The sequence below is a fragment of the Amycolatopsis marina genome (genome assembly GCF_900111885.1).
Lineage (GTDB): Bacteria > Actinomycetota > Actinomycetes > Mycobacteriales > Pseudonocardiaceae > Amycolatopsis > Amycolatopsis marina.
Window position 1 is genome coordinate 56,149 of record NZ_FOKG01000019.1, and the last position, 57,222, is coordinate 113,370.

General features: G+C 68.3%; 55 protein-coding genes and 1 pseudogene (2 of these 56 cut by a window edge). 19 read left to right on the forward strand and 37 right to left on the reverse strand.

What is annotated here, in order from left to right:
• From infB to rimP, 4 genes are all read right to left on the reverse strand, one after another.
• On the reverse strand, positions 1-1,574 hold the 5' portion of the coding sequence (gene infB / locus BM199_RS25885) for a translation initiation factor IF-2 (protein WP_091676606.1). It extends 1,402 nt beyond the left edge of the window; the window shows 1,574 of its 2,976 coding nt (coding positions 1-1,574); its start codon is at positions 1,572-1,574; the stop codon falls past the left edge of the window.
• Between the two features lie 175 nt (positions 1,575-1,749).
• Positions 1,750-2,043 carry a YlxR family protein gene (locus BM199_RS25890; RefSeq protein WP_091676609.1) on the reverse strand — a complete coding sequence of 98 codons (294 nt, stop codon included), beginning with the start codon at positions 2,041-2,043 and terminating at the stop codon, positions 1,750-1,752.
• 23 nt (positions 2,044-2,066) lie between these two features.
• Positions 2,067-3,116 (reverse strand): transcription termination factor NusA, encoded by a 1,050-nt coding sequence (gene nusA, locus BM199_RS25895; RefSeq protein ID WP_091676612.1) that lies wholly within the window; start codon positions 3,114-3,116, stop codon positions 2,067-2,069.
• On the reverse strand, positions 3,113-3,643 hold the full coding sequence (rimP, locus tag BM199_RS25900; protein WP_091676615.1) for a ribosome maturation factor RimP: 531 nt from the start codon (positions 3,641-3,643) through the stop codon (positions 3,113-3,115). Before rimP ends, nusA begins: the two co-directional genes overlap by 4 nt.
• Positions 3,644-4,022: 379 nt before the next feature.
• On the opposite strand from rimP, the gene BM199_RS25905 reads away from it, so the two are divergent.
• Positions 4,023-4,961, forward strand: a complete 939-nt coding sequence (locus BM199_RS25905) for a DUF4439 domain-containing protein (RefSeq protein ID WP_091676617.1) — start codon at positions 4,023-4,025, stop codon at positions 4,959-4,961.
• A gap of 39 nt (positions 4,962-5,000) precedes the next feature.
• On the opposite strand, the gene BM199_RS25910 is transcribed toward BM199_RS25905, so the two are convergent.
• The 12 genes from BM199_RS25910 to BM199_RS25965 all read right to left on the reverse strand — a co-directional run bounded on the left by BM199_RS25910 (position 5,001) and on the right by BM199_RS25965 (position 17,455).
• On the reverse strand, positions 5,001-5,810 hold the full coding sequence (locus BM199_RS25910) for a hypothetical protein (RefSeq protein ID WP_245788698.1): 810 nt from the start codon (positions 5,808-5,810) through the stop codon (positions 5,001-5,003).
• A 37-nt stretch (positions 5,811-5,847) separates the two neighbouring features.
• A complete protein-coding gene (locus BM199_RS25915) occupies positions 5,848-6,912 on the reverse strand; it encodes an aminotransferase class V-fold PLP-dependent enzyme (protein ID WP_091676620.1) in 1,065 nt (354 codons plus the stop codon).
• A 59-nt stretch (positions 6,913-6,971) separates the two neighbouring features.
• Positions 6,972-8,534 carry a PH domain-containing protein gene (locus BM199_RS25920; protein WP_091676623.1) on the reverse strand — a complete coding sequence of 521 codons (1,563 nt, stop codon included), beginning with the start codon at positions 8,532-8,534 and terminating at the stop codon, positions 6,972-6,974.
• Positions 8,531-9,064, reverse strand: a complete 534-nt coding sequence (locus BM199_RS25925) for a PH domain-containing protein (RefSeq protein WP_245788700.1) — start codon at positions 9,062-9,064, stop codon at positions 8,531-8,533. The genes BM199_RS25920 and BM199_RS25925 overlap by 4 nt, the downstream gene beginning before the upstream one ends.
• Positions 9,065-9,102: 38 nt before the next feature.
• The gene (locus BM199_RS25930) at positions 9,103-10,674 is read right to left on the reverse strand and encodes an ArnT family glycosyltransferase (protein WP_245788702.1); all 1,572 of its coding nucleotides are present in this window, start codon (positions 10,672-10,674) and stop codon (positions 9,103-9,105) included.
• A 71-nt stretch (positions 10,675-10,745) separates the two neighbouring features.
• Entirely contained in the window at positions 10,746-11,342 is a 597-nt protein-coding gene (locus tag BM199_RS25935) for a TetR/AcrR family transcriptional regulator (RefSeq protein WP_091676631.1), read from the reverse strand.
• 235 nt (positions 11,343-11,577) lie between these two features.
• Positions 11,578-12,525: a threonine ammonia-lyase gene (locus tag BM199_RS25940; protein ID WP_091676819.1), complete on the reverse strand. Its 948-nt coding sequence runs from the start codon at positions 12,523-12,525 to the stop codon at positions 11,578-11,580.
• A 242-nt stretch (positions 12,526-12,767) separates the two neighbouring features.
• Positions 12,768-13,520 carry an HpcH/HpaI aldolase family protein gene (locus BM199_RS25945; protein ID WP_091676633.1) on the reverse strand — a complete coding sequence of 251 codons (753 nt, stop codon included), beginning with the start codon at positions 13,518-13,520 and terminating at the stop codon, positions 12,768-12,770.
• A gap of 2 nt (positions 13,521-13,522) precedes the next feature.
• Entirely contained in the window at positions 13,523-14,278 is a 756-nt protein-coding gene (locus BM199_RS25950) for an SDR family NAD(P)-dependent oxidoreductase (RefSeq protein ID WP_091676635.1), read from the reverse strand.
• Complete coding sequence (gene hisD / locus BM199_RS25955; protein WP_091676638.1) at positions 14,275-15,597, reverse strand: histidinol dehydrogenase; 1,323 nt, start codon at positions 15,595-15,597, stop codon at positions 14,275-14,277. The genes BM199_RS25950 and hisD (BM199_RS25955) overlap by 4 nt, the downstream gene beginning before the upstream one ends.
• A gap of 32 nt (positions 15,598-15,629) precedes the next feature.
• A complete protein-coding gene (locus tag BM199_RS25960; protein ID WP_091676641.1) occupies positions 15,630-16,319 on the reverse strand; it encodes an alpha/beta fold hydrolase in 690 nt (229 codons plus the stop codon).
• On the reverse strand, positions 16,316-17,455 hold the full coding sequence (locus tag BM199_RS25965; protein ID WP_091676643.1) for a cupin domain-containing protein: 1,140 nt from the start codon (positions 17,453-17,455) through the stop codon (positions 16,316-16,318). Before BM199_RS25965 ends, BM199_RS25960 begins: the two co-directional genes overlap by 4 nt.
• A 206-nt stretch (positions 17,456-17,661) precedes the next feature.
• Between BM199_RS25965 and BM199_RS25970 the strand changes: the two genes are divergently transcribed.
• The 5 genes from BM199_RS25970 to BM199_RS25990 all read left to right on the forward strand — a co-directional run bounded on the left by BM199_RS25970 (position 17,662) and on the right by BM199_RS25990 (position 23,290).
• Positions 17,662-18,675, forward strand: a complete 1,014-nt coding sequence (locus BM199_RS25970; protein ID WP_091676646.1) for a LacI family DNA-binding transcriptional regulator — start codon at positions 17,662-17,664, stop codon at positions 18,673-18,675.
• 360 nt (positions 18,676-19,035) lie between these two features.
• Positions 19,036-19,956: a carbohydrate ABC transporter permease gene (locus tag BM199_RS25975; protein WP_091676648.1), complete on the forward strand. Its 921-nt coding sequence runs from the start codon at positions 19,036-19,038 to the stop codon at positions 19,954-19,956.
• Positions 19,953-20,846, forward strand: coding sequence for a carbohydrate ABC transporter permease (locus tag BM199_RS25980; protein ID WP_091676651.1), 894 nt, complete (start codon positions 19,953-19,955; stop codon positions 20,844-20,846). Before BM199_RS25975 ends, BM199_RS25980 begins: the two co-directional genes overlap by 4 nt.
• Positions 20,843-22,231 (forward strand): ABC transporter substrate-binding protein, encoded by a 1,389-nt coding sequence (locus BM199_RS25985; RefSeq protein ID WP_091676653.1) that lies wholly within the window; start codon positions 20,843-20,845, stop codon positions 22,229-22,231. The genes BM199_RS25980 and BM199_RS25985 overlap by 4 nt, the downstream gene beginning before the upstream one ends.
• A 54-nt stretch (positions 22,232-22,285) precedes the next feature.
• Positions 22,286-23,290, forward strand: coding sequence for an ester cyclase (locus BM199_RS25990; protein WP_091676660.1), 1,005 nt, complete (start codon positions 22,286-22,288; stop codon positions 23,288-23,290).
• Positions 23,291-23,322: 32 nt separating this feature from the next.
• On the opposite strand, the gene BM199_RS25995 is transcribed toward BM199_RS25990, so the two are convergent.
• Positions 23,323-24,228 carry a LysR family transcriptional regulator gene (locus tag BM199_RS25995; protein ID WP_091676665.1) on the reverse strand — a complete coding sequence of 302 codons (906 nt, stop codon included), beginning with the start codon at positions 24,226-24,228 and terminating at the stop codon, positions 23,323-23,325.
• A gap of 72 nt (positions 24,229-24,300) precedes the next feature.
• Between BM199_RS25995 and hisD (BM199_RS26000) the strand changes: the two genes are divergently transcribed.
• From hisD (BM199_RS26000) to BM199_RS26010, 3 genes are all read left to right on the forward strand, one after another.
• Positions 24,301-25,620, forward strand: a complete 1,320-nt coding sequence (hisD, locus tag BM199_RS26000) for a histidinol dehydrogenase (protein WP_091676671.1) — start codon at positions 24,301-24,303, stop codon at positions 25,618-25,620.
• Positions 25,621-25,740: 120 nt separating this feature from the next.
• The gene (locus tag BM199_RS26005; protein ID WP_218160440.1) at positions 25,741-26,850 is read left to right on the forward strand and encodes an ester cyclase; all 1,110 of its coding nucleotides are present in this window, start codon (positions 25,741-25,743) and stop codon (positions 26,848-26,850) included.
• A gap of 25 nt (positions 26,851-26,875) precedes the next feature.
• Entirely contained in the window at positions 26,876-27,742 is an 867-nt protein-coding gene (locus tag BM199_RS26010; RefSeq protein WP_091676682.1) for a nitrilase-related carbon-nitrogen hydrolase, read from the forward strand.
• Here BM199_RS26010 and BM199_RS26015 read toward each other — a convergent pair.
• Positions 27,734-28,168 (reverse strand): DUF6314 family protein, encoded by a 435-nt coding sequence (locus tag BM199_RS26015; protein WP_091676687.1) that lies wholly within the window; start codon positions 28,166-28,168, stop codon positions 27,734-27,736. The genes BM199_RS26010 and BM199_RS26015 overlap by 9 nt on opposite strands.
• A gap of 271 nt (positions 28,169-28,439) precedes the next feature.
• Here BM199_RS26015 and betT point away from each other — a divergent pair, with 271 nt between their 5' ends.
• Entirely contained in the window at positions 28,440-30,548 is a 2,109-nt protein-coding gene (gene betT / locus BM199_RS26020; protein WP_177242791.1) for a choline BCCT transporter BetT, read from the forward strand.
• 48 nt (positions 30,549-30,596) lie between these two features.
• Here betT and paaE read toward each other — a convergent pair whose 3' ends face one another.
• The 7 genes from paaE to BM199_RS26055 form a co-directional block, all read right to left on the reverse strand.
• On the reverse strand, positions 30,597-31,679 hold the full coding sequence (gene paaE / locus BM199_RS26025) for a 1,2-phenylacetyl-CoA epoxidase subunit PaaE (RefSeq protein ID WP_091676704.1): 1,083 nt from the start codon (positions 31,677-31,679) through the stop codon (positions 30,597-30,599).
• A 214-nt stretch (positions 31,680-31,893) separates the two neighbouring features.
• Positions 31,894-32,394 (reverse strand): 1,2-phenylacetyl-CoA epoxidase subunit PaaD, encoded by a 501-nt coding sequence (paaD, locus tag BM199_RS26030; RefSeq protein WP_091676822.1) that lies wholly within the window; start codon positions 32,392-32,394, stop codon positions 31,894-31,896.
• Between the two features lie 5 nt (positions 32,395-32,399).
• The gene (paaC, locus tag BM199_RS26035) at positions 32,400-33,269 is read right to left on the reverse strand and encodes a 1,2-phenylacetyl-CoA epoxidase subunit PaaC (RefSeq protein ID WP_091676708.1); all 870 of its coding nucleotides are present in this window, start codon (positions 33,267-33,269) and stop codon (positions 32,400-32,402) included.
• Between the two features lie 13 nt (positions 33,270-33,282).
• A complete protein-coding gene (gene paaB / locus BM199_RS26040; RefSeq protein ID WP_091676711.1) occupies positions 33,283-33,579 on the reverse strand; it encodes a 1,2-phenylacetyl-CoA epoxidase subunit PaaB in 297 nt (98 codons plus the stop codon).
• Entirely contained in the window at positions 33,576-34,532 is a 957-nt protein-coding gene (gene paaA, locus BM199_RS26045; protein WP_091676714.1) for a 1,2-phenylacetyl-CoA epoxidase subunit PaaA, read from the reverse strand. Before paaA ends, paaB begins: the two co-directional genes overlap by 4 nt.
• Positions 34,529-36,565, reverse strand: a complete 2,037-nt coding sequence (gene paaZ, locus BM199_RS26050; protein ID WP_091676717.1) for a phenylacetic acid degradation bifunctional protein PaaZ — start codon at positions 36,563-36,565, stop codon at positions 34,529-34,531. Before paaZ ends, paaA begins: the two co-directional genes overlap by 4 nt.
• A gap of 101 nt (positions 36,566-36,666) precedes the next feature.
• Positions 36,667-37,536, reverse strand: a complete 870-nt coding sequence (locus BM199_RS26055) for a 3-hydroxyacyl-CoA dehydrogenase family protein (protein WP_091676719.1) — start codon at positions 37,534-37,536, stop codon at positions 36,667-36,669.
• 148 nt (positions 37,537-37,684) lie between these two features.
• Between BM199_RS26055 and paaI the strand changes: the two genes are divergently transcribed.
• From paaI to BM199_RS26085, 6 genes and pseudogenes are all read left to right on the forward strand, one after another.
• Complete coding sequence (gene paaI, locus BM199_RS26060) at positions 37,685-38,080, forward strand: hydroxyphenylacetyl-CoA thioesterase PaaI (protein ID WP_091676824.1); 396 nt, start codon at positions 37,685-37,687, stop codon at positions 38,078-38,080.
• Positions 38,081-38,085: 5 nt separating this feature from the next.
• Positions 38,086-39,423, forward strand: a complete 1,338-nt coding sequence (paaK, locus tag BM199_RS26065) for a phenylacetate--CoA ligase PaaK (protein WP_245788721.1) — start codon at positions 38,086-38,088, stop codon at positions 39,421-39,423.
• A 22-nt stretch (positions 39,424-39,445) separates the two neighbouring features.
• Positions 39,446-40,054 (forward strand): TetR/AcrR family transcriptional regulator, encoded by a 609-nt coding sequence (locus BM199_RS26070; RefSeq protein WP_091676725.1) that lies wholly within the window; start codon positions 39,446-39,448, stop codon positions 40,052-40,054.
• A gap of 305 nt (positions 40,055-40,359) precedes the next feature.
• A pseudogene (locus BM199_RS26075) lies at positions 40,360-41,106 on the forward strand (DUF222 domain-containing protein); the annotation flags it as partial.
• Positions 41,107-41,489: 383 nt separating this feature from the next.
• Positions 41,490-42,059 carry a helix-turn-helix domain-containing protein gene (locus tag BM199_RS26080; protein ID WP_091676727.1) on the forward strand — a complete coding sequence of 190 codons (570 nt, stop codon included), beginning with the start codon at positions 41,490-41,492 and terminating at the stop codon, positions 42,057-42,059.
• A gap of 7 nt (positions 42,060-42,066) precedes the next feature.
• The gene (locus BM199_RS26085) at positions 42,067-43,107 is read left to right on the forward strand and encodes a flavin-containing monooxygenase (RefSeq protein WP_177242792.1); all 1,041 of its coding nucleotides are present in this window, start codon (positions 42,067-42,069) and stop codon (positions 43,105-43,107) included.
• Between the two features lie 13 nt (positions 43,108-43,120).
• Here BM199_RS26085 and BM199_RS26090 read toward each other — a convergent pair whose 3' ends face one another.
• The 3 genes from BM199_RS26090 to BM199_RS26100 form a co-directional block, all read right to left on the reverse strand.
• Entirely contained in the window at positions 43,121-44,179 is a 1,059-nt protein-coding gene (locus tag BM199_RS26090; RefSeq protein WP_091676827.1) for an SDR family oxidoreductase, read from the reverse strand.
• Positions 44,180-44,369: 190 nt separating this feature from the next.
• Entirely contained in the window at positions 44,370-44,672 is a 303-nt protein-coding gene (locus tag BM199_RS26095) for a hypothetical protein (protein WP_091676731.1), read from the reverse strand.
• A 175-nt stretch (positions 44,673-44,847) separates the two neighbouring features.
• A complete protein-coding gene (locus BM199_RS26100; protein ID WP_091676734.1) occupies positions 44,848-46,041 on the reverse strand; it encodes a helix-turn-helix domain-containing protein in 1,194 nt (397 codons plus the stop codon).
• A gap of 205 nt (positions 46,042-46,246) precedes the next feature.
• Between BM199_RS26100 and BM199_RS26105 the strand changes: the two genes are divergently transcribed.
• Positions 46,247-47,155, forward strand: a complete 909-nt coding sequence (locus BM199_RS26105) for a LysR family transcriptional regulator (RefSeq protein WP_091676737.1) — start codon at positions 46,247-46,249, stop codon at positions 47,153-47,155.
• Between the two features lie 14 nt (positions 47,156-47,169).
• On the opposite strand, the gene BM199_RS26110 is transcribed toward BM199_RS26105, so the two are convergent.
• Positions 47,170-48,042, reverse strand: coding sequence for a PaaX family transcriptional regulator (locus tag BM199_RS26110; protein ID WP_245788706.1), 873 nt, complete (start codon positions 48,040-48,042; stop codon positions 47,170-47,172).
• Positions 48,043-48,187: 145 nt separating this feature from the next.
• Between BM199_RS26110 and BM199_RS26115 the strand changes: the two genes are divergently transcribed.
• Entirely contained in the window at positions 48,188-49,549 is a 1,362-nt protein-coding gene (locus BM199_RS26115; RefSeq protein WP_091676742.1) for an MFS transporter, read from the forward strand.
• Positions 49,550-49,595: 46 nt separating this feature from the next.
• Here BM199_RS26115 and BM199_RS26120 read toward each other — a convergent pair whose 3' ends face one another.
• The 8 genes from BM199_RS26120 to BM199_RS26155 form a co-directional block, all read right to left on the reverse strand.
• Entirely contained in the window at positions 49,596-50,117 is a 522-nt protein-coding gene (locus tag BM199_RS26120; protein ID WP_091676745.1) for a lytic polysaccharide monooxygenase auxiliary activity family 9 protein, read from the reverse strand.
• Positions 50,118-50,323: 206 nt separating this feature from the next.
• Positions 50,324-50,800, reverse strand: coding sequence for a MaoC family dehydratase (locus tag BM199_RS26125; protein ID WP_091676747.1), 477 nt, complete (start codon positions 50,798-50,800; stop codon positions 50,324-50,326).
• Positions 50,800-52,341 (reverse strand): acyl-CoA synthetase, encoded by a 1,542-nt coding sequence (locus BM199_RS26130; protein WP_091676750.1) that lies wholly within the window; start codon positions 52,339-52,341, stop codon positions 50,800-50,802. Before BM199_RS26130 ends, BM199_RS26125 begins: the two co-directional genes overlap by 1 nt.
• A gap of 3 nt (positions 52,342-52,344) precedes the next feature.
• The gene (locus BM199_RS26135; RefSeq protein ID WP_091676753.1) at positions 52,345-53,217 is read right to left on the reverse strand and encodes an amidohydrolase family protein; all 873 of its coding nucleotides are present in this window, start codon (positions 53,215-53,217) and stop codon (positions 52,345-52,347) included.
• A 5-nt stretch (positions 53,218-53,222) separates the two neighbouring features.
• On the reverse strand, positions 53,223-54,134 hold the full coding sequence (locus BM199_RS26140; protein ID WP_091676755.1) for an SDR family oxidoreductase: 912 nt from the start codon (positions 54,132-54,134) through the stop codon (positions 53,223-53,225).
• Positions 54,135-54,214: 80 nt separating this feature from the next.
• Positions 54,215-54,754 carry a hypothetical protein gene (locus tag BM199_RS26145; RefSeq protein WP_091676758.1) on the reverse strand — a complete coding sequence of 180 codons (540 nt, stop codon included), beginning with the start codon at positions 54,752-54,754 and terminating at the stop codon, positions 54,215-54,217.
• Positions 54,755-54,900: 146 nt separating this feature from the next.
• Positions 54,901-55,776 carry an NAD(P)-dependent oxidoreductase gene (locus BM199_RS26150; protein ID WP_091676761.1) on the reverse strand — a complete coding sequence of 292 codons (876 nt, stop codon included), beginning with the start codon at positions 55,774-55,776 and terminating at the stop codon, positions 54,901-54,903.
• 19 nt (positions 55,777-55,795) lie between these two features.
• Positions 55,796-56,677 (reverse strand): NAD(P)-dependent oxidoreductase, encoded by an 882-nt coding sequence (locus BM199_RS26155; RefSeq protein ID WP_091676764.1) that lies wholly within the window; start codon positions 56,675-56,677, stop codon positions 55,796-55,798.
• A gap of 157 nt (positions 56,678-56,834) precedes the next feature.
• Here BM199_RS26155 and BM199_RS26160 point away from each other — a divergent pair, with 157 nt between their 5' ends.
• Positions 56,835-57,222, forward strand: partial view of an AfsR/SARP family transcriptional regulator gene (locus BM199_RS26160; protein WP_091676767.1) — the 5' portion only. The gene runs 2,852 nt beyond the window's last position; 388 of the gene's 3,240 nt are visible here — the first part of the coding sequence; the start codon lies at positions 56,835-56,837; its stop codon lies off the right edge, out of view.

Consider the following 57,222-nt stretch of genomic DNA (forward strand, 5'->3'; position numbering starts at 1 on the left):
ATGTGCTGGGTGATGCCACCGGCCTCACCCTCGAGCACCTTCGTCTTCCGGATCGTGTCCAGCAGGCGGGTCTTACCGTGGTCGACGTGACCCATGACGGTCACGACCGGCGGCCGGACCTGCAGGTCCTCCTCGTCACCGGCGTCCTCGCCATAGGTGATGTCGAAGGTCTCCAGCAGCTCACGGTCCTCCTCCTCGGGGCTGACCACCTGCACGTTGTAGTTCATCTCCGAGCCGAGCAGCTCGAGGATGTCGTCGGACACCGACTGGGTCGCGGTGACCATCTCGCCGAGATGGAACAGCACCTGCACCAGCGCTGCCGGGTTGGCGTCGATCTTGTCGGCGAAGTCGGTCAGCGAGGCACCACGCGCAAGGCGAATCGTCTCGCCACCGCCCTTGGGCAGGCGAACACCGCCGACGCTGGGCGCCTGCATGTTCTCCATGTACTCCTGGCGCTTCTGCCGCTTCGACTTGCGCCCCTTCCGCGAGGGGCCACCTGCGCGCCCGAAGGCACCAGCCGTGGCGCCACGACCGCCACCACCGCGGCCACGGAAGCCACCGCCACCGGGAGGGCCACCGCCGCCAGGACGGAAGCCGCCACCGGCGCCACCGCCACCACCACCGGGACCGCCGCCACCGGGACGGAAGCCGCCGCCACCGCCACCGCCACCGCGCGGACCACCGGGGCCACCACGACCGGCACCGGCACCTGCGCCGGGACCGCCACGAGGGCCACCAGGACCACCACGGCCGCCGCCGGGACCGCCACTGGGACGGGCCGGGCGGGTGGGCATCATGCCCGGGTTCGGCCGCGGCGGCATGTTGCCGGGTGTCGGCCGGTTACCGCCGGGAGCGTTACCACCGCCGCCGCCACGGGGGCCTGCCGCCGGACGCTCGGCACCCGGACGGGAGCCGCCGCCACGCTCGCCACCCTGCTGACCGCCACCGGGACGCGGTGCGGCCGGACGCGGCGCAGGTGAACCCGCGCCGACGCCGAACGGGTTGTTGCCGACTCGCGGAGTACGCGGACCGGGCTTGGGCCCCGCGGGCTTCGGCCCCTGCGGCTTCGGCGGCACGACCGCGCCACCGGAACCACCCTGCTGTGCGGGCGGGGTCTCCTGCTGCGGGGTTGCCTTGGCCGCGGGTGCCTCCTGCTCCGGCGGGGCCGGAGTGGGGGCTGCCGGGCCGGGACGCGGCCCCGGCTTGGGTCCGGGCTTCGCCGCGGGACGGGCCTGCGACTGACCGGGCTTCGGCGCGTCGTCGGAGGACGACGGCGCGGCCGGCGGTGCGGCCGGGGTTGGCGCCGACGGCGTGGACTGTCCCTGCGCCGCCGGAGCCGAAGGCTGTGCCTGTGGCGCCTGGGGTGCGGGGGCCGACGGCTTCTTGCCACCGGACCTGTTTGGCTTGGATTCCTTACCAGGGAAGGCATCACGCAACCGGCGGGCAACAGGTGCCTCGACCGTTGATGATGCCGACTTGACGAACTCGCCCTGCTCTTTCAGCTTGGCGAGTACGTCCTTACTCGTTACTCCGAGCTCTTTTGCAAGCTCGTGTACGCGGGCCTTGCCTGCCACTGCTCTCCTCAACTGGTGAGGCCGGCGGCTAGACCCGCAGACCTCGTCCTATCGTCGCGCGTTCATGGCTTCAGCTTCACGGCTGACTCATGACGGGTCGACCTGCTTCCTTGATTCCGACCAGATCCGAGAAGTTCCCGGACCCGTACTGCCCGTATCGCCATGCGATACCTCGTTATGACTGCTCGAGATGATGCCGTACAGCCGAGACGTCGAGCATTCCAGTAGTCCGCAGAGTCCTGGGAAACGCTCGCCGCCGTTCGGCCTTGGCCAGGCATTCCGGGTCAAGGTGCAGCCATGCACCTCGTCCCGGCAACCGTCGACGCTCGTCGACGACCACTCGCCCGTCCTCCGCGACCACCCGGAGCAGCTCGCCGGCCAGCGCCCGTTGCTTGCACCCCACACAGGTGCGAACCGGATACTCTCCGTGCTCGCGGCGTGCGGCGTCCTGCTTCGGACGTTGAACCACCGACAAGTCTAGACCGTCGCCCCTCACTCAGCCGAACCGGTTGTCGCGGCCGGTGCCGAGTCCGCGTGTGGCGACTCGGTCTGCACCGGCTCGCCGTCCGGCGCGGCGTCGCTGCGGATGTCGATCCGCCATCCGGTGAGCCGGGCGGCGAGGCGCGCGTTCTGGCCTTCCTTGCCGATCGCCAACGAGAGCTGGAAGTCCGGGACCACGACCCGAGCGGTCTTGGCCCGCTCGTCGACGACCCGTACCGATACAACCTTCGCGGGCGAGAGCGCATTCCCGACGAAGCGGGCCGGGTCCTCGGAGAAGTCGATGATGTCGATCTTCTCCCCGGCCAGCTCGCTCATCACGTTGCGCACCCTGGCCCCGACCGGGCCGATGCACGCGCCCTTGGCGTTCACGCCGGAGATCGTGGATCGAACGGCGATCTTGGACCGGTGACCGGGCTCCCGCGCGACCGCCGTGATCTCCACGGTGCCGTCGGCGATCTCGGGCACCTCCAGCGCGAACAACTTGCGGACCAGGTTGGGGTGACTCCGCGACAGCATGATCTGCGGGCCGCGCGCGCCACGGGAGACCCCGAGCACGTAGGCCTTGATCCGGCTGCCGTGCTCGTAGGACTCACCGGCAACCTGCTCGGCGGAGTTGAGCACACCCTCGGTGTCCCCGATCTGCACGATGACCATGCCCCTGGCGTTCGCCCTCGTGTCCCGCTGGATCACCCCGCCGACGATCTCGCCCTCCTTCGCGGAGAACTCGCCGTACGTGCGCTCGTGCTCGGCGTCCCGCAGGCGCTGCAGGATGACCTGGCGCGCGGTGGTGGCGGCGATCCTGCCGAAACCCTCCGGGGTGTCGTCCCACTCCTCGGCGATCTCACCGTTCTCGTCCAGGGTGTGCGCGAGCACACGCACGTAGCCGGACTTGCGGTCGATGTCGATCTTGGCCCGGGGCTGGTGGCCCTCGGTGTGCTTGTAGGCGGTCAGCAGAGCGGTCTCGATGGCATCGAGCACCGTGTCGAACGGGATTTCCTTGTCCCGCTCGATCGCGCGCAGCGCCGCGATGTCGACGTTCACCTCGACTCCTCCTGGTCTCGCCCGTTGTGGTCCTGTGTGTCGTTGTCCAGCAGTTTGAGCTCCTCGACCGGCGGCTGCCGGAACTCGATCTCGATGACGGCCTTGGCCGCATCGCGGTACGGCAGGTCGCGGATCGAGCCGTCGACCAGCAGCCGGACGGAGCTCTCACCCGCGTCGCCCACTCTGCCGACGTACTCGGCACCCTCGACCGGGGTGATGCGAACCAGCCGGTACCGGGCACGACGCCAGTGTCTCGGCTTGACCAGTGGCCGGTCCACACCCGGCGAGGTCACCTCGAGCGTGTAGGCCCCGGCGATCAACTCGTCGTGCGCGTCGAGCACGGCCGAGACCGCGCGGCTGATCTCGGCCACCTCGTCCAGGCCGACACCGTTGTCGCCGTCCACCACGACCTTGACCAGCTTGCGGCGACCCGCCTGCTGGATGTCGAGGCCGTCGAGATCGAAACCGGCGTCCGCGACCGCCTCGGCCACGATCGGTTCCAGCCGGCTGGCGACTTCTCCTGCCACCGTGATGCTCCCCTATTCGGCTGCGGGTACGTGGCCTGGCCGTTCGCCGGCATGCTGCCGGTCGCGCGTCCCTGCCGCAATCTTGTTGGTGATGGTCCAGCTTATCTTGCGGGATGCGCACGAGGCGGACGACGGGTCGGCCGGAGCGCGCGGAGGCGGGCTGGCGGCGCGCACGAGCAGGCGAGAAGCGCCGACAAGCCGCGGCACGGCCGTGCCCCGAGGCCGGCACTCTCCCGGAAAAGTGCGGTAGTTGCACACGCGGGGTATCGCACTTTCCCGGGAAAGTGCGATGGATGCGCCCACGTGCGCGCGGGCGCCGCGCGCCGGACCTCACCTGGCAGTATGGCCTCACGTGACGACTGGATGGAGATATCGACCGATGCCCCGCACCCGGCGTGACGTGCTGCGGGCCGCCCTGGTGACCGCGAGCCTGGTTGTCCCGCTCGCGGCCTGCGGCCCCGGTTATCCCGAGGATCCCGATTCGCTGGCCCCGCTGGTGGCACAGGCCGAGGCCGACGCCGAGGCGGCCCGGACGCTCGCGGGCAGGCTGGGCGGCGCGGAGGGCGAGGCCGCCGGGCGAGTCGCCGAGGTCCGTACCGAACATGCCGAGGCCCTGCGTCGCGAGGTGGAACGGGCGAACCGGCCGGCGGCCGAACCGGCCGCGAACGGTACCCAGCCTGCCGAGGCCGCTGACCTGGCCGCGCTGGAGCAGCGGCTGACCGCGGCCCGCGAGAGTGCGCTCGAGCAGCTACCGGAGGCATCCCGCTATCGTGCGGGCCTGCTCGGCTCGGTCGCCGCGGGGTGTGCCGCCGTGCAGCAGTTGTCACCGAAGCTCGGCGCCGGCCAGCCGGACCCGCTGGATCCCGTCACGACCGGCACGCTGGAACCGGAGGCGGTGACCGCCCTGCAAGAGGCGCTGGCGGCCGAGCACGCCGCGGTGTGGATCTACGGCCTGGCGAGCGCGTACCTGCCTGCCGACTTCGACAAGGGCGTGGACGCGGGCGCCGCCGCACACCGGGAACGGCGCGACGCCAGTGAGCGCGTGCTGACCGCCGCGGGCGTGACTCCGCAACCGGCCGAACCCGCGTACGTGCCCACCGCACCGGTCACCGACCAGGCCTCCGCGGTCGCGCTGGTGGCCGTCGCGGAGTCCGACGCCGCGACGGCGTGGCGCGGGGTGCTGGAGCGCACCGACGATGCTCCCCTGCGCACCATGGCGGCGCATGCGCTGCTGGCCTCCGCGACCAGGGCGACCAGCTGGCGGGCCGAGGCGAACGAGCAGCCCGCGGCCGTCGCCCTTCCCGGCACCGCGGCCTGAGCCGGCGAGGGGACCACGGCCGGGGTGCCCTGACCGCGTTCAGCCACCCACCCCACCGAGCCGCAGGGCGTCCTCGGTGACCCGGGAGAGCAGCTCCTTGTCGTCGCTGTCGTCGAAGAGCCGCGCCTCCACGATGGTCACCTCACCGCCTTCGACGCTGGAGTTGTACTCGCCACCCGCGACCTTCGGGGCTCCCGGGATCTTCGCGGTGCCGTCCCGGACCAGGTCGTTGACGTTGCCGGTGTTGTCGGTATCGGTGATCACCTTGAGCTGCTGGGCCAGCTCTGGCGTCGACATGGTCACCTGAACCACGGAAACCAGGACCCGCTGCCCGGCGGTCTCGCTGACGTAGAGGGCTCGCGACAACGCGTCACACGGATGCTCGGTGAACCAGTCCTCGACCTTGCCGTAGGAGTTGGCCGCGCAGTCGGTGGCGTTCTTCGGCCCCGCCACGACCTCGTACTGGAACTGCCCGCTGGTCAGCGGATCCTGGGCGACCGCCTGCGGCTCCGCACCACCGGAGTCGTGCCGGATCACCCACCAGAGCAGCCCGGACACCAGCGCGATCACCACGAGTGCTGCCGCCTTGACCGGCGTGAGCCGGGGCAGCGGTGCCTGGCCGGTGAGTCCCTGCGGTGTGGAGCCGTAGGGCGCGACAGGGCCAGGACCGGCGGGTACACCGCGCGGCGGAGATGTGGGTGCGTTCGCGGGCACCCGGGGAAGTGGCGCGGTGCTGTCCATGCTGTCCGGGCGGCCGCCCGGACCAGCAGCGCCGCCCACGCCACCCACGCCACCAACGCCGTTGTCCCGGCGGTCACCCGGATTGGGGAAAAACTGCGTTCCAGCCACGGGCAGTGACCGTACTGGACTCCCCAGGGCGCGGTGTTCAGGAGATGGCATCCAGCATGAGTTCGACGTCCTCGGCGGTGCTGTACAGGTGGAACCCGACCCTGGTGCGGCCCGCGCGCACACTCGCGCGAACGCCTGCCTCCGACAGCCGCTCGGTCAAGGCCGCCATACCGGAACTGTCCTTCGCGGCACCCAGTTCGTCTGCCCCGAGCGAGACGATGGCGCTGCCCCTCGGTGGCAGGCCGAGTTTGCCCAGCAGCAGGTCGGCCAGGCCGACGCAGTGCGCTCGCACGGCTTCGGCGTCCAGCGAGGCCAGGTACGGCAGCGCCGCGGCCGCCCCGACCTGCGCGAGCCAGGCCGGGGAAAGGTCGAGTCTGCGGGCGCTGCCGGCGAGTCGCAGCGGCAGGCCGTAGACGCTCTGCCACGGCTCCGCTCCGGCGTACCAGTTGGCCCCCAGCGGCACCGTTTTGCCGAGTGCCTCCGGGCGCACCGCCATCCACGCGGCGCCGCGTGGTGCGAGCAACCACTTGTACGCGGCACCCACCACCCAGTCCGCCCAGTCCAGCCGCAGGGGCAGCCAGCCCGCCGCCTGAGTGGCGTCCAGCAGAACCGGCACCGCCGCCGCTTCGGCCTCGGCGCGCAACGCGGCCAGGTCCACGATGGCACCGTCGGCGGACTGCACCACGCTGACCGCGACCAGGTCGTGTCCGGCGACGTGTCCGGGCAACTCGGCCAGGTCGACCTCGGTGACGGTGACACCCCGCGCCTGCAGTGCCGCGAACGGGAAGGTCACGCTGGTGAACTCCCCGCGCGCGGCGAGCACACGTGCGCCTTCGGGCAGACCGGCCGCGACCATCGACACCAGTTGCGAGACCGTCGCGCCGCTCGCGATCCGCTCTCCGGGCACGCCGATCAGCCGGCCGAATGCCTCGCGGGCCGTCCGGACCGCCGAGTCGAAGTCGTGCGGGTCGTCCAGCCCAGATCCCCAGCGCTGCACCGACCGCGCGACCGTCTCGGCGGTCTCGGCCGAGGGGACGCCGATGCTTGGAGTGTTCAGATAACCAGTGGGCACGTCGAACCGGGCCCCGAACGCGGTGCGCATGAGCCGACCTTATTGGACGCGTTCCGGGCCACCCGGCGAACGTGACGATCGCCTCTGTGTCACCGGCGCTCGAGAAACGGTCCGAACAGGTCCGGCACGGCTTCCTCGGCGAAGGCGAGTCCCTCGCTCTGCCCCACGTCCCGCGCGGAGTAGGCGCCACCGCCCGCCGCGGTTGTCGCGGTCAGCGTGATGAGTCCCGCCCTGCGCTGGAAGATCGTCTGTGTCGCCGTCCAGCCGACGATGCCGCGCCGTTGCAGGGCGGCGGTGCTACGCCGGACGGTTCCGCTGCGCGTGACGAGATAGCCGCCGGTGAGGCCGTGGCCGAGATTGCGGTAGGCGTCCCGGCCCAGCAGCCACGCGATCGGGAACAGCACGAACGCACTGATCCAGGCGAGGTGCAGCAGCACCGGGGTGAGCAGCAGCCCGAGCACGAACAGCACGAGGACCGGCACCAGGGCCGCCATGGTCGCCCAACGCAGCCTGCGCCACTTTGCCGCGACGGGGTGCGGGCGCAACCCGACCGCCGACGTCGGGGACTCCCGCTCACGGAGCACGACCGCCGCCACCCGGTCGGCCTCGGCCCGTGGCGCGGGTGGCAGCAGGGTCTTGTGGTCGGTCTTCTCGCTCTCCTTCTGCTGCACCAGCCCGGTCGCGATCGCATCCACCCGCGCGGCACCCACCAGACGGTGTCCCAGCGGCTCGACCACGTCCACGCCGCGCAGCCGCCGCTCCTCCAATGAGATGGAGCGGGTGGTGAGCAGGCCCCTGCGCACGCGCAGGGTTCCGCTGGGCTCACGCTCGAGGCGGAACCCCCACCACATCTCGAGAAACAGCGCGATGGCCCCGATCACGCCGACCACGATGGCGGTCAGCACCAGCCCGCCGATCACCACGGCGAGCGCGAGCTGGCGGATCAGCGCCGTCGTCCAGTCGATCACGCCGCCCTGCATGCCGAACCACTCGGCGACCTGCATGACAGCACCGAACGCGGCGAGACCGAGCGCGGGCGTCAGGAAGGACATCGGGGCGAAGCGCATCCAGCCGATGTCGAACTCGGCCAGCAGGCCGTTGTGGGCCTGCTCGGCCGCGTCGGCGGCCTCGGCGCCGACGGGGCTTCGGTCGAGCAGTTCCCGGCGCAGCCACTCGGCCTCGGCGCGGTTGACCGGGTGCAGGTCGATCGACCCCTCCCCCGCCCCGGCGCGTTCACCTGTGCCGATCTTGACCTGGACCAGGCCGAAGATCCGCAGCAGCGGTTTTCCGACGATGTCCACACTGCGGATCCGGTGCCGAGCCAGCGAACGGCGGTTGCGCACCAGCACTCCGGTGTGCAGGTGTACCCGGTCCGGGGTGATGCGGTACCTCGTGCGCCGCCAGCGGATGTCGTCCATCAGCGTGCCAACGCCGATCAGCAGCAGCGCCGCGGGCACGATCCAGGCCAGCGCGGTCCAGAACGAGGTGCCGCCGGCGAGCGCGACCCCCGCGGGGAAACCGGCGGCCACCGCGACGCCGGCCATCGTCAGCGCGGTCACGACGACCGTGCGCCGGTCGAGCTTGCGCCAGTCCTGGCCCGCGTCCTCACTGGTCACGTCGTCACTCACGTTGTCACTCACGTCGTCACTCATGTCGCGTCACCGGGTGTGGCCTGCGTGGTTTCGGTGAGCTGCTGCGCCAGGTCACCCGCGAGTTCGTGGTCCAGCCCCTGAATCTGCACCGCTCCCTTCGCCGAGGCCGTGGTGACGATGACGGTGGCCAGTCCGAAGAACTGCTCCAGGGGCCCGCGCTGGGTGTCCACCGTCTGGATGCGCGACATCGGAACCGCCCGCCACTCCTGCCAGAAGAAGCCGGTGCGGGTGTAGACGGCGCTCTCGGTCACCTCCCAGCGGTGCACCCGGTACCACCAGAACGGCAGCAGGATCGCCAGCGGCAGCCCGGCGACGGCGAGCCCACCGCCGCACAACCACAGCACCGTGCGCGCGTCGGGAAGCAGCAATCCCAGCACGATCAGCACGACAACCGGAACGCCGACCAGCAACACGGTCTGGACCAGCCACCACCGAACCGCCCTTTTGTTCAGCTGGTTTCGCGGCGGCCGCAGGCGTAACTCCGCGCTGTTCGCCCCGTCCGAGCTGTCCCCCGCCGTCGATTCGGACACCGGCATCCCTTCCCCATCATTGAATCCATTTAGGATAGTCACATTCTGCGCAGTGCGTCCCACAGCTGCGGCCAAGGCTGCCGTGGCGACCGGCAGTGCCAGACGGGAACACCCTGGTTCACGTTGTCCGGTTTGGCGTCGAGGCGCACCGTCGCCACCCTGCGCACCTCGCCGAAGTACCGGGTGAGGTACCCGGGATCGGAGCCGACGAACAGCACGTCCTCGGTTCCCGACTCCGGCCTGCCGGTGTACCAGTAGCCGCGCTCCGGACTGTAGACCGAGGGCAACCCGCGCTCCGGACCGTATATCTCGAGGGCGGAGGCCTGCCAGTAGCTCTCGGTGACCACGACCGCATCCCGGCGCACAGGCGGCGGCAGGTCGCGGTGTGCGGCCGCCACCGTGTCCGCCACCTGTGGCCAGCCGAGACTGCCGCTGGCGACGAAGTCCGTTGTCGTGACACTCGAGACCGGGCGCACCGGCAGCGCGAGCACGACGGCCAGCACCGCCGACAGTGCGTACACCGGCCAGGTGGGCACCCAGCGCCACCAGCGGGCGGGCTGGACGCGTTCGATCCGCACCGCCGATGCGGCGAAGAGCAGCCCGTACAGCCCGGCGACGTAGTAGTACCGGCCGACCGTGACGACGAAGATCACCGTGACCAGCAGGACCGTCCAGCCGAGAAATCGGTACGGCGCGAGCCCGGGATCGCGCAACAGCTGCCAGAGGCCATGGGAGGCGAGGAACGCGCCGACGAGCAGCCCGGCGAAGAGCAGCGCGAGCGGGACGAAGGCGATCGGCCCGCCCAGGAACCGGTTCACCTGCTCGGCCACGACCTCCTGCATGTCGAGGTAGGGCCAACCGTTGCGGGCCTGCCAGAACAGCGTCGGCAACGTCGCGAGCACGGTGCCGACGGCACCATCCCAGAGCGCGGGCCTGCGCAGGAGTTCGCGGGGCCCGGCGATCAGTACGACGATGCCGAGAGCGACCCAGAAGAAGAAGATGAGGAACTTGCCCTGCATCGCGACGGCGGTCACCAGCCCGGCAGCCAGCAGCAGGCGGTCCTCGCGCGTCCTGACCCAGCGCACGACCAGCCAGGTCGTGAGCGTCCAGCAGAACGGGTCGATCGTGGAGGTGGCGAGCAGGTGACCGGAACCGAGCAGCTGCGGGGAGATCGCGTACGCCCCTGCCGCAAGCGCCTGCGCCCGGCGCCCACCACCCAGTTCCCTGGCGATGAGCGCGGTGAGCACCACCCCGAGCACGGTGACGAGCAACGCGGGCAGTCGCAGCCCGACCACCGACCCCGGCAGGACGGTGTCCATCCCCCTGGCGAGCAGCGGCAGCAGCCACGGCTGGTCCGCGTAGCCCCAGTCCAGGTGGAATCGCCCTGCCGCGAGGAAGTACAGCTCGTCGCCGAAATAGCCGATCCGCCCGCTGGTGGCCAGGAGCACCGCGCCGACCGCACCGGCGATCGCGAAGACCGGCCCCCTGGCCAGCGGCGGGAGCGCGCGAGGCGTCGCCGGCCTGCCCTGCGCCGCGTCCCCGTCGGCTGCTCCCCCGGTGTCCTGCCCAGCCTCGTCGCCCGCGACCGAGCCCACTGGTGCGTCTCTCACCCGGCAAAGTCTGACAGCACCCCGCACGAGCACCCTGGCCGGGGAATTCGTCGACGAATTCCCACCGGTGGCTATCCCGGGAGGGGTGCGGGGACGTTCGCCTCCCGCATCAGGCATTCGAACAGGATCTGCAGGTGGCGCCGGCCCCTGGCCCACCGGGCGTCAAGTTCCGCCCGGTCCCTGGTGGCCCAGCTGGCGATCAGAATGCCCCGCACCACGTCCATGGCGGTGTACACGGCGTGCAGGAACTCCGGGTGGGCGGCGTGGTCGGGCAACAGCACCTTGCCGAACTCCACCAGACTGCCGGTGGCGATGGGCTCGGTGGCCGACATGTGCCTGCGCAGTTCCGGATCGGTCCTGGACGCGACCCACAGTTCCACGGTCGCCGAGAAGACCGGCCCCTGGTGCATCTCCCACATCAGGTCCAGCGCGTCACCGATCGGGTTGGGAGATTCGCGCAGCCGGTCCAGCTCGCCGAAGGCCATCTCGGTGCGCTTCGCGGCCAGGTACTTGATCGCGGAGACCACCAGGTCGGTCTTGGTCGGGAAGTGGTGTACCTGCGCCCCCCTGGTGACCCCGGCGCGGTCGGCGACCTTGGTGGTCGTGGTTCCCGCGTAGCCGTACTCGACGAGACAGTCGATCGTCGCGTCCAGCAGCCGCTGTCGCATCGCCGCACTGCGTTCTTCCTGGGTACGGCCGGTACGGCTGCCACCCCGCTCGCCGTTCGCTCCGCCTCTGGCACCAGACATGCGGCTCAGCTTACTGCGCCGGTAGATACCAATCCGATCTCCAGTAGGCCGACCCTCTTGTCTCCCAGGCAAAGCCGGTTTGGGGAGTCGGCCTACTTCCGGTCTCCTTGGTATGCCGTCTGCGTGTGGCCGCCTCCTTGTCCCGCTGCTGTTCCTAGTCGGCCAGCACCTCGGCGAGCACGGGCAGCGCGATGTTGCGGCCGGACACCACCGCGACGGTCCTGCCTCGCCGCGGCACCGCGCCCGCGAGTACCGCGGCCACGCCCGCCGCCCCGGCGCCCTCGGCGACCACCCCTCGCTCGGTCGCCAGGTGCCGGATTGCGGCTCGCAGGTCCGCCTCGCTGACCGTGACCAGCTCGTTGACCAGATCGTCCACCATTCCCACCGTGACGGAGCCGGGTTCGAGGTTGCCCGAGATTCCGTCGGCGATTGTCTGGCCGATCTCGATCCGCACCACCTCACCTGCCCGCACGGAGGCCGCCACCGAAGGAGAACGTTCGGCCTCGGCTCCGACCACCCGCACATTCGGGTGCGCCGACGCCCACAGCGCGATTCCGGCGATCAGTCCGCCGCCACCGACCGCGCACACCACGGTCAGCGGTTCGTCGAGCAGGTGCTCCAGTTCGTACCCGAGGGTTCCCTGGCCCACGATCACATCCGGATCGTTATAGGGCGAGACGAAGTGGGCACCGCGTTCGGCGAGTTCCAGCGCGTGCGTCTCGGCGTCGTCGAAGCTGTGTCCCACCTGGACCAGTTCGGCGCCACTCGACCGCAGGGCCGCCACCTTCACGGGGGAGGCCTTCTCGGACACCACCACGGTCGCGCGCCGCCCCAGCTCACGGGCGGCGAATGCGACACCGAGACCGTGGTTGCCCGCCGACGCCGTGACGATCGGGACGCCTTCCGGCGTACGCGACACCGCGTTGAACGCGCCACGCACCTTGAACGAGCCCGTCGGCTGCATCGACTCCAGCTTCAGGAACATCTCCGGGCCAGGCAGCAGCGGGGTGGGCCGCAGATGCGTGCGGACGACCTCGCGTGCCCTGTCGATCTCGTCCCGGCCGGGGCGGCGCACCGCGCGGACGGTGGGAGTGGTGGACATGAGCGCCCTCCTGTCTTCGCCGGTCTCGTCGTTGCCTCCACGATCCACCCCGCCGATCATCACTGCCACCCTGACTGGCAGCGCCGAGCCTAAGCTCCGCTTATGCTCGATCCGCGCCGCCTGCGGCTGCTCAGGGAGGTGGCGGCCACCGGCTCGATCGCGGAGGCCGCGCGACGTGCGGGATGCACCGCTGCTGCTTGCCCGGCTGGTGGCCGGGCCGGCGAACACCGGAGGCGAGTGACTCAACGTTTTGGGCCGCTCGCCTCCCGCAGGGCGCCGAACACGCCCATCAGCACGTGACTGAGGTTGATCACCACCAACCCGGCGCCGTGGGCCATGGCGGCCTTCGCCTCGTCGGGTCCGGGCACGATGTCGGCCCTGACCCGGCCGAGGCGCGCCGCGTGCTCGTGCACGGAGTCCACCGCGGTCCGCACTCGCGGCTCGCCCGCCGCCCCGGGGTGGCCGAGTGACACAGCGAGGTCGGCAGGTCCGACCATGACACCGTCGACACCCTGAACGGCGAGGATCCGCTCGGCGTTCGCGCAGCCCAGCCGAGACTCGATCATCACGACGACCAGCGTGCGCTCGGCCCGGCTCCGCAGGTGGTCCACAGCCTGCACGGTGCCGTAGCCGCCGTCCCTGCCATAGGTGGCGAAACCCCGCGAGCCCAGCGGTGGATAGTGCGCGTGATCCACCACGGCCGCGGCCTGTTCGGGTGTGTCCACATGCGGCACGATCACTCCGGTCGCGCCCTGGTCGAGCACCCGCTGCACGAGCGCCGGTTCGTTCTGCCCGACGCGTACGAGCACGTCCATCCCGTGTAGCTGCGCGGCGGCGATGTGCCTGCGCAACGTCAGCACGTCGGCCGGACCGTGCTCGCAGTCGACGACCACGTAGTCGATCCCGCCGAAGCCGGCCATCTCCACCAGTTCCTCGGCGGGCAGGCGAACGAGCACTCCGAGCAACCGCTCACCCGCGGTGAGCCTCGACTTCATCGTCACCTGGCCACCATCCCTGCCGAGAGGTCGATGTCGGCCGCGCACAGGCCGGGCATGTGCAGCATGGCGACCACGGCCGATCCGACCTCCTGCTCGGTGACCATCCGGCCGAGCGCCGAGCGTCCCACGAAGGCGCGTTCGGCTTCGGCGTAGCTGGTCCCCGTCTGTTCGGCCTCGAACCGGAAGTTGCGCCGCATCCGTTCGCCGTCCACCGGTCCGGGAGACAGCGTGTTGACACTGATCCCCAGTGGACCGACTTCGGCGGCGAGCGTGCCCGTCAGGCCGATCACCGCCATTTTCGACGCACAGTAAGGAGTCCGGCGGGCCAGGGGACGCTTTCCGGAGACCGAGGCCAGGTTGATGATGTCGCCGTGCCCGCGTTCGATCATCGGCGGGAGCAGCGCCCTGCACATCAGATACGTGCCACGCACGTTCACGTCGAAGACCTCGTCCCAGGACTCGGGGTCGATGTCGACCAACGGCGCGACGGGCCCCGGCACACCGGCGTTGTTGACCAGGATCGACACCTCCTGGCCGGCCAGCGAATCCTTCAGCGCGGCAACGGAGTCGGCGGACGAGACGTCACAGACCTCCGCCCGCGCCATCCCGTCGTGCTCGCCGACGACCTCGGCCAGCCTGGCCCGGTCCCGGCCGACCACCACGACGTGGGCGCCCGCGCCCACCAGTGCCGCCGTGATCGCTCTGCCGAGTCCGCTGCCACCGCCGGTCACCAGGGCCGTCCGGCCCGCGATCACCGGGCGGCCTCGGCGGCACCGGTTTCGTTCCACGCGAGTGGCGCGCCCGCGAACTTGGCGGCTCGCACGTCGCCGGAACGCGCATGCCCCTCGAACAGCTCGACCCGCGCGGCCCGGCCGCAGACCTCCCCGAGACGCGCGCTGGCCTCGGGGTCCACGACCTCCGAGTAGGTCACGGTTTTGAGGTACTTGCCCACCCACAGGCCGCCGGTGTACCTGGCGGCACCTCGCGTCGGCAGTACGTGGTTGGTGCCGATCACCTTGTCCCCGTACGACACGCACGTTCCCTCGCCGAGGAACAGGCCACCGTAGTTGCGCATCCGGGTCAGCGCCTGCCGCGGATCGGCGGTGAGCACCTCCACGTGTTCACTGGCGTAGCCGTCCGCCACGGTGAACGCCTCGTCCATCGACTCCACCACCAGGACCTCGCCGTGGTCACGCCACGCTGGTTCGGCGAAGTCCCGGGTGGGCATGCCGGGCAGCAGCCGGTCGATGTGCTCGAGCACCTCGATGCCCAGCCTGCGCGAGGTGGTGATCAGGACCGCGGGTGAGTCCGGGCCGTGCTCGGCCTGCGACAGCAGGTCCACCGCGACGACGAACGAATCGGCGGTCTCGTCGGCGATCACCAGGATCTCGGTGGGGCCCGCGAAGAGATCGATGCCCACCTCTCCGAACAACAGTCGCTTGGCTTCGGCCACATAGGCGTTTCCAGGGCCTGCCAGTAGATCCACGGATTGCATGGACTCGGTGCCCACGGCCATCGCGGCAACGGCCTGCACCCCGCCGAGCAGGTGGATCTCGTCAGCTCCGGCGAGATGCATCGCGGCCACCGTCGCGGCGGGAACCTCGCCACGGATGGGCGGCGTGCACGCTACGACGCGCTCCACACCCGCCACCTTCGCGGTCACGATCGTCATGTGCGCGGAGGCGGTCAGTGGGTACCGCCCGCCGGGAACGTACGCGCCCACCCGTTCGACGGGTATGTGCTTCTGTCCGAGGCGCACACCGGGGAGGGTCTCCACCTCGAACTCCGCCATCGAGTTCAGCTGGTGGCGGGCGAACGTCCGCACCTGGTCCTGGACGAACTCGATGTCCTCGAGTACCTGGCGCGGAACCTCGGAGACGATCTCCTCAATGCGTTCGGGCGAGAGCCGGAACGCGGGCGGCGACCACGAGTCGAATCGTTGCGACCATTCCCTGACCGCTGCGTCTCCGCGTTCGCGGATGTCGTCGATGATCGCCGTCACCCGGTCGGTGACCTCGGTCTGGCCGCGGCGATCGATTCCGGTCGCGACCGCGTTCTTGAGTGCTTCTGACATGGCAGTCCCATTTCCAGGTGTCGGGGTTACGGTCAGGCGACCGGATTCCATTCGTTGAGCAGGCCGGCGACGAGTGCGGGACGTTCCAGCGGGAGCAGGTGTCCCGCACCGGGCAGAATGCGGAGTACGGCGCCGGGCACGGTCTCGGCGAGTTCCCTGTGCCATCGGGGCGGGCACAGCGCGTCGCGGCTGCCGCAGAGGACGAGCGTCGGACAGCGGGCATCGCCCAGCCACCGTCTCGCGTCCTGCCGGGTCGCCTGCGCGGCCAGCTGGTCGCGCAACACGTCCGGCCCGAGCCGTTCGGCCATCCCGGTGAACTCGCGCTCCAGTTCGTGCCCCGGTTCCGGCGACGCGAACATCGTGGGCAGGAGTTCCTCCCGCACCACCCGGGAGAAGTCTCCACATCGGACTCGTTCCCTTATGTCGCGCCACGCGGCCAACTGGGCCCCGGTCGGCGCGGCGGGATTGGTGGAGACAGCGCAGAACCCCGCGACCCGCTCCGGCGCCCTGCGCAGCACCTCGAAGCCGACGATCGCGCCGAGGCTGACACCGCACAGCACGAACTCGGTTTCGGTGGTGGACAGGACCTGCTCGGCCATCTCGCCGATGCTCGCCGCGTCGATTCGGGCATCAAGTACCGGCCCGTGGAGTCGCTCGCGGACATCCGAGAACAGGTATCGATCGCACAACATGCCGGGGACGAGAACGGTCGGGGTGCTCATCCGCCGAGCGGCCTCGGAACGAGTTCGTAGGGGGCGAGGTAGCCGTTGTGGTCCAGCGCATCGCCCGCGTCCGCCGCCGCCCTGACCACCTCGGGGTCCCACTCCATGCGGGTGCGCCCGTCACCGCTGTTGATCACGACCATCGTCGCCGTGGTGTCCGAGACATTCCGGATCGAGCGCCAGGCGTTGCGCGGCACCGAAAGGATGTCCCAGGGGCCAAGGCGCACGCTGACCTCCTCGGTGCGGTTGAGGGTGACCTCCCACTCCCCGTCCTTCACCATCAGCACCTGGTTCTCCGGGTGCCGATGGGTGAGCACGCCGGTGCCGGGCCTGGCCCGCAGCCACGCGAGGTTGTGCCCGTGCGGGTTGAAGATCGCCGGGTCGTGTCCGAGATGCTCGGTCATGCCGTAGCCGATCACCGGCCCCAACTCGACTCCCCCGCCCGGCACGTGCCGGTCGAGAAAGGCGTCGCCCGACCACGGGATGTCCTCAGTGGTCACCACACGCCTGCGCATCTCCTCGGGCGAGTAACTCCGGAGCGCGGCGACCTGCTCGGCGGAGATCGGGGTGATCAGCGCGTCGTCCTCGGGAAGTTCGTCTCCCGCGACGGTGTCGATCAACTGGTTGTCCGAGGTCAGGTACAACCCGTGTCCCCGCGCCTCCTCCAGCACGGAGGGGCTCCAGATGATTCCGCCGGTGTCGTCCATACCGAGAGCGGTGAACAGCCAGCCGTCATCCGGCCCGATGTTGGTGAAGCCGCGAAAGATCCAGCTCGGTAGTGAGGCGATATCACCCTCGCGCAGCACGAGTTCACCCTCGTCCCCGTTGACCCCCCAACGCAGCAGGAACTCGCCGCGGAAGCAGAGGAACACCTCGGCCGTGAAGTGCAGGTGCAGGTTGTTCGTGACTCCGTGTGGCATCGCGGCGGCGCCGATGTTGAACCCGTGCTCCTCCTCGAGGTTGACCACCTGCCCGGCGCTCTGTGAGACACCGCGGCCGATCATCGAGTAGTTCTCCTTCTTGTCCGAACCCGGGGTCCGGCAGTCGATGAAGGCCTGGTTGCACGAAACGAAGTCGCTGCGCCGGACGGTACGACGGCCGAGCTCCCCGGCGGTCACCACCACGTCTGCAGTCATGTGTTCTCCCACCAAGATCGGCTCTATTTATACGTATGCACACTACGTCGAAGGGCACCCCGAATGTCAAGTGGGCCGTCGATATCACAGGGGAAATGCCGATGGACACGGGCGGACCGGCACCAGACCGGGGAACGCTGTCGCCGACCGCTACGATTCGTATGCACAACTCGTATGCACAGCAGGTTCGACCAGGCGGGGGCCGGATGCCGATCACCAGCAACGATGTGGCGCGACTGGCAGGCGTGTCCCAGCCGACGGTGTCCCGTGCGCTGCGGGGCGATCCCCGCGTATCCCCCGCCACCAGGGACAGGGTGCGCGAGGCGGCGGCGGCACTGGGTTACGTGCCCAGCGAGGCGGGCCGCAGCCTCGTCACCAGAAGCAGCAAACGGGTCGGCATCGTCGTCACCGACCTCACCAACCCGTTCTATCCGCACCTCATCGGGCCGCTGCACGACGAACTCGAAAAACACGGCTACCGGATGCTCGTCTTCACCGAACGTTCGGACTCACAGATGGCCTCGGCGCAACTGCTCGATGGCTCGATCGACGGTGCGGTCCTGCTGACCAGCACCATCGGTTCCGCCCTTCCGGCGGATCTGGACCGCAGAGGGCTGCCGTTCGTGTTTCTCAACCGCGAAGGCGGTGGTGCAGGCGGTGACGCCGCCGCGGTCGACAACGCCCTCGGTGGCAGGATCGCCGCACAGCACCTGGTCGAACTGGGACACCGGCGCATCGCGGGCCTCTTCGGCCCGGAGGACACGACGACCGGCCGGGATCGCGAACTGGGCTTCCGGCTGGCGCTCGCCGACGCGGGGATCGGCCTGCCCGCCGCCCTCACCCGGAACGGCACCTTCGACTTCGACACCGGCTATCACGGCCTGACGGAACTCATGACCGTCCACCCTCGCCCCACCGCATTGTTCTGCGGCAACGACGTGATGGCCATGGGAGCCCTCAACGCCGCGTTGCGCCAGGGCATCGACGTTCCCGGCGAACTGAGCGTTGTCGGGTTCGACAACATCCCCATGTCGGCCTGGGAGAGCTTTCAGCTCACCACCATTGGTCACGATCTTGGCGAAATGGCTGCTTCCGCGGCGCGCCTGCTGGTCGAACGCATCACCGAGGGGAGCCCACGGCCGCCCGGGCAGGCTTCCCGGCGCATCGTGCTCGAACCGCACCTCATCACGCGAGCCACCACCTCCGCACCCCCGGCCTGACCACCGCGAGTTCGCGCGCCGCGCAATGCATACGTATTTTTCGATGCCCCTATGTGACGGGGTGTGCACGGCGGGTCTTCACGCCCATCGCCACTTCCCTGTCAAAATCCAGCGTGAGACAGACGTTTCCTCGCTGGTCACCACCCAGACTAAGGGTCGGCTTCGCTTCGCGGCGCATCATCCAGCGTTCACTTCCCCTTGTATCGCCGCTATACATACGCATACACTCCCGAAATTCTCGCACTCGTTGCCAGCTGTCACGAAGGAGTCGATCGTGCTGACGAGACGACCGGAAGCCACTCACCACACGGGCGACGAGCGCCCGGAACACGCCGCCGCGGCCGCGCGGGGCGTGCTCCGATGACCGCCCCGCCGAGCACTGGCGGACGTCGCGGACGTGGCGCGCTGCAGCGCGTGGGGGTTCCGTACCTGCACCTGGCTCCCGCGTTGCTCGCCATCGGACTGACCACGATCTATCCGCTGATCGCCGCATTGATCAACAGCTTCCGGCACTGGCGGCTCAACGAGACACGCGGTCCACAGGAGTTCGTGGGGCTCGACCAGTACAGCAGAGCGTTCGGCGAGGAGACATTTTTCAACAGTGTCCTGGTTACTGCGCAGTTCACCGTTCTCTCCGTGGTGCTGTCCGTCGGTCTCGGACTCGGGATAGCTCTGGTCCTGAACCGGGCCACGAGGTTGAGCGCGTTCACGAAAGCCCTGCTGATCCTGCCGTTCGCGGTCGCTCCCGCCCTCAAGGGCTTCTCCTGGCGTTTCATGCTCAATCCCGACTACGGGGTCTACGACCGGATGATCAACTCAATCTTTCCGTTCACAGAGGACATCGATTGGCTCGGATCCCCTTTCTGGGCACTGTTCGTTCTCGTGCTGACGGAGGTCTGGGGCTGGGCACCACTGATCGCCCTGATGTTCCTCGGCGGACTCGGCTCCATCTCTCCCGAGATCCGGGCAGCTGCTCGAGTGGACGGGGCGAATCCGTGGCAGGAGTTCTGGAGAGTCACCTTTCCCTTACTCCGTCCGCTGATTCTGATCGTGGTGTTCCTGAAGGCCGTCTTCTCGGTGAAGGTCTTCGACCAGGTGGTCACCACGACCGGGGGCGGCCCCGGAAGGGCGACGGAAACCATGAACTTCTATGCCTACGCTCAGGGATTCAACTTTCTTGATATCGGATACGCATCCGCCGTGTCCTGGCTCATCGTGCTCATTCTGGGTGTGCTCGCCGTGGCGTACCTGATCGCGATGTCGAAGCAGGAGGAGAAGTGACCGAACTGGCGACCCACCCGGCGCCGGCCACCACGAGCCGCCGACCGGCCCCGCGATCCGCACCCAACCGTGGCCAGCTACGCACACTGGGCGTCGTGCTCCGCGTACTGTCCACTCTGGCCATCCTTTTCTTCATCCTCTTCCCGATCTTCTGGCTGGCGGTGACCGCGTTCAAGCCAGAAGGCGAGGTCTTCTCGACATCTTTGGTGTTCACTCCGTCACTCGAGAGCTTCGGCGAGATTCTGGGCGGCAACAACGACCTCGTCCGCCCGATTTTCAACAGCGTCGTGATCGGGGTCATCACCACGCTCATCTCGGTACCTTTGGCACTGCTCGCCGCCTACGCCTTCTCCCGGTACCGGTTCCCCGGCCACCGCGGCCTGCTGCTGGCCATCGTGGCGACACAATTCATCCCCGGCGTCGCGATCGCCCTGCCGTTCCTGACTCTCTTCCGCAGCCTCGGCATGATCGACACGCACGCGGCACTGATTATCGTGAACCTCTCACTTGTCGTTCCGTACATCACCTGGCTGCTCAAGGGGTTCGTGGACGGCCTCCCCATCGAGATCGAGGAGGCGGCACGGCTCGACGGCTGCTCGCAGGTGACGTTGCTGTGGCGGGTGATCACCCCGCTGGCCGCGCCGGGGATATTCGTGTCAGTGGTCTTCTCGTTCCTGCTTTCCTGGAACGAGTTCCTCTTTCCGACGTTCCTCGCCAGAACCGAAGCCTCCACCCTTCCGGTCGGACTGATGACACTGGTCCGGCCGGAGGGCGTCGCGTGGGGGCAGATGGCGGCGGCCGGGCTGCTCGTCATGGTGCCGATGCTGATCCTGGCCCTGCTGGTACGCAAGCACTTCGCGCAGGGAATGACGATGGGAGCGGTGAAGTGAGCCGATACGGACTACGCGGACGGTTCCGTCGCCGCTCCTGGGTCGCGATCGCCCTCTCACTGACGGCCACGATGCTCGCGGGCGCGTGCGGTGGCGGTTTCGAGCCCGAGGATCTCGAGCACTCGATCCAGAGCGGTCCGGTGGACGAACTGGGACTGGTGCAAGGAAAGCCCTACGACGGCGCGCACGTCAGACTGCTGATCTGCTGCAACACGACGGCACAGTTCATGGCGCTGCGGGAACGCACGAAAACCGAGTTCACGCCACGCACGGGAATCACGGTCGAGTGGGCCAACATTCCCTACGACTCGTACCTGCAGAAGATCGTGGCGGAAAGCGCCATCGGCGGGGGTACCTATGACCTTGTCGCCTGGCCCGACGCCTACGGCGCCTCCGCCAAGATCGGCCTGCAGCGCCTTGACGGCGCACTGAACAAGGCCGGCCGGTCGATCGCGGACTATCCGCCGCCGTTTCAGCAGGCAGCAGCCGCGGGCGAGGAGGGCAGCGTCTACGGCCTGCCGTTCCGTGGTTTCTCCTACAACCTCTTCTACCGGAAGGACCGCTACGCGCAACTCGGCCTGCAGCCACCGGAAACCTGGGACGAGTACTCCGAGCAGCTCGCCGAACTGAAACGCACCGGGTCTCGCCACCCGCTGGCCGGGCAGTACGGCCGTGGCAGCGGACAGAATCTCTACACCTGGCTCTCCATGCTGTGGAGCAACGGCGCGGACGTCTTCGACGCCCAGGGCACCCCCGCCTTCACCAGTCCGGAGGCGGTCGAGGCCACGGAGAAGTACGTGTCCCTGATCAGAGACGGCTACTCGCCGCCGGAATCAGCCAACTGGAACGAGACGGACGCCACGCAGTCCTTCGAACAGAACGCCGCGAACACCGTGCTCACCTGGTCGTGGCAGATCGACGACTTCACCGATCCGGAGAAGACCTCCCCCGAGGTCGCGAACAACCTCGGCGTCGCACCGCTTCCCGGCTGGGCGGGAAAGCCGACCATCACCTACGGCTACACCTGGCTCATGGGCATTCTGAACACGTCGAAGCAGCAGGGACCGGCCTGGGAGTACCTGAAATGGCTGTCCCACCCGTCAGTCGAGCGGGCGATCGCGCTGGACAAGTCCGATCCGGCCGCAGCCACCAGTGTTGTGGTGCACACCGAGAACATGCTCGACGAGCAGGTCAATGACGCCAATTTCGGAATGCCGCGGCTGCAGGAGTCGTCCTTGCGGGGCGGCCGCACCATTCCCATGACGATCAACTGGCCCCAGATCCAGGACGAACTCGAGGTCGCGATCAACAAGATGGCGCACGGCGCGAATGTCCGGGCCACGCTGAACGAGGCCGCGGCGAACGTCCGCGCACTCGAGCGGTAGCGGACAACGGTTGTGTATTGAGCGACCGGCACCGTGTGTGACAAGGAGAATCAGATGACGCTGTCCGAGACCGCCTACGCCCCCTACCGCGATCCCGAGGAGTTCATCACCGAATGGACCGATCGGATCTGGGTCCAACGTGGAATCGGCCTGATCAGGCAGAACTACGCGCCCGACTCCGTGGTGCACGGCGCGTACGGCACGGTCCACGGCGTGGAGCCGGTGGTGCGAGGCACCCTGATGAAGATCAGCGCCTTTCCCGACAGGGTCGGGCAGGCCGAGGATGTCGTATGGGAGCAGCGAGGTGACGACGCCTTTCTCAGCTCTCATCGGGTCTTCAGCTCTGGCACGCACACCGGAACCTCGGCCTGCGGCCCGCCGACCGGGAAGGACTTCGTCTCGCGGACTATCGCGAACTGCCTCTACCGCAATGGGGTCATGGTGGAGGAATGGGTGGTGCGCGACGAGTACGCGGTCGTCCAGCAGCTCGGACTCGATCCGGTCGAGGTCGCGCGCGGCCTCGCCTTCGCCGGCTGGGAACCGCACGCGCCACTCGACGCGGACGTGCTCGATCAGGGCGATTCGGGGGTGCGGCCAGATCAGCACCGCGACGACTGCGCACAGGTACTGCGGCTTGTCGACGAGGTGTGGAACCAGCGCAGACTCGACCGGACCGCCGACTTCGTCGCGCGCGACGTCACCTGCCACACCTCACGACACCGCACACTGACCCGTCCTGCCGGGTACCAACAGGGCCTGCTCGACCTGCTCGCACCGTTCCCCGACGCCACCGTCGAGGTCCGCGATGTGGTGAGCAACTACTCGGTACCGCATGGAGGCCTGCGGGTGGGGCTGGTGTGGTGGTTGCGGGGCACCTATTGCGGTACGCCTGTCTACGGCCCGGTCAGCGGATCTCCCGTCCAGGTACTCGGCTCCTCCCAGTTCCTGTTGCGGGAGGGAAAAGTCGTTCAGGAGTGGCGGGTGTACGACGAGATCGCGATCCTCGCGCAGATCCTGCGTGCGCACGGCGAGGGCCAGAGCGACGTATCCCGGTGCTGATCCGGGCGCTGCCAAGAAAGCGGCTCCTATTGTCATGTCCTGGCGTCGCGAGCGAGGAGCATGTGCTGAGCCAGCCGGGCAAGCTCGCGGGTCGCTGGCGAGAGCACGGTTCCAGCCCTGCGCACCAGCGCTATCGTGTCATGCAACGGTTCGGCGAAGCCGATCGTGCGCACCGACCGCGGGCAGGCGGGACTCTCGGCGACCGCCGTGGAAACCACGGTGTCACCGACGCCCCGCTCGACCAGGCTCAGTGCGGACTCGACGTGCTCGACCTCGATCCACGGCTCGAGTTTCACCCCGGCAAGCTGCGCGCGGTCGGCGAGCTGCCTGCGGGTGGGGTCCCGCCAGCCGTAGTGCGCGTCGTAGAGGATCAGTCGGGAACGGGCGATCTGTTCGATCGACACGGGCGCCGAGACCCGCTCCGGCGTGGCACTGGCGTAGCGAACCTGGTCCCGCAGCAACGGTGTCACCGCGAGGCCTTCAGCCTCGATGGGCAGCACGACGAGGCCCGCCTCGATCGTCCCTGCCGCGACCGCCGCCGCGACCTCGACGGAGTTCAACCCGATGAGCCGGATCCGCACCTCGGGGTATCGCTCGTGAAAGTGCTGGGCCAGATCGGACAGCAGGTAATAGGCGGCGTTGCGCAGCAGTCCGAAGGTCGCGACGCCACCTTCGAGCGAGCGCACGGAGCGAAGGGCGCGCACACCGTCGTCGGCCGCGGCGACCGCCTGCTCCGCGTAGGGCAGGAGGGCGCTTCCGGCGGCGGTCAGTACCAGCCTCCTGCCACTGCGGGTGAACAACGGCGTGGCGTTTTCGTCCTCCAGCTTGCGGATCAACTCGGAGACGGATGCCTGGGAGACACGCATCGTGGTAGCGGCGGCGGTGAACGAGCCCATGCGTACCGCGAGCAGGAAGGCTCGCAGTTGCTTCAGCGTCATAGGAAAACCCTATGCTATCCGCAAGACTTGGCAACCTTGTCCTTTGTTCAATCCGGATCTAGCGTCGTTCCCATGCGATACACGCCATCTCGACTGGCCGAACTCGACGGTTCGTACCGGTTGCTCAAAGCCCCCGCAGTGAACGCCCCCGCCGCACAACGCGACCCCGCTGTCATCGAGCGGGTTTCGGAGATGCTGAGCGCCATCGAGCGGGACGGAATGCCCGCGGTTCTGCGGTATGCCAAGGAACTCGACGCGTGGGAACGGTCCGATGTCGAAATCGGCGCGGCCGAGCTGCGCGGCAGTGGCGACGATCTGACTCCCGAGCTGCGTGCCGCACTGGAACTCGGCGCCGACCGCACCGGGAGTTTCGCCCGTGCGCAGCGTGCGCACCTCGTCGACTTCGAAACCGAACTGGCTCCCGGACTGATCACCGGCCACAGGTACGTGCCCGTCGAGCGAGTAGGGGCCTACCTGCCCGCCGGCCGTTTCCCGCTGCTGGCCGGCGCGTTCATGACCGTAGGAGTGGCCAAGGCGGCCGGCGTCCCGACGACCCTCGCCTGTACGCCGCCACGCAGGGACGGAAGGCCGGACCCGGCGGTCCTGTACGCGGCTCACCTGTCCGGTGTGGACCGAAGCTTTGTGCTCGGCGGGGTCCAGGCCTTGGCCGCGATGGCCTTCGGGCTGCTCGACGAGCAGCCGGTGGACATGCTGGTCGGCGCGGGCAACGCCTTCGTGGCCGAGGCGAAGCGGCAGTTGTTCGGCACGGTGGCGATCGATCTGCTCGCCGGACCGTCCGAAGTGGCCGTCCTGGCGGACGCCACCGCGGACCCGCGCCTGGTCGCCGCCGACCTGCTGGGTCAGGCCGAACACGGCAAGGACTCCCCCGCCGCACTCGTCACCACCTCGCAGCAACTCGGGGAGACGGTCATCGCCGAGGTGGACCGGCAACTCGCAACGCTGCCGACCCGCGATATCGCGGGACCGGCATGGCGGGACTTCGGCTCGGTGACATGGGCACGCGATGCGGCCACCGCCGTCGCCCTGATGGACGATCTCGCGCCGGAGCATCTGGAGATCCAGACCGCTGACGACGACTACTACCTTGGCGCGCTGCGGAACTACGGTTCCATCTTCCTCGGCAGGTGGAGCACGGTCGCCTACTCCGACAAGGGCATGGCGGGGACGAACCACGTGCTGCCGACCGCCGGTGGCGCGAAGCACAGCGCCGGCCTCTCCGTCTCCCGGTTCCTGAAACCGCTGACCTACCAACGGGTCACCCGGGAGGCCACGCCCGCGGCGGCCGAAGCCGTAGAGGTCATCTCCGAGTACGAGGGCATGGCGGCACACCGGGCGACTGCCACCCTCCGACTTGCCGAACACCACGCATAGAAAGGGACCGAACAGATGGCGAAATCCGCCGAACAGGGTTCAAGCGAGTCCGTACCGCCCGAAACCCAGCCGACACACCAGTCCCCGGCAGCCAATCCCTCCTCCACGCCAGGCGGCACCATGGCTCCGGGCGCGCGGACGATGCCGACCGACTACTCCATCTCGGTTCGTCCGGGCAGCGGTGCCGACCGTCCCAGTGCCGCACTGGGCGAGCGCAGGCAGCCGATGCGCGGGTTCGAGGACACCTACACCGACATCGTCGACTACATCGTCCGCATCACTCACCGCATCTGGGAGGACCAGGACGTCGGCTACATCTACGACACCTACAGTCCCGGCTGCAGGTTGTACGACGACAGCGGCTTCAAGTACGGCGTCGAGCAACTGGTGAACGGAACGATGCAGAGCATCAACGCGTTCCCCGACTGCCGGCACTACGCCGACGACGTCATCTGGGCCGGCGACGAGGACCAGGGCTTCGTCACCTCGCACCGCGCCATCAACATCGGGCACCACACCGGTCCCTGGCGCTGGGGCCCGCCGACGGGGCGCAAGCTCGAGACCTGGGTCATCGCCAACTGCGTGGTGCGGGAGAACGAAATCTTCGAGGAGTGGGTGCTGTACAACACGGCGGCCAAGCTCTCGCAGCTCGGCATCAACGTGGCAGAGGCCGCCCGGACGTACGGCAACGAGGGCGGGATCGCGCCGCTGACCGAACGGCAACTGGTCGAGCCGGACAGGCTGACCGGAGGTCGCAAGCCGGAGCCGTACCCGGCCCCTCGCGGTCGCGTGTTCGACGTCGACCACGCGGTGCGTGCCCTGTTCCACGACACGTACAACCGGCGCGATCTCAGCGCGGTCGACCGGGCGTACGCGCCGAACGTACGCTGGCACGGCACCAGCAACCGAAGTGGATACGGCCGTTCGGACGTGCGGGGAATGGCGCGGGGCCTCCTCGCCACCTTCCCTGACCTCGGCGTCCAGGTGGACGAGGTCTACTGGATGGGCAACGAGGCCGAGGGGTTCAGCGCCTCGGTCCGCTGGTCGGGTGCGGGCACTCACCGGGGCTTCGGGCTGTACGGGAAACCGACCGGACGCAAGGTACACCTGTGGGGTATTTCGCAGCTGTACTTCGCCAAGGGGCGGATTGTCGAGGAGTGGTCGCTGTTCAACGAGTTCGACGTGCTCGCGCAACTACTGTCCGACAAACCACTGGCCGAGGTGTGGTGAGCACTCGCGGAGCGCGAGTACAGGGATGACCAGAATCGTCTGCGCTCAGCTCGCACCCAGGCTAGGTGATCTCGCCGGGAACCAGGCACTGACCGTCGCCGCCGTCCGCAGGGCGGCGGACGGCGGCGCGCGTGTCGTCGTGCTACCGGAGTTGGCGACGTCGGGCTATGTCTTCGAGACGTCGGAGCAGGCAAGGCGCGTGGCCGTGACGCCGGAACATCCGCTGTTCGCACGATGGGCATCCGCGGCCCGTGGTGCCGTGGTGGTCGGCGGATTCTGCGAGCTGGGCGCGGACGGCCACCTGTACAACAGCGCCGCGGTGGTGGACCGGACCGGTGTGCTGGCCGTCTACCGCAAGACCCACCTGTGGGACCGGGAAAAGACCGTGTTCACTCCGGGGCGGGACCAGCCGCCTGTGGTGCGCACCCAGGCGGGCAGGATCGGCGTGCTCATCTGCTACGACCTGGAATTTCCCGAAATGCCCCGGAGCATGGTCCTGCGCGGCGCCGACCTCATCGCCGCGCCCGTCAACTGGCCGCTCGTGCCACGTCCGGCCGGGGAGCGGGCGCCCGAGATCGTCCTCGCGATGGCGGCCGCACGCGCGAACCGCGTCTTCGTGGCATGTTGCGACCGCTCGGGTGTCGAGCGCGGCGTTCGGTGGACCGAGGGAACGGCCGTCATCAGCCACGAAGGATGGGTGCTCGGTGAACCCGATGCGGACGGGGTCGCGGCAGCCGACATCGACCTGGAACTGGCCAGGGACAAATCCCTGACAGCGCATGCCGACCTGCTGGCGGATCGGCGACCCGAGATGTACAGCGCCCTCACCTCGGCGACGGTGCACACTGGCACGGTCCCGCACGCTTGCGCGTGGTCGCCGCGCTCACGCTGAGCGACGGAAATCGGTGACGATCGTGTGATCCTTCGCCGGACCGGTCACCTGCCACCGCTGCTGCCAGTGCGTGGAACCGAACACGCGGTACTCGCCGAGGTAGTGATCGGCACGGCACGGATGTTCCACCTGCCACCTACCCGTGCACAAATCGACGTCGTGGAAGTAGCCACCGTGCTCGAAGTGGACATCCGCGCGTGCGGCACCGGTCGGCCGGTAGCGCAGCACCCTGGTCGCGGGACCCCGGTGCGTACCCAGATCGAGGACGCCCTCCTCGCGGTACACCAGTTCACCATCGACGGCCTCGACAACGACCGTCCCGTGGAAGGTGCCGATCCGGATATCGGCGGCGGTCGCGATCTCGCGTTCGACCAGCCAGTTCCCGGCGAGGAAGCCGGCCAGTTCCCGGACCGGGTGCCAGCGCATGCGGCCAGTATGACGGGCGGCCACCTTCACGGCACATACCTTGTGCTCCGGACCACCCGCCAGTGCGGTACCGCGCCAGGCCGGTGTCGCCGATGTAGCATTTGTGCCCGACCATGCCGCGGCAGGACCAGAGGAAACCGGTTTTGCCGCGGCAGGCTGCATATGTCCACACGGGAGTGCACAGCAGCCGCGCCGGGCGCTGCGACCGGAACGGGCTTTCGCCGACTAGCGCGAATTCCGGAAACGACGCCGGACCGAAAGGGAAGAGATCGTGACCACCACCGAAGATACCGAGCAACGGCCTGGGCCTGATGACAGCCCGCCCGAGGAGAAGCAGAACCGAATCAACCCGGTGGTCTTCTTCGGCTCCTCCGCGTGCATCCTCGCCATCTCCATCTGGGCGATCGTCACCCCGGTCGCGGCTTCGGAGGCCATCGGCACCGTTGTCTCGTGGATCTCCGAGGGCTTCGGCTGGTACTACTTCCTCGCGGCCACTCTGTTCCTGGTGTTCGTCGTCTTCATCGCGCTCTCCCGCTATGGCAAGGTGAAACTGGGGCCGCAGCATTCCAAGCCGGACTACAGCATCTTCGCCTGGGGCGCGATGCTGTTCGCCGCGGGAATCGGCATCGATCTCATGTTCTTCTCCGTGGCAGAGCCGGTCACGCAGTACCTGGCGCCACCGGTCGGCGACGGACAGACCATCGAGGCAGCCCGTGAAGCGCTGGTGTGGACGCTGTTCCACTACGGCATCACCGGTTGGGCCATGTACGCGCTGATGGGGATGGCGCTGGGCTACTTCGCCTACCGCTACAACCTCGGCCTGACCATCCGCTCGGCGCTGTACCCGATCTTCGGCAAGCGGATTCACGGCAGGATCGGTCACACGGTCGACATCGCCGCCGTGCTCGGCACGATCTTCGGCATCGCGACGTCGCTCGGCATCGGTGTCGTCCAGCTCAACTACGGCCTGAACTTCCTTTTCGGCATCCCCGAAGGCACAGCCGCGCAGATCGGCCTCATTGTCCTGGCCGTGCTGATGTCCACGGTTTCCGCCGTGGCCGGCGTGGACAAGGGCATCCGGCGCCTGTCCGAACTCAACGTCGTGTTGGCGATCGGCCTCATGCTGTTCATCCTGTTCAGCGAGGACCCGATCTTTCTGCTCAACGCCATCGTGCTGAACATCGGCGACTACGTCAGCAGCTTCAGTGACATGACACTGAACACCTTCGCGTTCGACCGGCCGACCGACTGGCTCAACTCGTGGACGTTGTTCTTCTGGGCGTGGTGGATCGCGTGGGCACCGTTCGTCGGCCTGTTCCTCGCCCGCATCTCGCGTGGACGGACGATCCGCCAGTTCGTGGCCGCGACCCTCGTCATCCCGTTCCTGTTCACCCTCACCTGGTTGTCGATCTTCGGCAACAGCGCACTGCGCGTGGTGATGAACGGCAACGCCGAGTTCGGCGACGCAGCGATGAACCAGCCTGAACAGGCGTTCTACTCGCTGCTCGACCAATATCCCGGCGTCACGCTGAGCGCCGGCCTCGCCACCTTCGTCGGCCTGCTGTTCTACGTGACCTCGGCCGACTCCGGCTCACTGGTGATGGGCAACTTCACCTCGTATCTGAAGACACCGAGAACCGACGCGGCGAAGTGGCTGCGGATCTTCTGGTCGGCCGCGATCGGCCTGCTGACGCTGGCGATGCTGCTCGTGGGCGGAGTACCGACCCTGCAGAGCGCGACCATCATCATGGGTCTGCCGTTCTCCTTCGTGATGTTCCTGATCATGTGGGGGCTTTACAAGGCGCTGCGAGTCGAGCGGTCCCGTGAGGAAAGCTTCAAGACCACGCTGCCATCGTCCCTTTCGGAGCGCACCACTGTGGAGGGACGTGGAGTGTCGCGGACCTGGAAGCAGCGCCTGGCAAGGGTGATGAGCTACCCTGGCAGGCGCACGGCATCCCGGTTCGTCGAGGAGTCGGCGCGACCCGCATTCGAAGAGGTCGCCGAGGAGTTGCGGACGCAGGGCGCTGACGCCGCGGTGACCGAGGAGTTGGTCACCGAACTCGGTCTGCCGCACCTGGACCTGTCCGTCGCGCTCGGGCGCGAGGAGGAGTTCCGCTACCGCATCTGGCCCTCGGAGGCGGAGACGCCCGCCTTCGCGGTCGGCTCACTGAGCACTCAGGACACCTACTTCCGTTTCGAGGTGTACCTGACCGAGGGCGGACAGGACTACGACGTGCTGGGCTACAGCAAGGACCAGCTCATCGGGGACATCCTCGACCAGTACGAACGCCACCTCGAGTTCCTCCGCCTGCACCGGGGCACGGTCAACGGCACCGCGCTGCCTGACAACGGCTCAACCACGCCCGAAACCATCGAGTGACGTCCGCGCCGGTCGCGGGGTGAGCACCCCGCGACCGGCGACAGACCCTCAGGCGTCGTAGTCGACGGTCAGCTCGTCGGAGGTCGGCAACGACTGGCAGGTGAGGACAAACCCGGCCCGCACCTCCGCCTCCTCGAGGGCGAAGTTGCGGCGCATCCGCACACTGCCGGTGGTGACCTTCGCCCTGCACGTGCCGCACACCCCGCCCTTGCAGGCGAAGGGCAGGTCCGGCCGGGACCGCTGGGCGCCGTCGAGGACCGCCCGGTCACGCGGCAGGGCGACGGTGGTGGACCGTCCGTCCAGGATCAGCGTCACCTCGGCGGTCTCGCCGTCGAGTGGCGCCTCCTCGTGCCGGACGGGTTCGGGCGGTACGTCATCCACATAGAACAGTTCCCGATGCACCCGCGCATTGTCCACAGCGGACTCGGTGAGTACCCGGCGGGCATCCTCGACCATGCCGAACGGACCGCACAACCACCAGTGATCCACTCGTCGGGAGTCGGGCAGCACCGCGAGCAGCGCGCGGAGCTTCTCCGCGTCCAACCGGCCGGTGAACAGGTCTGCCTCGCGGGGTTCCCTGGACAGGACGTGCACCAGTTCGAGCCGGGCCGGGTAGCGGTCCTTGAGGTCGGCCAGCTCGTCGGCGAACATGACAGTGTCGGTTCGCCGGTTCCCGTAGAGCACGGTGGCCGTGGAGGCCGGATTTCGCAGCACCGAAGCGGCGATGGACAGCACCGGGGTGATGCCGGAGCCTGCCGCGATGAGGACGTGATGCCCTGGCGCGTCGACGTCCGGGGTGAAGTTGCCGGTCGGAGTGGCCACCTCGATCTCGTCTCCCGGTCGCACGTCGTGGACCAACCACCGGGAGAACAGACCGTCCGGCACCTCCCGCACCCCGATCCGTGGCGCCGCACCCTCCGGCGCGCAGATGGAGTACGAACGGCGTTCCTCCCTGCCGTCGACGAAGCGTCGCAGGGTGAGGGACTGACCTGCCCGGAAGGCATACGCGTCGGCGAGGTCCCCGGGCACGTCGAAGGTGACCGCGACGGCGTCGTCGCACAGCGCCTCGACATCGGCCACCGTGAGCCGGTGGAAGTCGCCGCGCAACCTGGACGAGGTAGCAACGCTCACTGTGTTCGACTCCCTCTGGTAATCGCACTTTCCCGGGAAAGTGCGGAAGGACAAGCCCAGGACCGGGAACGGGGAGCTTCACGGCCCCGCACTTTCCCGGGAAAGTGCGGTCCTTGCGCGTGCACGTGTCGCACTTTCCCGGGAAAGTGCGATTGGAGGTAGTCGGCGACGCTGATGATCTTGCTCGGTGGTACTTGCAGACGCCCCATCCTCACTAGATTTCCTTTATGTGTTCGAACGGCTCGGCACAGGAACGGCAGCGGCGCAGCGCCTTGCAGGCGGTCCCACTGAACCGGGACACCTCCTCGGTGTCGGCCGATCCACACTGCGGGCAGGACACGCGGCGCACCGGCGCGCCGAGGGTGAGCGGTACCGGCCCGTCGCCGGATCGGGGTGCCGTGCCCGGCGGGGCGATACCGGCATCGGCGAGCCTGCGCCTGCCACGCTCGGTGATCCAGTCCGTGCTCCACGCGGGCCGCAGCACGGTACGCACCTCGACCTCGGAGTAGCCCGCGTCCAGCAGCGCATGCTCCAGGTCGTCGCGCATCGTGTCCATCGCGGGGCAACCGGTGTAGGTCGGGGTGATGGAGACGACCACCTTCCCGTCCCGCTCGTGAACGTCCCGCAGCACGCCGAGGTCGGCCAGGGTCAGCATCGGCAGCTCCGGATCGGTGACGGTCTCGGCGACCGTCCTGGCGTCGAGCACGGGGCTCATGGCGATCACCAGGTCCCCTCCGGATGCGCCCGCGCGACACTCTGCATCTCGGCCAGCAGGAAGCTCAGCTGTCCGGTGTGCACGCCGTCGCGCCCGGTCCGGCCAGCCACACCGGCGATTCCCGGGTGCTCCGGGCGGGTGAGCGTCGCGGCCGACAGGACCTGTGTCAGGACATCGCCGAACTCCTCGCGGAGCGAGGCCGGATCGACACCGACGGCGGTTTCGACGGGGTGCGTGGTGAACAGTTCCTCGACATAGGGCCAGGTGTCGTCCAGCCCGTCCTGCATCCGCTCCCGGGAGAGTTCGGTGCCGTCACCGAGTCGAACAGCCCACTGTGCTGCGTAGTCGCGGTGGTAGGTGAGTTCCTTGACTCCCTTGGCGGCGATTGCGGCCAGCACCGGGTCCGGCGAGGCGGTCAGCCGCTGCAGCAGCGCGAGACGCCAGGTCGAGAAGACCAGCAACCGGGCGATGAGGTGCCCGAAGTGTCCCCCACCGAGCTCGACGAGCCGGACGTTCCGGAATTCGCCCTGCTCGCGGAAGAACGCGAAGTCGTCCTCGCCGCGACCGGATTCATCGGCCCGGCCCGCCCGTGTCAGCAGCAGCCGTGCCTGCCCGAGCAGGTCGAGCCCGATGTTGGCGATCGCCACCTCGTCCTCCAACTCGGGAGCGTTCGTGCACCACTCCTGCAGCCGGTGGGACATGACAAGCGCGTCATCGCCGAGCATGAGGCAGTAAGCCGACAACCGGGCGGCGTCGAGTTCCGCCGGAACGGTGGTGTCCACTCCGGACAACGGGTCGTCGAAGCCGGTGCCGAACGCCCACCGGGACGAGTCGTTCTCCTCGGTGATCGCCTCATAGGCGTTGTCAAAGCTCATTCTCGACACCCGTTCACATGTGGGGGACGTTGTCGGGGATGTCGTAGAAGGTCGGGTGCCGGTACACCTTGTCGCCACTGGGCGCGAAGAACGGGTCCTTCTCGTCCGGGCTCGACGCGGTGATGTCGGCGGCCCTGACCACCCAGATACTCACGCCCTCGTTGCGCCGTGTGTAGAGATCGCGGGCGTGGTGCAGTGCCATCTGGTCGTCGGCGGCGTGCAGCGAGCCAACGTGCACGTGGTTCAGTCCGCGCTTTCCCCGGACGAACACCTCGTAGAGCGGCCAGTCATGCCGCACCGGCTCAGTCATGCCGCCCTTCCCTTCAACGCTGCCTGTTTGGCCGCGTGGGCGGCTGCCGCCTCACGGACCCAGGCGCCGTCCTCCTGCGCACGCCGCCGGTGGGCGATGCGCTCGGCATTGCAGGGGCCGTTGCCCCGCAACACGTTCTTGAACTCGTCCCAGTCGATCGGACCGAAGTCGTAGTGGCCACGGTCGGCGTTCCACTTCAGGTCCGGATCCGGCAGGGACACGCCGAGCGCCTCGGCCTGCGGCACCGACATGTCGACGAATCGCTGACGCAGTTCGTCGTTGGTGTGCCGCTTGACCTTCCACGTCATCGACTGCTCGGTGTTGGGCGAATCCGCATCCGGCGGGCCGAACATCATCAGCGACGGCCACCACCAGCGATCGGTGGCCTCCTGCACCATCCGCCGCTGCGCTTCGGTCCCGCGCATCATGGTCATCAGCAGTTCGTAGCCCTGCCGCTGGTGGAAGGACTCCTCCTTGCAGATCCGGATCATCGCCCTGGCGTAAGGACCGTAGGAGCTGCGGCAGAGCGGCACCTGGTTGCAGATCGCGGCGCCGTCGACCAACCAGCCGATGACCCCGACATCGGCGAACGTCAGCGTCGGGTAGTTGAAGATCGAGGAGTACTTCTGCCTGCCGCTGATCAGCTTGTCGGTCAGGTCCGCCCGGTCGGCGCCGAGGGTCTCCGCTGCCGAGTACAGGTAGAGCCCGTGGCCGGCCTCGTCCTGCACCTTCGCCAGCAGGATTGCCTTACGCCGCAACGACGGCGCACGGGTGATCCAGGCACCTTCGGGCTGCATGCCGATGATCTCCGAGTGCGCGTGCTGGGCGATCTGGCGGACCACCGTCTTGCGGTAGCCCTCCGGCACCCAGTCCCTCGGCTCCAGCCGCTGGTCCCGTTCGATCGTCCGCTCGAAGTGCCGCTCGAGTTCGGCGTCCGACAGCGTTGCGGTCATGCCGTCGCCTCCTTCGCCACCAGGGTCAGCACGTCGTACTTGGCCACCGAGTCGCCGTCGGCGTTGGTCACGTCGGCGTCCCAGCGGACCTCGCCGTAGTCCGCGTTCTCCCGGGGAGTGATCTGCTTCGCGGTGAGCGTCACGGTCAGCGCGTCCCCCGGCTTGACCGGAGTGAGGAAGCGCAGGTTCTCCAGGCCGTAGTTGGCCAGCACGGGGCCGGGTTCCGGCGAGACGAACAGGCCCGCGGCGAACGACACGACCAGGTAGCCGTGCGCGACGATGCCGCCGAAGAGCTCGTTGGCCGCGGCGGCCTCCGGATCGGTGTGGGCGTAGAAGGTGTCCCCGGTGAACTCAGCGAAATGGTCCACATCGGACTGCGTCACGGTGCGGGCGCCCGCCGTCACCGAGTCGCCGATGCGCAGTTCGGCCAGCGACTTGCGGAACGGGTGGACGCCCTCCTGTCGCGGTGCTCCCTGTACCCAGCGGCCGGTGACGGCCGTGAGCACCGTCGGGCTGGCCTGCACCGCGGTGCGCTGCATGTGGTGCAGCACGCCCCGGATGCCACCCATCTCCTCGCCGCCACCCGCGCGGCCCGGACCGCCGTGCACGAGCTGCGGCATCGGCGAACCGTGCCCGGTGGACTCCTTGGCGTTGTCGGTGTCGAGCACCAGCAGCCTGCCGTGCCACGGCGCGACACCGAGCACGATCTCGCGGGCGAACTCCGGGTCTCCGGTCACCACGGAGCCGACCAGGCTGCCCTGCCCGCGCGCGGCGAGTTCGACGACCTGCGCGGTGGAGGTGTACGGCAGCAGCGTGGAGACCGGGCCGAACGCCTCGACCTCGTGCACCTCCGCCCGCTCCGGGTCGTCGGCCCGCAGCAGCACCGGGGAGAGGAAGGCGCCACGCTCGGCGTCCGCAGCGACGACCTCGACCTGCTCGGGGTCGCCGTACACGACGCCGGCGACGTCGAGCAGTGCCTTCAGTGAGCGGCGGACCTCCTCGCGTTGCTCGAGGCTGGCCAGGGCCCCCATGCGGACGCCCTCGGCGGTCGGGTGCCCGACCGTCACCTTCGCCAGCCGCTCGCTCGCGGCATCCGCCACGTCGCCGAGCACGTCGGCGGGGACGAACGCGCGGCGGATGGCCGTGCACTTCTGGCCTGCCTTGACCGTCATCTCCGTGACCAGCTGCTTGACGAACAGGTCGAACTCCGGCGTGCCCTTTACCGCGTCCGGGCCGAGGATCGAGCAGTTCAGCGAGTCGGCCTCGGCGTTGAACCGGACGTTGCCGCGCACGATGGCCGGGTGCGCGCGGAGCTTCTGCGCCGTGGTCGCCGAACCGGTGAACGACACCAGGTCCTGCCCGGTCACGTGGTCGAGCAGGTCGCCCGCGCTCCCGCAGACGAACTGCAGTGCGCCCTCCGGCAGGATTCCGGACTCGATGATCAGCTCCACCAGCCGGGCCGTCAGGTACGCGGTCTGACTGGCCGGCTTGACCAGGCTCGGCACACCCGCGAGGAACGCGGGAGCGAACTTCTCCAACGGGCCCCACACCGGGAAGTTGAAGGCGTTGATCTGCACCGCGACACCGTGCAGTGGTGTGGCGATGTGCTGGGCGACGAAGGTTCCACCCCTGGACAGCGGCTCGACCGCGCCCTCGACGTACACGGTGTCGTTCGGCAGCTCGCGCTTGCCCTTGCTGGAGTAGGCGAACAGGACGCCGATTCCGCCGTCCACATCGAACTTGGAGTCACCCGGTGTGGCACCGGTGCGCGCCGACAGCTCGTACAGCTCGTCGCGGTGCTCGCGCAGGTGCGAGGCCAGCGCCTTCAGCAGCGCCGCACGCTGGTGGAACGTCAGCTCCCGCAGCGCGGGACCGCCCACCCTGCGGCCGTACTCCAGTGCGCCCGCCATGTCGATACCGGCCGAGGAGATCCGGGCGACCTCCTCGCCGGTCACCGCGTCGTGCAGCGGCGAGCCCTCGCCCTCGGCGGCCTGCCAGCCGCCGGAGACATAGCTACGGAGTACTGCTGCCATCGGATCCGCCCTCCCGGGTTCTTAATTACCAACCGAACGTTCAGGAAGTCATGGTAGCGTCCTCACACCCACGGCGAAAGGCCGCAATCGCAGGCGCACCGCTACTCCCAGCGATGGAACCCCTGTCCCGCCTTGCGCCCGAGCTCACCGCGCGCGACCTTGTCCCGCAGCAGCTGGGGCGGCGAGAACCGCTCGCCGAGGGTGCCGTGGAGGTAGTCGGCGATCGCCAGCCGCACGTCGAGGCCGACGAGGTCGGTGGAACGCAGCGGGCCCATCGGGTGTCGATAGCCGAGTTCCATCGCGGTGTCGATCGACTCGGCGTCGGCGACCCCCTCCTCCAGCATCCGGATCGCCTCCAGCCCGAGCAGCACGCCCAGCCTGCTGGTGGCGAAGCCCGGCGAGTCCCGCACGGTGACGGCGGTCTTGTGCAGCGCGCCGACCCAGTCGAGCACGGCGTCCCGGGCGGCAGTGCCCGTGTCCGGTCCGGTGACCACCTCGACCAGTCGCGACGCGGGCACCGGGTTGAAGAAGTGCATGCCGAGGAACCGCTCGGGCCTGCTCAGGGCGGCGGACAGTTCGGCGATCGAAAGGGAGCTGGTGTTCGTCGCGAGCACCGTGTCCTCGCCGACAGCTCGCTCGGCGGCGGTGAGGACCTCGATCTTCACCTCCGCTCGCTCCGGTACCGCCTCGACGACGAGGCCCGCGGCACGGGGCAGGTCAGCGGGATCGGTGATGATCGCGATCCTGTCGAGGACCTCCCCGGCGGACACTTCGAGCTTCCCCCGCTCGGCCGCCCGATCGAGTCCGGCCCGGATCCGCTCGCGGGCGGCATCCGCGGCGGCGGCGTCACCTTCCACTACCGACACCCGCGCCCCGGCGACGGCGAAGACCTGGGCGATACCCGCACCCATCCGGCCACCGCCGACGACCCCGACATCCTCCGGCACTGCTGAACTCATAATGCCCTCCATTCCGGCGAAAACCGGGTCGACAACCGTCTCTTGACATCGGCACGAGCGCTGCCTTTACTGAGCGGCACACATTATTAACCGTCCATTCGGTCAGTCGGCAAGGGAGGTTCGCGCGGTGCCAGACGACGCCGACGATGCGGCTCAGGTGATGTTCGCCGCCGACTCCGCCTCCCGGTCCCTCGGGATCGAGTTGCTCGGTGCCGCCGACGGCAGGGCGAGCGCGCGCATGCGCGTCACCGAGAGCATGGTGAACGGACACGACATCGCCCACGGCGGCTACCTCTTCCTGCTGGCCGACACCGCGTTCGCCTGCGCGTGCAACAGCCACGGGCCGATGACGGTGGCCTCCGGCGCGGAGATCTCGTTCGTCGCCGCCGCTCGGCTGGGCGAGGACCTCACGGCAGTGGCCGAGGAACGCACCAGTTATGGGCGCAACGGCATCTACGACGTGACCGTATACCGGGAATCCGCGGCTGGCCGGGACGTGGTCGCGGAGTTCCGTGGCCGCAGCCGCACGATTGCGCGAGAAGGCGATACCAGGTGACCACCATCGACAGCGAAGCCTCGACGAAGCGGCGCCTCGGTGCGGCGCCGGCACCCGTCGACCTCGACCCGGCCGAGCGGCTCAGCCGCGACGAGCTACTGGCCACCCAGCTGGAGCGTCTGCAGTGGACACTGCGGCACGCGTACGACAACGTCCCCTTCTATCGGGCGAAGTTCGACGCGGCCGGCGTCCACCCCGAGGACTGCCGTTCGTTGGAGGACCTGGCGAAGTTCCCCTTCACCACGAAACAGGACCTGCGGGACAACTACCCGTTCGGCATGTTCGCCGTGCCGCAGGACCAGATCCGGCGTATCCACGCCTCCAGCGGTACCACCGGAAAACCGACCGTGGTCGGCTACACCGGGGGCGACATCGACACCTGGGCCACGGTCATGGCGCGCTCGATCCGTGCCGCAGGAGGCCGGCCCGGTCAGAAGGTGCACGTCGCCTACGGCTACGGCCTCTTCACCGGTGGTCTCGGTGCGCACTACGGGGTCGAGAAGCTCGGCTGCACCGCCATACCCGCCTCCGGCGGCATGACCGGACGCCAGGTGCAGATCATCACCGACTTCGAACCCGAGGTCATCATGGTGACGCCCTCCTACATGCTCACCCTGCTGGACGAGTTCGAGCGCCAGGGCGTCGACCCGAGGGCGAGCTCACTCAAGGTGGGCATCTTCGGCGCCGAACCGTGGACCGAGCAGATGCGCAGCGAGATCGAGAGCCGGATGGACATCGACGCGGTGGACATCTACGGACTCTCCGAGGTGATGGGCCCCGGCGTCGCCCAGGAATGTGTCGAGACGAAAGACGGCCTGCACATCTGGGAGGACCACTTCTACCCGGAGATCATTGACCCGATCGACGAGAACGCGCTGCCCGACGGCGAGAACGGCGAACTGCTGTTCACCTCCCTCACCAAGGAGGCGTTGCCGATCATCCGCTACCGGACCCGGGACCTCACCCGGCTGCTGCCCGGCACGGCACGGCTCGCCTACCGGCGGATGGAGAAGGTCACCGGGCGCAGCGACGACATGATCATCCTGCGCGGAGTGAACATCTTCCCGACGCAGATCGAGGAGATCGTCCTGCGCGTCGACGGCCTGTCCCCGCACTTCCAGCTGGTGCGGTCGAGCAAGGGCCGGATGGACCACCTGACTGTGCAGGTCGAGGCCCACCCGGAGACCTCGGCGGACCGCAGGGCGGCCGCGGCCGCGGAGATCGCGGCAAGGATCAAGGACGGTGTCGGAGTGTCGGTGGAGGTTGCGGTTGTCGAACCGGACAGCCTGGAGCGTTCGATGGGCAAGATGCGCAGGGTGATCGACCGGCGCGCAGGCGCCTGAACCGATTCTGGATACTCCTGTCATGACCGCTGCCCCGTCGAGCAGGCCGGCCCGCCGCGGCCGCCCCGGCTACGACCTGGAATCTCTCCTTCAGGTCGCCGTCATGTTGTTCAACGAACGCGGCTATGACGGCACAAGTATGGAGGACCTCTCCCGCAAACTCGGCATCACCAAATCCGCCATCTACCACCACGTGCCCAGTAAGCAGGAACTTCTCCGCCTCGCCACCAACCGTGCCCTCGACACCCTCAGCACGGTCGCCACCGAAGCGCACTCCACCTCCGGTCCGGCCATCGATCGCCTCGAACACCTCATCCATCGCAGCGTCACCGTCCTCATTGACCAACTGCCCTTCGTGACCCTCCTACTGCGCATCCGCGGCAACACCCCCGTCGAACGCGCCGCCCTCACCCGCCGCCGCCACATCGACCACCTCGTGACCGAACTCGTCACCCAGGCCGCCCAGGACGGCGACCTCCGCCCCGACATCGACCCCGCCACCACCAGCCGCCTCCTCTTCGGCATGATCAACTCGCTCGTCGAGTGGTACCGCCCCCGCCGCGGCACCAACCCCGACCAGATCGCCGACGCCGTCACCACCATCGCCCTCCACGGCATCCGCAACTCCTGATTTTGCACTTTCAGGGCGGGTGTTTGCGGTTTGTGTGCGGGTGTTTGCGGTTTGTGTGCGGGTGTTTGCGGTTTGTGTGCGGGTGTTTGCGGTTTGTGCGCGTTTTCGGGGGACACGTGGTGGGGTTTCGGGCTCGCCTTCGGCGCGCCCTGCGCAATTGTCGCTCCACGCATCACCCTTTCGGGGTGGCCGGGAGCGACAATTACCCAGGGAACGAGACCGCTGCGCCGGTTTCTGTCGGACCCCCTTCCTACAATTGTGGGCTCGTCGCACGATTGCAGTCGATCGAGCGGACACGGTCCACAATGGAGGCGCGGCAGCTGTGTGACATCGCCGAGCTGGCGTCCACGTCACCGGGGATCCCTCGGGACGTGGCGCAGGAAGTCGCGCTGGCGTTGTCGATCACTCCGCATTGCGCGGAGCGGATGGTGTCGCTCGCGGTGGCGTTGACGACCCGACTGCCGCACACCCTGGCCGCGATGCGGGCCGGGGTAGTGGACGGGTACAAGGCCTCCAAGATCGCCGACGTCACTGGGTGTCTGTCCGATGATCTCGCGCGGCTTGCCGATGAGCGGTTGTCGCAGCGGTTGGCGGGCAAAGACCCGACGCGGTTGCGGCGGGCGGCGAACCATGTCGTCGCCCAGGTCGACCCCGACGGCTACGCCAAACGCGTCGCCCGACGGCGGGCGGAACGGTCCGTGCAGTTGGTGCCGCAGGGCGAGGGCATGGCCACCCTGATCGCCGACCTGCCCGCCGAAATCGCCACCTCGATCTACGCCCGCATCGACCGCGAAGTCCGACGATTACGCCACGCCGGAGCGACCGACACCCTAGACCAACTCCGCGCCGACTTGTTCGGGAAGCTGTGCCTGCGTGACGGCACCGGCACCGGGTCGGGGAACATGCGGGCGGAGGTGTTCGTCTACATCGCCGCCACCACCCTCCTCCACCTCGACAACCAACCCGCCGAGATGACCGGGCACGGCTACATCCCCGCCTGGCTGGCCCGCCAGATCGCCACCGGACCCAACACCACCTGGCGCCGCATCCTCACCGACCCGATCACCGGGCACCCCACCGACCTCGGCCGCACCCGCTACCGCCGCCCTCGACGAATTCATCCGCATCCGCGACCGCGAATGCCGCACACCCGGCTGCCACCGACCCGCGCAATCCTGCGAACTCGACCACAGCCTCGACTGGCGCAAGCACGGCACCACCACCGAACAACGCCTCATCAGCCTCTGCAAAACCCACCACCAACTCAAAGACCAACCCGACTGGCACCACACCGTCAACCCACACGACAACACCCTCACCATCACCACACCCACCAGACACCACCACACCACACGACCACCCCGCCTCCACAAACCCGTCAAGTACAACCCGCCGAAGACTTGACAAATCGACTTGCTGTTTCTGCAATAGGCAGATGGAAGATGTGCTGGCCGCAGTGGGGCCACGACTCAAACTCATCCGTCAGCAACGCGAGTGCACCCTCTCGACCTTGTCGGAGATCACGGGGATCTCGGTCAGTACGCTGTCCCGGCTCGAATCCGGACAGCGGAAACCGAGCCTGGAGCTACTTCTCCCGATCGCCCACGCACACCAGGTGCCTCTGGACGAACTGGTGGACGCCCCGCCGGTCGGCGATCCGCGGGTGCGGTTGAAGCCGGTCAAGCGCGGGGACACGACCGTGGTGCCGTTGACTCAGCAACCCGGTGGTCTGCAGGCGTTCAAGATGGTCTTCGACCGCACCCGGTGCGAACCCGATCCGCGCACGCACGAGGGTTACGAGTGGCTGTACGTGCTCAGCGGGAAGGCACGGCTGATACTCGCGGACCACGACGTCGTGCTCAAGGTCGGCGAGGCCGCCGAATTCGACACTCGGCTGCCACACTGGTTCGGCAGTACGGGCGATGCGCCGGTCGAAATCCTCAGCCTGTTCGGGCCACAGGGCGAGCGGATGCACGTACGGGCGAAACCCGCCGGAGAAAGGTAGACACCGGATGGAACCACTGGACGTCATCGTCATCGGCGGCGGGCAGGCCGGCCTCGGCATGGGGTACCGGCTGCGGCAGGCGGGGCTGAGCTTCACCATCGTGGACGAACGGCCACGCACCGGCGACGTCTGGCGTGATCGGTGGGACTCGCTCAGACTCTTCACCCCTCGCCCTTTCGTGAACCTACCCGGCCTCAAAGCCCCTGGTGACATGCAGTACTACCCGACGAAAGACGAGATCGCCGACTACCTCCAGCGGTATCGCGAGCAGTTCGACCTCCCCGTCCGCAATGGTTTCCGGGTACAGAGTCTCCAGTCGCGCAACGGTGTCTTCGCCGCCACCGGGGACGATGAGACTCTGGAGGCCAAGGCAGTGGTGATCGCGGCGGGACCATTCCACACCCCGCACGTACCAGCGTGCGCGCACCAACTCGACTCCGCCGTACGGCAGTTGCACTCGCAGGACTACCGCCGGCCGGACGACCTCGGCCCCGGGAACGTCCTCGTTGTGGGCGGCGGAAACTCCGCAACACAGATCGCGGAGGAACTCTCCGCCGGACGCCGGGTGACGATCGCGACCAACGGCCAAATCGCCTATGCCCCGAAAACGATCGCGGGTGTGAGCCTGTTCTGGTTCATGCATCTGACCGGTATGTTGCGCGCCGACAAGGACGCCTGGGTCTCGCGGTACGCGCGGCCCCACTCGGACACCGTCATCGGCTTCAATCTCAGGAAGCTGATTGATCAGCACGTCGTCCGACACATTCCGCACAGGGTCACCGACTGCGACGGGCGCGAGGTCGCCTTCGCCGACGGCACCCGGGAGGGCTTCGACAACGTCCTGTGGTGCACCGGTTTCCGGCCCGGCTATGAGTGGCTCAAGGTGGTCAATGCCCTCGACGAGGCGGGGAGTCCACAACAGACTCGAGGGATCTCGCCGGTGCCCGGCCTGTACTGGCTGGGACATCCCTGGCAGAACCGGCTGAACTCCGCACTCCTCAACGGTGTGGACATGGAGACACGGCAACTGATGCGCCACATCGGCTGAGGCGCCAGCAGCGTCAGGGAATGATCCTGCGGCCGCGGAGGTCGTCGAAGATGGACATGAACATCTTCTCGGTGTCGACAAACTCATGGAAACCGAAGCGGCGAGCCTTCGATCCATCGGCGAGCACGTCGTAGTCCCAGGAGAAGACAAAGTCGCCGAACGCCCAGGACGACACATCTCGATAGCTGTTGGGTTCCAGTCCGAACTTGGCGACCATCGTGTCCCACAACGGTTCCTTGTCGGCCATCGCGGCCTCGAGCGACATCGGCAGCGGCGGCGCCACTTCCAGGTCGAAGTAGCGGGCGATCTTCGGCCACAACTCGCTCCAACGGAACAGATCGCCGTTGTTGATGTTGAACGCCTGGTTGCCGCACCGTTTGTCGGTAGCCGCCCACACTGTCGCCCGCGCCAGCAAACCGGCGTCGGTCATCTCGAGCAGACTGTCATAGGCGCCGGGCTTGCCCGGGAACCGCAGTGGCAGACCGAGTTCCTTGGACATGCTGGCGTAGATGGCGATCACCATGGCGAGGTTCATCGGGTTGCCGAGTGCTACTCCACTCACCACCGAGGGCCGCAGGGCGGAGCAGGTCCAGGACTTGCCCCGCTGCCGGTGCATCAGGAAGTCCTGCTGGTCGACGTTGAACTCGGGCGGCATGTGCCCGGCGTCGCTCTCCCGCGCCGGGGTCTTGAACGGCCCGAGATGCGCACCATAGACCTTGTAACCCTGCATGAGGCTGACATGGCGCAGATCGTCGGCGACCGGCTCGACCGCGTCGACGACGTTGACCAGCATCGCCAGATTGGGCTCGACCAGCTCCGCCCAGGTCGGCCGTTCCTGGTACGCGGCATAGAAAATATGGGTGACCTCGCGCAGATCGCCGAGCTTGGCCGCGGAGTCGGCGCGGTCGAGCAGGTCCACCCGCAGGTGCCGGACCCGGCAGGAGTCCGCACCGCCCCGCCGAGAGAGACCGATGACGTCCCAGTCACCGAGTTCGAGCAGGTGGTCCACGAGGTTGCGGCCGATGACCCCGTTCGCCCCGACGACCAGACCAACGTTGCGGTGAGAACTCATGAGAGCGATCGTCGTCCACGCCTGATCATTGGTCCAAGGCTTGTTCTTCATCCGACCTATGAGCTCTGCTCATGACACTGGGTACGAGCGGCGTGCCACGCAGTGGAACCCGGGCGGGTGCGCGGGATCTCCGCGCACCCGCCCGGTTGTCAGGCAGGGCAGCGCGCCGCGCCGACGGCACGGCCGCCGCTTACCGCACCGATCCCCGCATATCCTCGGCACAGCACGCTGCCCTGGTCCGGTGGGAGAATCCGCGTTCACGTTCGTCGCATTCCGGGCACGCCTGCAGTACGGCGAGATAGTCGGCAGTTGCGGGCACGCAAGCGGCACCGCAGACCGCGCGATACGCGATACCGAGGCGGTGACGAACAGGCTCGGCGCCGACCGGCACCCAGTGGATCCACCTGCGCTCGTCATCGACGACGCCGCCGAGCATCACGTGCCCCGGTGTCGAACTGTCCGGCACCACGGACTTCGCGTGCCGCCGCCTCACAGGTACCCCCGCACCGGCACATCGCGTCCCGTGCTGCGGTCGACGCATTTCACCAGGTATCTGGTGCGCCAGATGAATCCCCAGCCGACACCAGCACCGCTGCTGTCCGTCATAACTCACAAGCTATGAGTAATCTCTCACTCATTGTGTCCTTGCGGGACACACCTGACCGGTTTCACCCAGTTGGCGCCACACCCATTCGCCACGCGAGCCCGCGCAACTCCCGGCCGCCCGCGTCCCGCTGCGCCCTTCTGAGCTGGTCAGCCACGGCTTCCCGGGCGAACACGTTGTTGCGGATCTTCTGCGGCGCAAGCTGTTCGGCTTTCAGCAGCGCCACCAGACCGCGTTCCCGGGTCTTCGCCTCGGTCATCAGACCGCGGCCGTAGTCCATCCAGAACGCCGCCTGCCGGGACTGGGAAACGCCACCAGGGCGGACCGAGGACGCGATCTCCTCGACCTTGGCGCCGTAGCCAAGTTCCACACCGATCGACACCTGCCAGATGCCTACGTTCGTCCGGCCGAAGTTCGTCTGCATCCACGGGCTGACATCGGCCTCGATGCACTCGGCCAGATCCGCCGCCTCGTCGAGGTGGGTCCGCGCCGTGTCCGCGTTTCCCTGTGCTGCCGACGCGAGCGCGGCCGTCAGATGGGCAAGGCCTGCCGTCTCGGTGCGAGCACCCTGCGCGTCGGCGACCCCGACGGCGAGCTCGTACTGACGCCGCCGGTTGACCCCGCCGAGAAGCTGCGCGCGCTGATAACCCGCATATGTGGTCCACATCGGATCGTCAAGTCGCTCGGCCACCTGCCGCATCCGCTCCACCGCCAGCGTCGGCAATCCCCCGACACCGAGGTCATGAGCCAGGTACGCAGCGGACTTGTACGCGCTCAGCAGGCCGATCAGCGCGGCACGCTGGTGCCGCTGATCTTCGACCGCAGCAAGCAGATCCCTGATCAGCACGGGAAGCAACTCGGCCTGCGCGGCGAAATCCGCGTTCGGCCGGAGCACTGTGTTCAGTCGCTCGAGATCCGCCCGCACGAGCTGCCACGACCGCTGGGGGCCGTCCGGCACCTCGCCCACCCACCACGCGGTGAGTGCGTCCTCAATGGCCGGTACCGCCGCGTGCACGTCGCCGGACGGCACGTCGACAGGGGCGTAGGGCTTGCCGATCAGCTCCGAAGGGGACACCCGCAGGGTCGCCGACAGTGCCTCCAGCACCTTGCGGCTGTTGACCGGCTTGTCGCCCCGTTCGATTTTCGCCAGGTAGCCGTAGCTGATCCCGGACAACTCCGCCGTGGCGCGCAGACCGAGTTGCCGCCAGGAGCGGATTTCCCGCAGCCGACGGCCGATATCGCTACTGCCATAGTCCACGGTGCTACCACCCTTGTTCGTGACGTGACCACTCCGCGTACCCGTTGCCCCTCGGCAGCGAACGTCACTCCACGAAGAGGTACACACGTTAGAGTAACCAACTCCCCAACGAGTGAACACCGCTGACTGGTGATCTTCGCGGCGCCGGACATCGCCTCAGCATTAGCGTCCGGGCCCCTGCGTCCCATGCCGATAAGCTGCGTTCATGGCGACCTTGCGGCAGCTGGAGTACCTGGTGACGATCGTCGACGAGGGCTCGTTCACCCGTGCCGCCGCGCTGTTGCACGTCACCCAGCCCGCGCTGTCCCACCAGGTCAGAGCGCTGGAAAAGAGCATCGGTGGCCCACTGCTGGAGCGGGCCACCCGCTCGGTCCGACCCACGCCGATGGGCAGGGCGATGCTCCCGCACGCCCGGGCCGTGCTCGCCGACGCGGAGCGCGCCCGCTGCGCCGCACGCCAGGCCTCGGACCTGCAGCGGGGCGAACTGCAGCTCGCCACCGTGTACTCGGTCGGCCTCGGCGTGCTGCCACCGGTCCTGCGCACCTGGCGGCGCAGCCATCCGGGGATACGGATCCGGCTGTTCGAGCATCGGCACGCCGACGAGTTACGTGACGCCATGCTCGCGGGCGAGGCCGATCTCGCCGTCGGCCCGCCCCCGCGCGAATGGGAGGGCGACGTCCGGCCACTCGGGACAGAGGAGTTCGTCGTCGTCCTACCCCCCGATGACCCCGCGGCGAGCGCGACCGACATCGAACTGCGCACCCTTGCCGACCGGGACTGGGTCCACTACGCACCGGGCAACGGGCTCGCCGACGTCGTCGACCAGGCCTGCGCCGCGGCGGGATTCCAGCCCCGCGCCGCCGTCCACACCGAACAGTCGGCCGCCGCCCCGCAACTCGCGGCGGCCGGCCTCGGCCCGGCTCTCGTGCCCGCGAACGTCATCCCGCCGAGGTTTACCGGAAGACTCCTCCGCCCGGACCCCCCGGTGCGACGGCCGTTGGCCGCCTACACCAGGGGTGAAACCGACCCGGTCACCCGCGCTTTTGTCGACACGCTCATCGATACCGCGTGCGTGCTGCCCACCCACGTGGAACGGCGCCTGCGCCCGGAGTGACCGTGTGTGTTTGGTTACGGCTGGTCGGCGTCCGCCTCGGTGTCCGGGATGGTGTCGAGCATTTCGGCGGCGATGGCCTTCGCCGCGGGCTCGAGGTCGGCATAGAGGGCGCGGAACGCCTTCTGCGCCCTCTCCGCGGGCCAGTCCTGCGGGAGATGTTGTTGTGGCAGCCGCGGATCCTGCCGGATGAGCTGTAGCCACTCGGTCTGCAGCAGCAGTTGCCGCGCGAGACTGTCCGGCAGACCGTTCGGCGGTTCCGCCGCGTCCCACCGTTCGAGGAACCAGGCGTACCGCGCCGCGAGGGTGTCCAGATCCCACGCGTCGTGCACGAGATCGTCCACATCGGTCGGCGGCAGGGCTCGTGCCTGGAACACCTTCACATGCCCCGCGGCCTCGAGACCCTCGATCAACGGGGCGACCTCGAGCGTAGATGGCGCGATCCACAGTCCACCCTGCAGGCTGCCGAACCCCGCCCAGAGCAGGCGCGAACGCAGCACGTGACGCTGCCGCTGCCAGGACTCCGGCAGCGAGAACCCGAGCAGGGTCCAGGTGCCGTCCCAGTGCGTGTTGACGGCGCCGATCCGCCAGACCCGCGACTCCCCCTCGTGCAGGATTTCCCTGGACCTCGGGGTGAGGCCGACGTAGACCTGCCTACCCCGGCGCACCCGGTGCAACAGTCCGCGTCTGGCCATCCGGCTCAGCGTCGACCGCGTCGCGTGCTCGGACACGCCGACCCTGCCCAGCACATCGAGCACGCTGGCCGTGGCCACGTGCACGCCCCTGCCGAGCACATAGCCGCCGAAGAAGGTGAGCAGCAGCGTCTGGGGGCGCGGTGCGCCCGCGACGTCTGCCTCGCTGCTCTCCGTCTCGAAGAGTTCGTCAGTCACACGACAAGAGTAGTGAACCCGATATTGGGCACTCCCTTGACGGCCGTGACAGGATTGCTTACTTTGCTGAGGCATACGTGATGCGCGCCACGTCCGATTCATGTCCTATCCAGCACAGCGGCCACCGACCAGACAGGGCACCGCGATGACCGAAACCCCTCCCCACCACTCCCCCACCCAACTTCGCAGGGCAGTGCTGTCCAGTTATCTCGGCAGCGTGATCGAGTTCTACGACTTCCTGCTCTACGCCACCGCATCGGCGCTCGTGTTCAGCACGGTGTTCTTCTCGAACCTCGATCCGCTGGTCGGCACGGCCGCCAGCCTCGGCACGTTCGCGGCCGGCTACGTGGCGCGACCGCTCGGCGGGATCGTCTTCGGGCACTTCGGCGATCTGCTGGGCCGAAAGCGAATGCTGGTGATCAGCATGAGCATGATGGGCGTGGCCAGCATTCTCATCGGCCTGCTGCCGACCTACACCCAGATCGGCGGCTGGGCGCCGATTCTGCTGGTCCTCCTGCGAGTCGTGCAGGGCGTCGCCGTTGGCGGCGAATGGGGCGGTGCGGTGTTGATGTCGGCCGAACACGCCACCTCGAGGCGCGGCCTGTGGGCCAGCTTCACCAATGCGGGCGCCCCAACCGGCATGGTGCTGTCCACCCTCGCCCTGACACTGACGGCCTCGGTGACCACCGAACAGCAGTTCCTCAGCTGGGGTTGGCGGATTCCGTTCCTGCTCAGCGCGGTTCTGCTCGCCCTCGGCCTGTTCGTCCGGCTGAAGGTGACGGAGACGCCGGTGTTCGCCCGCACCGAGCACTCCGCGAGCAGCGCGCCCCGTTCACTGCCACTGGTGGAGGTCTTCCGCAGGCATCCGAAGAATCTGGCGCTCGCGGTGGGTGTCGGCTTCGGCGCGTTCGTCGCACAGGCGACCCTCACGACTTTCGTCATCGCCTACGCCGTCGAGGCAGGCTTCGCGCGGCAGACCGTGCTCAACGCGCTGACGCTGTCCTCGGTCGGCGCGGTCTTCGGCATCATCGGGTTCTCCGCGCTGTCCGACCGGATCGGCAGGCGTCCGGTCGTCCTCTGTGGCGCGGTCGGGATGGCGGTACTGAGCTTCCTGCTGTTCCCGATGATCGACACCGGTTCCGCCGTGGTCCTCACGCTCGCCGTCGTCCTCGGCCAGTCACTCGTGCACCCGGCGATGTACGGGCCGCTGGCCGCGCTCTACACCGAGATGTTCGGCACCCGTACCCGCTACACCGGAGCGTCTCTCGGATATCAGATCGCGGCCACGGGGGCCGGATTCGCTCCGGTGGTGTTCGCCGGAATTCTCAGTGCGTCCGGCGGCGGCAGCACGGTCGTGGTGTCGGCCGTGATCGCGGCCTGTTGCCTGGTGACGGCCGTGTCCATCCTCGCCACGAAGGAGAGCCACCGGTCGAGCCTCAACGACGAGCCGGACGAGGCGCGGTCGGGCGAAACGGCCGAGGCCGCCCCGGTGCGGCAAGCACCGTAGGCGGCCCCTGGTCGAACTCGGGTTGTCCCGGTGCGTACCCCGCCGCTCAGCCGACGCGGACGTCGATGCAGGCGTAGAAGGCGTTAGCCGTGTCGGCGATGTTCCATACGGCGAGCACCTTCTGGGTACCGGACGCTCCACCGAGGTTGACCCGATGCGACACCGAGGAGCCGGGCTGCGCGCCGTGGTCGTTGAAGACCGCGACCCGCCTGCCGCCGACGAAGTACTCCCAGGTGCTGGTGCGGTGCCCGACGGTCAGGGTCCAGTTGAACGTCGTCGTGCCGCCGACCGGTGTGACCCGCCAGCCCTTCCGGTCGTCGTCGAGTTCGGCGAACCGTGCGTTGCCTCCGCTGCAACTGCGCAGGCCCTTGGGGCCTTCCACGCTTTGCGGCTCCCACTTGATCTGCCCGCAGGGCACCACGCCCTGGGCACACTGCGCCTGCCTGCTTGGCGGTGAGGAGACGTAGCCGTGTGCACTGGCGGTTCCGACCGGGATGGTCACCACGATGAGCGGTGCGATGCCTATTCCGGCCGCGACGGCCGCGATCCTCCGCTTGAGATTCTTCATGTCGACTCCTTTGTGGACATGGTTACCTGCGCGGTCTCAAGGAATGTCGAGCAGGGCGGGAGAAACTACGCCAGCAACTGACGTCATGCTCGATGTGGTCTAGACCATAAACCCCGCGATTGCGACAGGTCAACAAACTCCCTACCAACGTAGGGCCCCGCGAACGCGACCCACCGGATCTGCCAACCGGGGCTCGAGTTGGGAGATCAGGGGCGGGCGTAGTGGCGGTAGACCGCCTGTGCGACGCACGCCGGTTTGGCCGAATTCTCGATCTCGACGGTGAAGTCCATTGTCATCTCGACCCCGTTGCCCTTGACCTCGTTGACGTCGGCGACCGCGCCCCCTAGGCGAACCCTCGCGCCCACCGGAACCGGAGCAGGGAATCGCACCTTGTTCAGGCCGTAGTTGACGCTCATCTCGATTCCGTTGATCTCCAGCAGGTCGTTGAACAGCGGGATGATCAACGACAGCGTGAGGTAGCCGTGGGCGATCGGCCTGCCGAACGGACCTGCCTTGGCTCGCTCCACGTCCACGTGGATCCACTGGTGGTCGCCAGTCGCGTCCGCGAACGTGTTCACCCGGCCCTGGGTGATCTCCAGCCAGTCCGTGTGGCCCAGGTCAGTCCCGGCGAGCGCCGTTATGCCCGCGATCCCCTGCACCGAGTGTGTCGTCGTCTGCGTCATCAGCCGTGTTCTCCGGTCTGGTCGGGCCTGCCGTACTGCGCACGAAGGCGGGTCTTGAGGATCTTTCCGGTGGCGTTGCGCGGAAGTTCGTCGACAAAGGTCACCGTCTTGGGCACCTTGTACCTGGCGATGCGTTCCTGGAGGAAGGCGAGCAGTTCGCCGGGACGCACCTCGTCGTGGACGGCGACGACGGCCAGGCCAACCTCACCCCATTTGGAGTCCTGCACGCCGATCACGGCGCACTCGGACACCGCGGGGTGGTCGTACAGGACGGCTTCCACCTCGGCCGGGTAGATGTTCTCCCCGCCGGATATGATGACCTCCTTGATTCTGTCCACAACGGACACAAAGCCGTCCTCGTCAAGGACTCCGACGTCGCCGGAGCGGAACCACCCCTCCCCGGTGAAGGCGGCCGCCGTGGCGTCGGCGAGCCCCCAGTAGCCGCTCATCACGTTCGGCCCCGACACGAGGATCTCGCCCTTTTCACCCACGCCGGCCTCCTGCCCCGCCGGGTCGGCGATCCGCACGTCGGTGAAGAAATGTGGCACGCCGGCCGTTCCCGCCTTCACCTCGCTGCTGTCGCGCGTGAGGTAGAGCGCACCGGGCGAGGCCTCGGTCATGCCATAGCCCTGGCTGAACGCCAGGCCCCGCTCCTGATAGGTGCGAATGGTGTGCGGTGGCACCGGCGCTCCACCACAGTTCACCTGCCGAAGGCTCGACAGGTCCGTTTGCGCCCATTTAGGACTCGCGGCGATCGCGTCGTACATCGCCGGCACACCGAACATGTAGGTCACGCCGTGCCGTTCGATCGTCTCGAGTACGCCGTCCGGATCGAACGCGGGCGCGAGTACCACCGTGCCGCCCTTGAGCAGGGTCGGCAGGCAGGTCATGTTGAGACCCGCGGTGTGGAACAGCGGCGCCACCACGAGGGTCACCTCGTCGGCGGCGAGGTCGATGTCGACCAGCACGTTGACGCTGTTCCACGTCAGGTTCCCATGGGTGAGCACGGCACCTTTGGCCCGGCCGGTGGTACCGGAGGTGTACATGATCACGCACGGGTCATCGAGCGTGACCGGCTCGTCCAGCGGCTCCGCCGACCGGTCACGGAGCAGTACCTCGTACGACGCCCCGGACTCCCCATCGTTTCCGGTGATCACAAGACGGTGCCGGACGGACGAACCGGCCGTCGCGGCATCCACCAGCGCCTCCCGGCCGGGTTCGTGCACCAGGACCTGGCTACCGGAATCGGTGAGGCAGTGACCGAGTTCGGTGGCAGCGAGCCGGGTGTTCAGCGGCACGAACACGGCACCGATCGTCCCGGCGGCGAACAGCGTCTCGAGGAACGCCGGATGGTTCGGTCCGAGGAAGGCCACCCGGTCCCCGCGCCGGACACCGAGATCCCGGAGGCCGTGCGCCAGGCGCGTGGACCGCTCGTGCAACCTCGCGTAGGTCGACCGGACGTCCCCGTGGAGCACGGCGACCGCGTTCGGCGTCTTGCGTGCCCTGCGCGCGGTCCACGACCCGATTCCCTGGTTCCGCATAAGTCAGTCCTTCGCCAGGCCGAGCAGCCGTGCCGCGTTCTCCTTCAGGATCAGCGGCCGGACCTCGGGTTTGATGTCGAGCTCGGCGAAGTCCGCGAGCCACCTATCGGGGGTGATCACCGGATAGTCCGAGCCGAACAACACCTTCTTCTTCAGCAGCGAGTTGGCGTAGCGCACCAGCTGGGGCGGAAAGTACTTCGGCGACCAGCCGGACAGATCGATGTAGACGTGCGGCTTGTGGGTGGCGACGGCCAGTGCCTCGTCCTGCCACGGGAACGACGGATGGGCGAGGATGATGCGCAGCTCGGGGAAGTCGACGGCCACGTCGTCGACGAGCATCGGGTTCGAGTACTTCAGCCGGATACCACCACCGCCGGGTACTCCAGCGCCGATCCCGGTCTGCCCCGTGTGGAAGAGCGCGGGTACCCCGAGTTCCTCGATGACATCGTAGAGCGGGTACGCCATTCGGTCGTCCGGGGAGAAGTCCTGCAGACTGGGGTGGAACTTGAAGCCCCGTACCCCGTGGTCCTCGACCAGCCTGCGTGCGAGGCGAGCGGCGGCCTTGCCCCGCCACGGATCCACACTGGCGAACGGGATCAGCACGTCCGCGTGCTCCGCGCACGCCTCGGCGACCTCCTCGTTCGCGATGGGTGGGTGTCCTGTCGCGTGCTCGGTGTCCACTGTGAACACCACTGCGGCCATCCTGCGTTCACGGTAGTGGGCCGCCATCTCCGGAATGGTGGGCTGGCGATGGTCGTGTGCCTTGAAGTAGGCGGCAGAGGCCGCCAGCAGCTCGGGCGCCAGCGAAGGGTGCCCACTCGCCGAGACCTCGGCATGGGTGTGTACGTCGATCGCCACCAGGTCGTCCACGAGCACGCCGATCAGTCCTTCGCGGGGACAGGTGCGGGGATGCCGACGGAACGCGGCTCCCTGCCCACCGACGTCGGCCAGGCACGGGCGATCGCGTCGCCGTCCCAGCCACCGTCGGTGTAGGCCACGGCCACCTCTTCGGGATGCGACCACAACGACAGCTTGCCCCCGCCGATGCCGATCGCCTGGCCGGACACGGCAGCGGAGGCGTCCGAGGCGAGGTAGACCACCAGGCCGCTGGCGTCCTCCGGGGTGCCGAATCCCTCGCCCTTGCGCAACCAGCCGGGGAACGGCTCGCCCCGTTCCCCGAGCGCGGAGACGTACGGAGCGAAGGCGGGGACGGTCTTGGTCATCGCGGTGGCGGCTACCGGGACGACGGCGTTGACCGTGATCCCGGCCTTCGCGCATTCCATGGCCCAGGTCCGGACCATGCCCACGACAGCGGCCTTCGCACCGGAGTAGTTCGTCTGCCCGAAGTTGCCCCGCTGGCCCGCGGGCGAACCGATCACGACGACTCGCCCGCCCTCGCCCTGCTCGCGCAGGCGCCGCACGGCCGCCCGCACACAGGTGAACGTCCCGCGGAGGTGGACGTGCACGACGGCGTCGAAGTCCTCGTCGCTCATCTTCCAGAGCACCCGGTCGCGCAGAATACCCGCGTTGGTCACGAGCAGGTCGAGACGTCCGTACTCCGACACCGCCCGCGCCACGAGCGCCTCGGCCACCTCGCTGGAACCGACCGCGCCGGGCTCGGCCACGGCGCGACCGCCCGAGGCGACGATCGACTCGACCGCTTCCTTCGCGGCCCGCTCGTCGGCGTCGTTGACCACGACGGCCGCGCCCGCGGCGGCCAGTGCCCTGCTGTAGGCCAACCCCAAACCGCCGCCTCCGCCGGTGACGATCGCGACCTTGCCCGTGAGATCCATGCCAGCCCTTCCTTGCCGCACTGTCGGCGTCACCAAGAAGTTAGGCCTTGCGATTACGGGCGTCAATGTTCTGCCCAATATTAGTTTCGACCCCACCGGGTGCGCCGCCGTGGTTTCAGCACCGACAACACGACGCTGGCGGTGTACATGGCCGTCGAGACACAGCCAGCGACGATGAGATCGGCGGCTCCCGCGCCGAGATCGACCAGCTGGCCCGGCGGCGTGCCGCCGACGGTGTCGGCGACCTCGCGAATTCCCGGCAGCAGCGAGAGGGGGATCAGCACCACCGCGATCAGGGTGAGCACGAACTTCACGAGGACCCACCAGTACCGCACCAGTCCCCACCGCGTACCGAACGCGAGCACCAGGCCGGTACCGAACGCGGTGAGGCTCATCGGGATGAGCAGCGACTCCCCGAGCATCGCCAGGGCCCCGAAGGCGGCGTGCTGACGGTCCGCGCTGGAGGTGGTCAGCCCGATGACCGAGAGGGTCAGCGTGCCGAGGTTGAGACCCAGCCAGCCCACCGACGAGATGACGTGCAGGATGACCACGGCCTTACGCGCCCCTGGCGTGAGCCGGGGCACGCGTGGCGCGTGTGGGGCAGCGATCTGCTGTTGCATGGCGGTGATCCCTCGCGTCGTGGGCGGACAACTCATCCGGCAACGAGTCTTCGCCTCGCCGTCCGGATGGTCGTCCGCCCTGACACGACACCTCGTCTACGCACCGCTCGGTACGCCCGGCAGTCAACCTGCGCCCGGCGCGGTACCTACGCCGGCTTCCTGATCGTCTCGAACAGGCTGGGCCACCCCTGCGTCCCACGGCCCGCGGCGATGGCTCGGTCGTAGTGTTCCTTGACAGCGGCGGGCAGCGCGAGGTCGATCCCCGCGTCCCCGCTCGCGCCGACGATGTGATCCGCCGTCGCGCCCATCATCCTGGCGTTCGCCAGTTCACCCGGATAGTCGCCCTCGTCGATCTCCCGCGCCGCGTCCACGATGAACGACGACATGGTGTCGAAGTTGTCGACCGCGTACGGGAGGAACTTCTGCGCACTGACACCCGCCGACTTCACCAGGGCGGTGGCGTGCATGTACGCCGACAACGACGTCAGGAAGATGTCGAGCTGAGCCTGGTAGAACAGCTGCGCGAGGGCGTGGTCCTCGCCGAGGTAGTCGGCCCTGCCGATCAGCTCCAGCGTCGGGCGGTGCGTCTCCATCGCCTCCTGTGGTCCACTGTAGAAGACGTAGGCGCCGTCCTTGCCGACGAGTTCGGCCGGGGCCATGACACCGCCGGTGATCAGCACCGCTCCCCGCGCCGCCAGCCAGTCGGCGGCCTCCCGGGTCCGCTGTGGAGTGTCCGAGCTGAGGTTGACGACCACGCGGCCGCTCAGGGCCTCGCCCGCGTCACCCAGGATGTCGTACATCGCCTGGTAGTCGGTCAGACTGAGCAGTACCAGCTCGGTGGCGGCGAGCGCGTCCCGCACGGTGGCCGCTCGGATCGCGCCCTCTGCCACGAGGGCGTCGGCCCTGCTCGCCGTCCTGTTCCAGACAGTGATCGGGTTGCCGTTGCGCAGGTAGGTGCGCACCATGGCCTGCCCCATCGGACCGAGTCCGATGAAGGTGATCGGGTGCCGGTTGTCGTTCACGATGCCGTGTTTCCTTTCGTCACTTCTGGTTGGTGAGTAGTTCGACGAGCCCGGTGATGTCCTCGTGGCCGTAGCCGTCCGCGACCCTGCGCTGCATGAGCGGCCCCAGTGGGGCCAGCAGGACAGGGGTCACGTTCTCCTCCTCGGCGACCCGCAGGATGTTGACGTAGCCCTCCGCCTGCATAGCGAGGTTGGAGACGACACCGAGCGTGTAGTCGCCCTCGGTGATCTGCGCGGCGGCACCGTCCACATAGGCGGTCATCGTGGTCAGCCAGCGGCGCAACAGCGGCGCGAACGTCTCGGCCCGGTCGGCGCCGATCAGCGCGAACGAGTGCAGGATTCCGGCGATCATGCCGTACATCCCGCTCAGCAGTGAGAGATCGTGCAGGGCGGCCTGACCGGGTTCGGTACCCAGGAACACGCTCTCCCCGAGCGCGTCCAGCGTCTCCCGGTACTCGTCGAAGGCCCCACTCGATCCGCTGTAGAGCAGGAAGGCGTCGGGCGTCGCGATCATCGGCGGCACCGCCATGATGCCGCCGTCGAGGTAGTCCGCGCCGTGCTCCGCGGCCCACCGGGCGAACTCCTCGGCCTGCCCCGGTGTGCCGTTGGTGAGGTTGACCAGCGTTTTGCCCGCCAGCTTCCCCGCAACGTCGTCGAGCACCTCGTGTACGGACCGGTAGTCCAGCAGACAGACGACCACCAGCCGGTTCACGGAGATGGCCTCGGCAGCTGTGGCGGCACGGACCGCGCCCATGGCGACCAGCGGGTCCGCCTTCGCGGGCGAACGGTTCCACACCGTGGTCGGGTGTCCTGCGGCGAGCAGCGCCTCTGCCAGTGCGCTGCCCATCGCACCCAGACCGAGCACGCTGACCGCTGCCCTGTCAGTGGATGTCTGAGACATGTGGTCCTGCTTTCGTGGTGTTCCTGGTTGACGAGATCCACTCTGCGGCGCGGCGCGCATGGTTCACCGACGGTTCGCGCATGGCCGGCCGACGGACGCTGTCGGTGGGCCGCGCTAACGTCATCTGGCGACCAGTTCGAGCGAGACGAGGCAGAACTTGCGATTCGGGGTACTGGGGCCACTGACCGTGTGGCGCACCGACGGCGACCTCGTCCGGGTGCCCGAGCTCAAGGTCAGGGCGTTGCTGGCGGATCTGCTCCTGCACGAGGGCCGGGTGGTGTCGGCCGACCGGCTCGCCGAAGACCTGTGGGGCGCACGCCGGCCGGCGAACCCGGCGAACACGCTGCAGACCAAGATCTCCCAGTTGCGCAGGACCCTGGAGGACGCCGAACCGGGTGGCAGGGCGCTCGTGGTGCACCAACCGCCCGGTTACCTGCTGCGTCTCGGCCCCGACTCGCTGGACCTGCACCGGTTCCGGTCACTGGTCGAGCGGGCGCGTGACACCGAGGACCCTCCGGCGCGCGCCGCGCTCCTGACGGACGCGC

Coding starts and splice junctions, on each gene's coding strand:
- BM199_RS25905 (WP_091676617.1), top strand. CDS start 4,023: ATGCCCCGCACCCGGCGTGACGTGCTGCGGGCCGCCCTGGTGACCGCG.
- BM199_RS25915 (WP_091676620.1), bottom strand. CDS start 6,912: ATGCGCACCGCGTTCGGGGCCCGGTTCGACGTGCCCACTGGTTATCTG.
- BM199_RS25920 (WP_091676623.1), bottom strand. CDS start 8,534: ATGAGTGACGACGTGAGTGACAACGTGAGTGACGACGTGACCAGTGAG.
- BM199_RS25935 (WP_091676631.1), bottom strand. CDS start 11,342: ATGCGACAGCGGCTGCTGGACGCGACGATCGACTGTCTCGTCGAGTAC.
- BM199_RS25940 (WP_091676819.1), bottom strand. CDS start 12,525: ATGTCCACCACTCCCACCGTCCGCGCGGTGCGCCGCCCCGGCCGGGAC.
- BM199_RS25945 (WP_091676633.1), bottom strand. CDS start 13,520: ATGAAGTCGAGGCTCACCGCGGGTGAGCGGTTGCTCGGAGTGCTCGTT.
- hisD (WP_091676638.1), bottom strand. CDS start 15,597: ATGTCAGAAGCACTCAAGAACGCGGTCGCGACCGGAATCGATCGCCGC.
- BM199_RS25960 (WP_091676641.1), bottom strand. CDS start 16,319: ATGAGCACCCCGACCGTTCTCGTCCCCGGCATGTTGTGCGATCGATAC.
- BM199_RS25965 (WP_091676643.1), bottom strand. CDS start 17,455: ATGACTGCAGACGTGGTGGTGACCGCCGGGGAGCTCGGCCGTCGTACC.
- BM199_RS25970 (WP_091676646.1), top strand. CDS start 17,662: ATGCCGATCACCAGCAACGATGTGGCGCGACTGGCAGGCGTGTCCCAG.
- BM199_RS25975 (WP_091676648.1), top strand. CDS start 19,036: ATGACCGCCCCGCCGAGCACTGGCGGACGTCGCGGACGTGGCGCGCTG.
- BM199_RS25990 (WP_091676660.1), top strand. CDS start 22,286: ATGACGCTGTCCGAGACCGCCTACGCCCCCTACCGCGATCCCGAGGAG.
- BM199_RS25995 (WP_091676665.1), bottom strand. CDS start 24,228: ATGACGCTGAAGCAACTGCGAGCCTTCCTGCTCGCGGTACGCATGGGC.
- hisD (WP_091676671.1), top strand. CDS start 24,301: ATGCGATACACGCCATCTCGACTGGCCGAACTCGACGGTTCGTACCGG.
- BM199_RS26005 (WP_218160440.1), top strand. CDS start 25,741: ATGGCTCCGGGCGCGCGGACGATGCCGACCGACTACTCCATCTCGGTT.
- BM199_RS26010 (WP_091676682.1), top strand. CDS start 26,876: ATGACCAGAATCGTCTGCGCTCAGCTCGCACCCAGGCTAGGTGATCTC.
- BM199_RS26015 (WP_091676687.1), bottom strand. CDS start 28,168: ATGCGCTGGCACCCGGTCCGGGAACTGGCCGGCTTCCTCGCCGGGAAC.
- paaD (WP_091676822.1), bottom strand. CDS start 32,394: ATGAGCCCCGTGCTCGACGCCAGGACGGTCGCCGAGACCGTCACCGAT.
- paaC (WP_091676708.1), bottom strand. CDS start 33,269: ATGAGCTTTGACAACGCCTATGAGGCGATCACCGAGGAGAACGACTCG.
- paaB (WP_091676711.1), bottom strand. CDS start 33,579: ATGACTGAGCCGGTGCGGCATGACTGGCCGCTCTACGAGGTGTTCGTC.
- paaA (WP_091676714.1), bottom strand. CDS start 34,532: ATGACCGCAACGCTGTCGGACGCCGAACTCGAGCGGCACTTCGAGCGG.
- paaZ (WP_091676717.1), bottom strand. CDS start 36,565: ATGGCAGCAGTACTCCGTAGCTATGTCTCCGGCGGCTGGCAGGCCGCC.
- BM199_RS26055 (WP_091676719.1), bottom strand. CDS start 37,536: ATGGAGGGCATTATGAGTTCAGCAGTGCCGGAGGATGTCGGGGTCGTC.
- paaI (WP_091676824.1), top strand. CDS start 37,685: ATGTTCGCCGCCGACTCCGCCTCCCGGTCCCTCGGGATCGAGTTGCTC.
- BM199_RS26070 (WP_091676725.1), top strand. CDS start 39,446: ATGACCGCTGCCCCGTCGAGCAGGCCGGCCCGCCGCGGCCGCCCCGGC.
- BM199_RS26080 (WP_091676727.1), top strand. CDS start 41,490: ATGGAAGATGTGCTGGCCGCAGTGGGGCCACGACTCAAACTCATCCGT.
- BM199_RS26085 (WP_177242792.1), top strand. CDS start 42,067: ATGGAACCACTGGACGTCATCGTCATCGGCGGCGGGCAGGCCGGCCTC.
- BM199_RS26090 (WP_091676827.1), bottom strand. CDS start 44,179: ATGAGTTCTCACCGCAACGTTGGTCTGGTCGTCGGGGCGAACGGGGTC.
- BM199_RS26105 (WP_091676737.1), top strand. CDS start 46,247: ATGGCGACCTTGCGGCAGCTGGAGTACCTGGTGACGATCGTCGACGAG.
- BM199_RS26115 (WP_091676742.1), top strand. CDS start 48,188: ATGACCGAAACCCCTCCCCACCACTCCCCCACCCAACTTCGCAGGGCA.
- BM199_RS26120 (WP_091676745.1), bottom strand. CDS start 50,117: ATGAAGAATCTCAAGCGGAGGATCGCGGCCGTCGCGGCCGGAATAGGC.
- BM199_RS26125 (WP_091676747.1), bottom strand. CDS start 50,800: ATGACGCAGACGACGACACACTCGGTGCAGGGGATCGCGGGCATAACG.
- BM199_RS26130 (WP_091676750.1), bottom strand. CDS start 52,341: ATGCGGAACCAGGGAATCGGGTCGTGGACCGCGCGCAGGGCACGCAAG.
- BM199_RS26140 (WP_091676755.1), bottom strand. CDS start 54,134: ATGGATCTCACGGGCAAGGTCGCGATCGTCACCGGCGGAGGCGGCGGT.
- BM199_RS26145 (WP_091676758.1), bottom strand. CDS start 54,754: ATGCAACAGCAGATCGCTGCCCCACACGCGCCACGCGTGCCCCGGCTC.
- BM199_RS26155 (WP_091676764.1), bottom strand. CDS start 56,677: ATGTCTCAGACATCCACTGACAGGGCAGCGGTCAGCGTGCTCGGTCTG.